53 protein-coding genes (1 of these 53 running past the window's edge) are annotated in these 55502 nt (G+C 72.9%); 26 read left to right on the top strand and 27 right to left on the bottom strand.

The window, feature by feature from the left end:
* On the top strand, positions 1 to 602 hold the 3' end of the coding sequence (locus ACIQWR_RS17920; RefSeq protein WP_404010086.1) for a serine/threonine-protein kinase. Its footprint begins 1573 nt before the window's first position; only the last 602 of its 2175 coding nucleotides appear in the window; its start codon lies beyond the left edge, outside the window; its stop codon occupies positions 600 to 602.
* 357 nt (positions 603 to 959) lie between these two features.
* Here ACIQWR_RS17920 and ilvD read toward each other — a convergent pair whose 3' ends face one another.
* The 4 genes from ilvD to ACIQWR_RS17900 form a co-directional block, all read right to left on the bottom strand.
* Positions 960 to 2810, bottom strand: a complete 1851-nt coding sequence (gene ilvD / locus ACIQWR_RS17915; protein ID WP_404010083.1) for a dihydroxy-acid dehydratase — start codon at positions 2808 to 2810, stop codon at positions 960 to 962.
* A gap of 101 nt (positions 2811 to 2911) precedes the next feature.
* Positions 2912 to 3541 carry a TetR family transcriptional regulator gene (locus ACIQWR_RS17910; RefSeq protein WP_404010081.1) on the bottom strand — a complete coding sequence of 210 codons (630 nt, stop codon included), beginning with the start codon at positions 3539 to 3541 and terminating at the stop codon, positions 2912 to 2914.
* On the bottom strand, positions 3538 to 4380 hold the full coding sequence (locus ACIQWR_RS17905; protein ID WP_404010078.1) for a sugar phosphate isomerase/epimerase family protein: 843 nt from the start codon (positions 4378 to 4380) through the stop codon (positions 3538 to 3540). The genes ACIQWR_RS17910 and ACIQWR_RS17905 overlap by 4 nt, the downstream gene beginning before the upstream one ends.
* Positions 4381 to 4773: 393 nt before the next feature.
* On the bottom strand, positions 4774 to 5703 hold the full coding sequence (locus ACIQWR_RS17900; RefSeq protein WP_404010075.1) for a Ppx/GppA family phosphatase: 930 nt from the start codon (positions 5701 to 5703) through the stop codon (positions 4774 to 4776).
* A 62-nt stretch (positions 5704 to 5765) separates the two neighbouring features.
* Here ACIQWR_RS17900 and ACIQWR_RS17895 point away from each other — a divergent pair, with 62 nt between their 5' ends.
* Positions 5766 to 6608, top strand: coding sequence for a hypothetical protein (locus ACIQWR_RS17895; RefSeq protein WP_404010072.1), 843 nt, complete (start codon positions 5766 to 5768; stop codon positions 6606 to 6608).
* Here the strand turns inward: ACIQWR_RS17895 and ACIQWR_RS17890 are convergent.
* Complete coding sequence (locus ACIQWR_RS17890) at positions 6595 to 8406, bottom strand: hypothetical protein (protein ID WP_404010070.1); 1812 nt, start codon at positions 8404 to 8406, stop codon at positions 6595 to 6597. The two genes, ACIQWR_RS17895 and ACIQWR_RS17890, sit on opposite strands and share 14 nt — an antisense overlap.
* A 158-nt stretch (positions 8407 to 8564) precedes the next feature.
* Here ACIQWR_RS17890 and radA point away from each other — a divergent pair, with 158 nt between their 5' ends.
* Together radA and disA are read left to right on the top strand one after the other, a co-directional pair.
* On the top strand, positions 8565 to 9974 hold the full coding sequence (radA, locus tag ACIQWR_RS17885; RefSeq protein WP_404010068.1) for a DNA repair protein RadA: 1410 nt from the start codon (positions 8565 to 8567) through the stop codon (positions 9972 to 9974).
* A gap of 190 nt (positions 9975 to 10164) precedes the next feature.
* Positions 10165 to 11289 carry a DNA integrity scanning diadenylate cyclase DisA gene (gene disA / locus ACIQWR_RS17880; RefSeq protein WP_404010065.1) on the top strand — a complete coding sequence of 375 codons (1125 nt, stop codon included), beginning with the start codon at positions 10165 to 10167 and terminating at the stop codon, positions 11287 to 11289.
* A gap of 379 nt (positions 11290 to 11668) precedes the next feature.
* On the opposite strand, the gene ACIQWR_RS17875 is transcribed toward disA, so the two are convergent.
* Positions 11669 to 12484, bottom strand: coding sequence for a hypothetical protein (locus ACIQWR_RS17875; protein ID WP_404010062.1), 816 nt, complete (start codon positions 12482 to 12484; stop codon positions 11669 to 11671).
* Between the two features lie 170 nt (positions 12485 to 12654).
* Here ACIQWR_RS17875 and ACIQWR_RS17870 point away from each other — a divergent pair, with 170 nt between their 5' ends.
* From ACIQWR_RS17870 to ACIQWR_RS17840, 7 genes are all read left to right on the top strand, one after another.
* On the top strand, positions 12655 to 13266 hold the full coding sequence (locus ACIQWR_RS17870; protein WP_404010059.1) for a phosphatase PAP2 family protein: 612 nt from the start codon (positions 12655 to 12657) through the stop codon (positions 13264 to 13266).
* A 22-nt stretch (positions 13267 to 13288) separates the two neighbouring features.
* Complete coding sequence (locus ACIQWR_RS17865; protein WP_404010057.1) at positions 13289 to 14245, top strand: A/G-specific adenine glycosylase; 957 nt, start codon at positions 13289 to 13291, stop codon at positions 14243 to 14245.
* Positions 14246 to 14418: 173 nt separating this feature from the next.
* Positions 14419 to 14982 (top strand): SigE family RNA polymerase sigma factor, encoded by a 564-nt coding sequence (locus ACIQWR_RS17860; protein ID WP_385786611.1) that lies wholly within the window; start codon positions 14419 to 14421, stop codon positions 14980 to 14982.
* Between the two features lie 32 nt (positions 14983 to 15014).
* Complete coding sequence (locus tag ACIQWR_RS17855) at positions 15015 to 15632, top strand: hypothetical protein (RefSeq protein WP_404010054.1); 618 nt, start codon at positions 15015 to 15017, stop codon at positions 15630 to 15632.
* A gap of 11 nt (positions 15633 to 15643) precedes the next feature.
* On the top strand, positions 15644 to 16348 hold the full coding sequence (gene cseB, locus ACIQWR_RS17850; protein ID WP_404010052.1) for a two-component system response regulator CseB: 705 nt from the start codon (positions 15644 to 15646) through the stop codon (positions 16346 to 16348).
* Positions 16345 to 17658 carry a two-component system sensor histidine kinase CseC gene (gene cseC / locus ACIQWR_RS17845; RefSeq protein WP_399264885.1) on the top strand — a complete coding sequence of 438 codons (1314 nt, stop codon included), beginning with the start codon at positions 16345 to 16347 and terminating at the stop codon, positions 17656 to 17658. Before cseB ends, cseC begins: the two co-directional genes overlap by 4 nt.
* 48 nt (positions 17659 to 17706) lie before the next feature.
* Positions 17707 to 18888, top strand: coding sequence for a LamG-like jellyroll fold domain-containing protein (locus ACIQWR_RS17840; protein ID WP_404010049.1), 1182 nt, complete (start codon positions 17707 to 17709; stop codon positions 18886 to 18888).
* Positions 18889 to 18946: 58 nt separating this feature from the next.
* Here ACIQWR_RS17840 and ACIQWR_RS17835 read toward each other — a convergent pair whose 3' ends face one another.
* Positions 18947 to 19549: a M23 family metallopeptidase gene (locus tag ACIQWR_RS17835; protein WP_404010046.1), complete on the bottom strand. Its 603-nt coding sequence runs from the start codon at positions 19547 to 19549 to the stop codon at positions 18947 to 18949.
* A gap of 336 nt (positions 19550 to 19885) precedes the next feature.
* Between ACIQWR_RS17835 and ACIQWR_RS17830 the strand changes: the two genes are divergently transcribed.
* The gene (locus tag ACIQWR_RS17830; RefSeq protein ID WP_404010044.1) at positions 19886 to 22936 is read left to right on the top strand and encodes an NACHT domain-containing protein; all 3051 of its coding nucleotides are present in this window, start codon (positions 19886 to 19888) and stop codon (positions 22934 to 22936) included.
* A gap of 78 nt (positions 22937 to 23014) precedes the next feature.
* On the opposite strand, the gene ACIQWR_RS17825 is transcribed toward ACIQWR_RS17830, so the two are convergent.
* Complete coding sequence (locus tag ACIQWR_RS17825; RefSeq protein ID WP_399264894.1) at positions 23015 to 25540, bottom strand: ATP-dependent Clp protease ATP-binding subunit; 2526 nt, start codon at positions 25538 to 25540, stop codon at positions 23015 to 23017.
* Positions 25541 to 26013: 473 nt separating this feature from the next.
* Between ACIQWR_RS17825 and ACIQWR_RS17820 the strand changes: the two genes are divergently transcribed.
* Positions 26014 to 26589, top strand: coding sequence for an SCO3374 family protein (locus ACIQWR_RS17820; RefSeq protein ID WP_404010041.1), 576 nt, complete (start codon positions 26014 to 26016; stop codon positions 26587 to 26589).
* Here the strand turns inward: ACIQWR_RS17820 and ACIQWR_RS17815 are convergent.
* The 5 genes from ACIQWR_RS17815 to ACIQWR_RS17795 all read right to left on the bottom strand — a co-directional run bounded on the left by ACIQWR_RS17815 (position 26568) and on the right by ACIQWR_RS17795 (position 29170).
* Positions 26568 to 26909 (bottom strand): Lsr2 family protein, encoded by a 342-nt coding sequence (locus ACIQWR_RS17815; RefSeq protein WP_354380576.1) that lies wholly within the window; start codon positions 26907 to 26909, stop codon positions 26568 to 26570. The two genes, ACIQWR_RS17820 and ACIQWR_RS17815, sit on opposite strands and share 22 nt — an antisense overlap.
* A 198-nt stretch (positions 26910 to 27107) precedes the next feature.
* Positions 27108 to 27659: an amino-acid N-acetyltransferase gene (locus tag ACIQWR_RS17810; RefSeq protein WP_404010150.1), complete on the bottom strand. Its 552-nt coding sequence runs from the start codon at positions 27657 to 27659 to the stop codon at positions 27108 to 27110.
* 18 nt (positions 27660 to 27677) lie between these two features.
* Positions 27678 to 28133 carry a BlaI/MecI/CopY family transcriptional regulator gene (locus ACIQWR_RS17805; RefSeq protein WP_404010039.1) on the bottom strand — a complete coding sequence of 152 codons (456 nt, stop codon included), beginning with the start codon at positions 28131 to 28133 and terminating at the stop codon, positions 27678 to 27680.
* 132 nt (positions 28134 to 28265) lie between these two features.
* Complete coding sequence (locus ACIQWR_RS17800) at positions 28266 to 28430, bottom strand: hypothetical protein (RefSeq protein WP_354380578.1); 165 nt, start codon at positions 28428 to 28430, stop codon at positions 28266 to 28268.
* Positions 28431 to 28603: 173 nt separating this feature from the next.
* Complete coding sequence (locus ACIQWR_RS17795; protein WP_404010148.1) at positions 28604 to 29170, bottom strand: hypothetical protein; 567 nt, start codon at positions 29168 to 29170, stop codon at positions 28604 to 28606.
* Positions 29171 to 29387: 217 nt separating this feature from the next.
* On the opposite strand from ACIQWR_RS17795, the gene ACIQWR_RS17790 reads away from it, so the two are divergent.
* Positions 29388 to 29807, top strand: a complete 420-nt coding sequence (locus ACIQWR_RS17790) for a hypothetical protein (protein WP_404010037.1) — start codon at positions 29388 to 29390, stop codon at positions 29805 to 29807.
* Positions 29804 to 30103: a winged helix-turn-helix domain-containing protein gene (locus ACIQWR_RS17785; RefSeq protein WP_404010036.1), complete on the top strand. Its 300-nt coding sequence runs from the start codon at positions 29804 to 29806 to the stop codon at positions 30101 to 30103. Before ACIQWR_RS17790 ends, ACIQWR_RS17785 begins: the two co-directional genes overlap by 4 nt.
* A 77-nt stretch (positions 30104 to 30180) precedes the next feature.
* Here the strand turns inward: ACIQWR_RS17785 and ACIQWR_RS17780 are convergent, their stop codons facing one another.
* From ACIQWR_RS17780 to ACIQWR_RS17760, 5 genes are read right to left on the bottom strand one after another with little or no spacing between them, the layout of a single operon-like run.
* A complete protein-coding gene (locus tag ACIQWR_RS17780; RefSeq protein WP_354380581.1) occupies positions 30181 to 30990 on the bottom strand; it encodes a type III pantothenate kinase in 810 nt (269 codons plus the stop codon).
* Positions 30991 to 31983, bottom strand: coding sequence for a carboxylating nicotinate-nucleotide diphosphorylase (gene nadC / locus ACIQWR_RS17775; RefSeq protein WP_404010034.1), 993 nt, complete (start codon positions 31981 to 31983; stop codon positions 30991 to 30993).
* Positions 31980 to 33734, bottom strand: coding sequence for an L-aspartate oxidase (locus ACIQWR_RS17770; protein ID WP_404010032.1), 1755 nt, complete (start codon positions 33732 to 33734; stop codon positions 31980 to 31982). The genes nadC and ACIQWR_RS17770 overlap by 4 nt, the downstream gene beginning before the upstream one ends.
* A complete protein-coding gene (gene panC / locus ACIQWR_RS17765; RefSeq protein WP_404010030.1) occupies positions 33731 to 34732 on the bottom strand; it encodes a pantoate--beta-alanine ligase in 1002 nt (333 codons plus the stop codon). Before panC ends, ACIQWR_RS17770 begins: the two co-directional genes overlap by 4 nt.
* Entirely contained in the window at positions 34729 to 35721 is a 993-nt protein-coding gene (locus ACIQWR_RS17760) for a Rossmann-like and DUF2520 domain-containing protein (protein WP_404010028.1), read from the bottom strand. Before ACIQWR_RS17760 ends, panC begins: the two co-directional genes overlap by 4 nt.
* Before the next feature lie 136 nt (positions 35722 to 35857).
* Here ACIQWR_RS17760 and ACIQWR_RS17755 point away from each other — a divergent pair, with 136 nt between their 5' ends.
* Positions 35858 to 37018, top strand: a complete 1161-nt coding sequence (locus ACIQWR_RS17755) for a threonine aldolase family protein (protein ID WP_404010026.1) — start codon at positions 35858 to 35860, stop codon at positions 37016 to 37018.
* A 135-nt stretch (positions 37019 to 37153) separates the two neighbouring features.
* On the opposite strand, the gene ACIQWR_RS17750 is transcribed toward ACIQWR_RS17755, so the two are convergent.
* A complete protein-coding gene (locus ACIQWR_RS17750; protein WP_404010024.1) occupies positions 37154 to 37399 on the bottom strand; it encodes a hypothetical protein in 246 nt (81 codons plus the stop codon).
* A gap of 120 nt (positions 37400 to 37519) precedes the next feature.
* Here ACIQWR_RS17750 and ACIQWR_RS17745 point away from each other — a divergent pair, with 120 nt between their 5' ends.
* Positions 37520 to 38644: a DUF5937 family protein gene (locus ACIQWR_RS17745; protein WP_404010021.1), complete on the top strand. Its 1125-nt coding sequence runs from the start codon at positions 37520 to 37522 to the stop codon at positions 38642 to 38644.
* A 229-nt stretch (positions 38645 to 38873) separates the two neighbouring features.
* Entirely contained in the window at positions 38874 to 40427 is a 1554-nt protein-coding gene (locus ACIQWR_RS17740) for a M28 family metallopeptidase (RefSeq protein ID WP_404010018.1), read from the top strand.
* Positions 40428 to 40530: 103 nt separating this feature from the next.
* Here ACIQWR_RS17740 and ACIQWR_RS17735 read toward each other — a convergent pair whose 3' ends face one another.
* Complete coding sequence (locus tag ACIQWR_RS17735; RefSeq protein WP_404010145.1) at positions 40531 to 41466, bottom strand: SAM-dependent methyltransferase; 936 nt, start codon at positions 41464 to 41466, stop codon at positions 40531 to 40533.
* A gap of 178 nt (positions 41467 to 41644) precedes the next feature.
* On the opposite strand from ACIQWR_RS17735, the gene ACIQWR_RS17730 reads away from it, so the two are divergent.
* Positions 41645 to 42838: a sensor histidine kinase gene (locus tag ACIQWR_RS17730; protein ID WP_404010016.1), complete on the top strand. Its 1194-nt coding sequence runs from the start codon at positions 41645 to 41647 to the stop codon at positions 42836 to 42838.
* A gap of 13 nt (positions 42839 to 42851) precedes the next feature.
* Here the strand turns inward: ACIQWR_RS17730 and ACIQWR_RS17725 are convergent, their stop codons facing one another.
* Positions 42852 to 43322 carry an NUDIX domain-containing protein gene (locus tag ACIQWR_RS17725; protein ID WP_404010013.1) on the bottom strand — a complete coding sequence of 157 codons (471 nt, stop codon included), beginning with the start codon at positions 43320 to 43322 and terminating at the stop codon, positions 42852 to 42854.
* Positions 43323 to 43420: 98 nt separating this feature from the next.
* Between ACIQWR_RS17725 and ACIQWR_RS17720 the strand changes: the two genes are divergently transcribed.
* From ACIQWR_RS17720 to ACIQWR_RS17710, 3 genes are all read left to right on the top strand, one after another.
* Positions 43421 to 44635, top strand: a complete 1215-nt coding sequence (locus ACIQWR_RS17720) for a helix-turn-helix domain-containing protein (protein WP_404010010.1) — start codon at positions 43421 to 43423, stop codon at positions 44633 to 44635.
* Between the two features lie 293 nt (positions 44636 to 44928).
* Positions 44929 to 45141 (top strand): hypothetical protein, encoded by a 213-nt coding sequence (locus ACIQWR_RS17715; protein ID WP_404010009.1) that lies wholly within the window; start codon positions 44929 to 44931, stop codon positions 45139 to 45141.
* 84 nt (positions 45142 to 45225) lie between these two features.
* Positions 45226 to 45933 (top strand): response regulator, encoded by a 708-nt coding sequence (locus ACIQWR_RS17710; RefSeq protein WP_404010006.1) that lies wholly within the window; start codon positions 45226 to 45228, stop codon positions 45931 to 45933.
* 61 nt (positions 45934 to 45994) lie between these two features.
* On the opposite strand, the gene ACIQWR_RS17705 is transcribed toward ACIQWR_RS17710, so the two are convergent.
* Positions 45995 to 47341: a PH domain-containing protein gene (locus ACIQWR_RS17705; protein WP_404010003.1), complete on the bottom strand. Its 1347-nt coding sequence runs from the start codon at positions 47339 to 47341 to the stop codon at positions 45995 to 45997.
* Entirely contained in the window at positions 47338 to 47829 is a 492-nt protein-coding gene (locus tag ACIQWR_RS17700) for a PH domain-containing protein (RefSeq protein WP_404010000.1), read from the bottom strand. The genes ACIQWR_RS17705 and ACIQWR_RS17700 overlap by 4 nt, the downstream gene beginning before the upstream one ends.
* A 31-nt stretch (positions 47830 to 47860) precedes the next feature.
* Here ACIQWR_RS17700 and ACIQWR_RS17695 point away from each other — a divergent pair, with 31 nt between their 5' ends.
* From ACIQWR_RS17695 to ACIQWR_RS17680, 4 genes are all read left to right on the top strand, one after another.
* On the top strand, positions 47861 to 49003 hold the full coding sequence (locus tag ACIQWR_RS17695; RefSeq protein ID WP_354380597.1) for an NADH-quinone oxidoreductase subunit D: 1143 nt from the start codon (positions 47861 to 47863) through the stop codon (positions 49001 to 49003).
* A gap of 117 nt (positions 49004 to 49120) precedes the next feature.
* On the top strand, positions 49121 to 49975 hold the full coding sequence (locus tag ACIQWR_RS17690) for an arylamine N-acetyltransferase (RefSeq protein ID WP_404009998.1): 855 nt from the start codon (positions 49121 to 49123) through the stop codon (positions 49973 to 49975).
* An 81-nt stretch (positions 49976 to 50056) separates the two neighbouring features.
* Complete coding sequence (locus tag ACIQWR_RS17685) at positions 50057 to 50266, top strand: hypothetical protein (protein ID WP_354380599.1); 210 nt, start codon at positions 50057 to 50059, stop codon at positions 50264 to 50266.
* 95 nt (positions 50267 to 50361) lie between these two features.
* Entirely contained in the window at positions 50362 to 51672 is a 1311-nt protein-coding gene (locus tag ACIQWR_RS17680) for an alpha/beta hydrolase (RefSeq protein WP_404009995.1), read from the top strand.
* Between the two features lie 89 nt (positions 51673 to 51761).
* Here ACIQWR_RS17680 and ACIQWR_RS17675 read toward each other — a convergent pair whose 3' ends face one another.
* The 4 genes from ACIQWR_RS17675 to ACIQWR_RS17660 all read right to left on the bottom strand — a co-directional run bounded on the left by ACIQWR_RS17675 (position 51762) and on the right by ACIQWR_RS17660 (position 55468).
* Complete coding sequence (locus tag ACIQWR_RS17675; RefSeq protein ID WP_404009993.1) at positions 51762 to 52919, bottom strand: hypothetical protein; 1158 nt, start codon at positions 52917 to 52919, stop codon at positions 51762 to 51764.
* 131 nt (positions 52920 to 53050) lie between these two features.
* Positions 53051 to 54040: an ABC transporter substrate-binding protein gene (locus tag ACIQWR_RS17670; RefSeq protein ID WP_404009990.1), complete on the bottom strand. Its 990-nt coding sequence runs from the start codon at positions 54038 to 54040 to the stop codon at positions 53051 to 53053.
* 74 nt (positions 54041 to 54114) lie between these two features.
* Positions 54115 to 54786 (bottom strand): ABC transporter permease, encoded by a 672-nt coding sequence (locus ACIQWR_RS17665; RefSeq protein WP_404009987.1) that lies wholly within the window; start codon positions 54784 to 54786, stop codon positions 54115 to 54117.
* Positions 54787 to 54790: 4 nt separating this feature from the next.
* Positions 54791 to 55468 (bottom strand): ABC transporter permease, encoded by a 678-nt coding sequence (locus tag ACIQWR_RS17660; protein WP_399264947.1) that lies wholly within the window; start codon positions 55466 to 55468, stop codon positions 54791 to 54793.
* Between the last annotated feature and the right edge of the window lie 34 nt (positions 55469 to 55502).

Raw genomic sequence — 55502 nt, 5'->3', positions numbered from 1 at the left:
CGGCGGACGGCTCGGAGGTGTACGCCGTCACGCCCGCGGGGGACGGTACGTCGACCCAGGTGCTGGCCCTCGCGGCGGCCGACGGCGCCACCCGCTGGCAGCACCGGGCGGTGGGGCTGCTGGAGCCGGTGGGGGTGGTGGACGGGACGCTGCACCTGCTGGCGGGCGACGGGATGGTGACGGACTCGGTGGTACGGCTCGACCTGCGGACCCGGGGCGAGCGGCGCACGCTGCTGCCGACGACCCTGTTGCAGGCGCAGGCCGGGGTGGGGGCGGACGGGACGGTGTACGCCTTCGGGAGCGGCGGTGCGTTGGTGGCCGTGGGCGCGGAGCGGGAGCTGTGGCGGCTGGAGACGGCGGCCAGTCAGGCGTCGCGGCCGGTGGTGGCGGACGGGCGGGTCCACCTCATGGCGGCGGACGGGCGGCTGCTGGCGGTGGACGCGGTGCGGGGGCGGCTGGTCGGGCAGAGCGCTCCGCGGATGGCCACGGGGGCGAACACCTTCGTGCCGGTGCGGCCTGCGCCGGTGGTGGCCGACGGGCGCGTCTTCGGCTCCGCGCCGGACGGTTCGGTCTTCGCCGTCGACCCTGGCGGGTGGCGGTAGTTCCCGTGGGGGCGTGGTCGGGGTCCGGCCGCCGGGCGCGGCTCCGGCCGGTGTGCGACCCCGGCTCGACCGCCCTCCGGGGGCGCCTCAAACGCCGGCGAGGCTGTATTGGCCGGCCCTACCGCTGGGAGGTACCCCCGGGCGGGGCTGGATTGGCCCGGGCATTTTCAGCCCGCCCGGCGTTTGAGGGCCCGCCGGAGGCGCATCCAGCCCGGCCGGCGATTGAGGCCACCAGGTCAACGCCCGGCTAACGGTCCGCTGCCCTCCGGGGCGCCTCAAACGCCGGCGAGGCTGGATCTGCCCGGCCGAAGGCGCCGGTGGGGGCACATCCAGCCCGGCCGGCGATTGAGGCCAGGGTCAGCCGAGGAGGGAGACGTCGCGGACGGCGCCCTTGTCGGCGCTGGTGGCCATGGCGGCGTAGGCACGCAGCGCCGCCGACACCTTGCGCTCGCGGTTCTTCGGCGCGTAGACGCCGCCCAGCGCCTCGCGACGGGCCGCCAGCGTGGCGTCGTCGACCAGCAGGTCGATCGAGCGCTTCGGGATGTCGATCCGGATGCGGTCGCCGTCCTCGATGAGCGCGATCGCCCCGCCCGACGCCGCCTCCGGCGAGGCGTGGCCGATGGAGAGCCCGGACGTACCGCCGGAGAAGCGCCCGTCGGTGATCAGCGCGCAGGACTTGCCGAGCCCGCGGCCCTTGAGGAAGGACGTCGGGTAGAGCATCTCCTGCATGCCGGGGCCGCCGCGCGGGCCCTCGTAGCGGATGACGACGACGTCACCCGGCTTGATCTCCTTGCGCAGGATCTTGTCGACGGCCTCGTCCTGCGATTCGCAGACCACGGCCGGGCCTTCGAAGGTCCAGATCGACTCGTCGACGCCCGCCGTCTTGACCACGCAGCCGTCGACCGCGATGTTGCCGTGCAGGACCGCGAGACCGCCGTCCTTGGAGTAGGCGTGCTCGACGGAGCGGATGCAGCCGCCCTCGGCGTCGAGGTCGAGGGTGTCCCAACGCTCGGACTGCGAGAAGGCGGTCGCGGAGCGGACGCAGCCGGGGGCCGCGTGCCACAGCTCGATCGATTCCTCGGAGGCGGTGCCGCTGCGCACGTCCCAGGTGCCGAGCCACTCCTCGATGCCGGCCGAGTGCACGGTGTGGACGTCCTTGTTGAGCAGACCGCCGCGGTACAGCTCGCCGAGGATGGCGGGGATGCCGCCGGCCCGGTGGATGTCCTCCATGTAGTACGTGCCGCCCGGCGCCACGTTCGGCGCGACCTTGGAGAGGCACGGGACGCGGAGCGAGACCTCGTTGATGTCCTTGAGGTCGTAGTCCAGACCCGCTTCCTGCGCCGCGGCCAGCAGGTGCAGGATCGTGTTGGTGGAGCCGCCCATGGCGATGTCGAGCGCCATGGCGTTCTCGAAGGCCTCGCGCGTGGCGATGGAGCGCGGCAGGACCGAGTAGTCGTCCTGCTCGTAGTGGCGCTTGGTGATCTCGACGATCGTGCGGCCCGCGTTCTCGTACAGCGCCTTGCGGGCGGTGTGCGTGGCGAGGACCGAGCCGTTGCCGGGGAGGGCGAGGCCGATGGCCTCGGCGAGGCAGTTCATCGAGTTGGCGGTGAACATGCCGGAACACGAACCGCAGGTGGGACAGGCGTTCTCTTCGATGCGCAGGACGTCTTCGTCGGAGACGTTCTCGTTGGAGGCGTCGACCATCGCGTCGATGAGGTCCAGCTTGCGGACGGTGCCGTCGACGAGGGTGGCCTGACCGGCCTCCATCGGGCCGCCGGAGACGAAGACGACCGGGATGTTGAGGCGCATGGCGGCCATCAGCATGCCGGGGGTGATCTTGTCGCAGTTCGAGATGCAGATCAGGGCGTCGGCGCAGTGCGCTTCCACCATGTACTCGACCGAGTCCGCGATGAGGTCGCGGGAGGGCAGGGAATACAGCATGCCGCCGTGGCCCATCGCGATGCCGTCGTCCACCGCGATCGTGTTGAACTCGCGCGGGACGGCGCCCGCGGCCAGGATCGCGTCGGAGACGATCCGGCCGACCGGGGCGAGGTGGGTGTGCCCGGGGACGAACTCGGTGAAGGAGTTGGCGACCGCGATGATCGGCTTGCCGATGTCGGCGCTCGCTACGCCCGACGCCCGCATAAGGGCGCGGGCGCCCGCCATGTTGCGGCCGTGGGTGACGGTGCGGGACCTCAGCTCGGGCATCGGGTTCACTCCCCATAGATGACACGTGGATGGCTCAGATTACGAGGCTACGCCTGCCGCCCGGGATCCGGACGGGGTGTCCGCATGTCGGGACGGGAGGCTCATTCCTCGGTCAGGTACCGCTGGAGGGTGGGCGCCACGAGCGCGACGATGTCCTCCGGGTCGGCGGAGGCGAGCGGCTCGACCTGGACGACGTACCGCAGGATGGCGATGCCGACCATGTGCGAGGCGGCCAGCTCGGCGCGGAAGGTGGGGTCGGGGACCTTGAGATCGGCCGCCACCCGTTCCAGGACCCGGCGCAGGATCAGCTCGCGCAGCACCTTGGCCGCGGCCTCGTGGGTCAGCGCCGAACGGACCACCGCCAGCAGCGGCGCGCGGGAGGCCGGGTTCTCCCAGATGCCCAGGAAGTAGCGGGCGAGGCGCTCGCCGATGCCGTCGGGGCCGTCCCCGACGACGGCCGGGACGACGAGGGCGGGGTCCACGCTCATCTCGATGGTCGCCGCGAAGAGGTCGTCCTTGGTGCCGAAGTAGTGGTGGACCAGCGCCGGGTCCACGCCCGCGGCCTTGGCGATCCCGCGCACGGACGTCTTGTCGTAGCCGCGGTCGGCGAACTCCGAGCGGGCCGCGAGGCGGATCCGCTCCTGGGTGCCGGGGCCGTCGCCGGCCTCGTCGTGGCGGGGGCGGCCGGGGCCGCGGCGGGGGCGGGGCCGGTTGGCCGGGGCGTCCGTCATCGGCGCGGGAGGTGGGTGACGGGGCCGGTGCCCGTGCCGGCGCTGGCGAGGTGCAGCCGGGTGAAGGCGAGGGCCTCGGCGAGGTCGGCCTCGCGCTCGGCGGCGGACATCGCGCGGCGGGTGTTGACCTCGATGACGACGTGGCCGTCGAATCCGGTGCGGGCGAGCCGGTCCAGCAGCTCGGCGCAGGGCTGGGTGCCGCGGCCGGGGACGAGGTGCTCGTCCTTGGCGGAACCGTTTCCGTCGGCGAGGTGGACGTGGGCGAGCCGGTCGCCCATCCGGTCGATCATCTCGGTGGCGTCCGTACGGGCGGTCGCGGTGTGGGACAGGTCGACGGTGAAATGCCGGTAGTCGTCCTTGGTGACGTCCCACTCGGGCGCGTACGCGAGCATCTCGCGGTCGCGGTAGCGCCAGGGATACATGTTCTCCACGGCGAACCGGACGTCGGTCTCGTCGGCCATCCGCCAGATGCCGGAGACGAACTCGCGGGAGTACTGGCGCTGCCAGCGGAACGGCGGGTGGACGACGACCGTGCTCGCGCCGAGCTTCTCGGCGGCGGCCTGGGCGCGCTGGAGCTTGGTCCACGGGTCGGTGGACCAGACGCGCTGGGTGATCAGGAGGCAGGGGGCGTGGATCGCGAGGATCGGGACCTGGTGGTGGTCGGAGAGCCGGCGCAGGGCCTCGATGTCCTGGCTGACGGGGTCCGTCCAGACCATCACCTCGACGCCGTCGTAGCCGAGGCGCGCGGCGATCTCGAAGGCGGTCGCCGTGGACTCCGGGTAGACGGAGGCGGTGGAGAGGGCGACTTTCGCGTCCGGGATGCGCACTGGTTCTGCCACGGGGACAGGGTACGGGGGCGCGGGGCCCCGGCCCCGCACCGGGCCGCTCGCCTCCGGCGGGGGCAGCCCGGCCGGCCTCGCCCTCAAACGCCGGGCGGGCTGAATCGGGCTGCCCGATCCAGCCCCGCCGGCGATTGAGGCGCCCCCGGAGGGCAGCGGACCCGCAGACGAGGGCCGGCTCGATGTGCCTCCGGCGGGCCCTCAAACGCCGGGCGGGCTGGATTTGGCCGGGCCCCAGGGGAAGGGCGGGCTGGATTTGGCCGGGCCCGAGGGGAAGGGCGGGCTGGGCTTGGCCGGGCCCATCCAGCCTCGCCGGCGTTTGAGGCGCCCCCGGAGGGCGGGCGACCGGAAGCCGGACGCCGACCGGCGGGCGGGTCGGGGCAGCCCCGCCGGTCAGGTGGGGAGGTGGTCCAGGCGGCGGAGGATGATGCCTTCGCGGAGGGCCCAGGGGCAGATCTCCAGTTCTTCCACGCCGAGGAGATCCATCGCGGCCTCGGCGACCATCGCACCGGCCAGCAGCTGCCCGGCGCGCCCCTCCGAGACGCCGGGGAGGGCCGCCCGCTGGAGGGTGGTCATCTCCGCGAGGCGCGGGACCCATTCCTCCAGGGACTTGCGGGTCAGCCCGCGCTGGACGAAGAGGCCCTCCGCCGAGCGGGCCGCACCCGCGATCCGGGCCAGCTGCTTGAAGGTCTTGGAGGTGGCCACCACGTGGTCCGGCGCGCCCGACCGGCTGAACTCGCCGACCGTCCGCGCGATCTGGGCCCGTACGTGCCGGCGCAGCGCCTTGACGTCCGCCGGGTCCGGCCGGTCGCCCGGGAGCCAGCCCGCGGTGAGCCGGCCCGCGCCGAGCGGCAGGGACACGGCGGTGTCGGGGTCCTCGTCGATGCCGGAGGCGATCTCCAGGGAGCCGCCGCCGATGTCGAGCACCATCAGCTTGCCCGCCGACCAGCCGAACCAGCGGCGCACCGCCAGGAACGTCAGGCGGGCCTCGTCCGCGCCGCTGAGGACCTGGAGGTCGACGCCGGTCTCCTCGCGGACCCGGGTCAGCACCTCGTCGGCGTTCGTCGCCTCGCGCACCGCACTGGTCGCGAAGGGCAGGACGTCCTGGCACCCCTTGTCCTCGGCGGCCTGGGCGGCGCCCGCGATCACCGAGACGAGCCGCTCGACGCCGTCGGGGGTGACCGCGCCGCGCTCGTCGAGCAGCTCCGCCAGGCGCAGTTCCACCTTGTGGGAGTGCGCCGGCTGGGGGCGCGCGCCGGGGTGCGCGTCGACCACCAGCAGGTGGATCGTGTTCGAACCCACGTCAAGGACACCGAGTCTCATACGCGAAACGCTACTGGGCCGAACGCGTAGGGGCGGCGTAAGGGGCCTTTAGGCTGGGGTTCGTGCCCAATACGAAGAAGGCCGGCAAGACCACCAAGCCGAGCAAGACGAAGAAGTCGAGCACCACGGACGAGAAGGGGCTCGACTTCGCCCGGGCCTGGGTGGAGTTCCCCGATCCGGCCGACGACGAGCAGATCTTCCGCTGTGACCTGACCTGGCTCACCTCCCGTTGGACCTGCATCTTCGGCAGCGGCTGCCAGGGCATCCAGGCGGGCCGCGCGGACGACGGCTGCTGCACGCTCGGCGCGCACTTCTCCGACGAGGACGACGAGAAGCGGGTCGCCGAGAACGTGGCGCGCCTGACGCCGGAGCTGTGGCAGTTCCACGATGTCGGCGCCGAGTCGGGCTGGGTGCAGAAGGACGAGGACGGCGAGCGGCAGACCCGGCGGTGGGAGGGGTCGTGCATCTTCCAGAACCGGCCCGGTTTCGCGGCGGGCGCCGGTTGTTCGCTGCACATCCTGGCGCTGCGGGAGGGCCGGGAGCCGCTGGAGACGAAGCCGGACGTGTGCTGGCAGCTGCCGGTGCGCCGGACGTACGAGTGGATCGACCGGCCGGACGACACCCGGGTGCTCCAGGTGTCGATCGGCGAGTACGACCGGCGCGGCTGGGGCCCGGGCGGCCACGACCTGCACTGGTGGTGCACCTCGGCGACCTCCGCGCACGGCGCGGGCGACCCGGTCTACGTGACCTACCGGCCCGAGCTGATCGAGCTGATGGGCAAGGAGGGCTACGGGGCGCTGGTCGCGCTGTGCGAGGCGCGCCTGGCGTCGGCGCCGCCGATGGCCCCGCACCCGGCGGACCCGGTGGTCCTGCCGGTCCCGGCGGTCCCGGTCAAGAAGAAGTAGCGGGCGTCGGGGTCGGGGTAACCGTTCCCTCGGACGCGGTCGGCGTCGGGGTGGGGGTCGGCGTGGGCGTGGGGGTCGGCGTCTCGGTCGGGGTCGGCGTCGGGGTGGGCGTCGGCGGTGTCGGTGTGGGTGTGGGATCCGTCGGCGGCGTCCGGCTGGGCTGCGGAGCCGGCCGGCCGCGGCCCGAGATCGAGACCATCGCGCCGCTCGGGTCCACCCCGACCCGGGCGGTCCAGGCGCCCACGGGCTGGGCGTCGGGGTCCACGGTGATCCGTAGGGTGACCGATTCTCCTGGGGCCAGGGTGCCCGCCGTGGCGCTCGCGCGCAGCCAGGGGGCGTCCGTCCACAGCCGCCAGTCGACGGGGGCCCCGCCGGACGCGCTGAGGGCGAGCAGGGTGACTCCGCCGCGGGAGGCGGCGGTGACGGTGAGCCGCCCCAGCCCCGCCGAGCCGGGCCGGTCGGGGCCGGTCGGGGCGCCCGAGCTGATCACCTCGACGGACACGTCGGGAACGGGGCCGCCTTCGGTGAACCGGGGCTCGGCGCCGGTGGTGCGGGTGTTGCCCGCGTTCTCGTAGGCCGCCGCGCCGGGGACGGGCCGGCCGTCGTAGCCGTTCAGGTGCGAGGGGATCTGGAGCTCGCTCGCGGAGATGCGGGTGTTGGTGGCGCCGGTCGACTCGCCGGTGCTGGGGGCGCCGCGGTACGCCGCCCAGAGGGCCAGGACCGGCGCCGCGACCACGGTGGCGACGACCGTGGTGGTGACGGCGCGGGAGCGGATCCGGTCGCGGCGGGCCGCGCGGTCCTTCGGGTCGAGGGGGAATCCGGTCCGGGCGAACCGGGGGGCCCCGGCGCGACCGCGGACCCGGGCGGAGCGCAGCATCGCGGTGCGCACGCCGGTGCGCGGCGCCGGTACGAGCGGCAGGGCGCCGGTGCCCACGCCGCCGGAGCCGGGCCACGGGGCGCCGGCGCCGACGCGTTCGGCGACGCGGCGGCAGAGCGGGCAGTCGTCGACGTGGCGGACGAGTTCGGCGCGCAGGGTGGTGGAGAGCAGCACCTGGCTGTCCCCGGTGAGCCGGGAGACGGCGGGACAGTTGCCGGTTTCGACCACGGCGAGCGCGGCGCGGGTGCGCTCGACCTCGCAGGCGGCTCCGGTGAGCAGGTCGCGGGCGGCGGTGGCCGGGGTGCTGAGGACGGCGGCGAGTTCGGTCACGGTCAGCCGGTGGCGGACGGCGAGTTCGAGGGCCTCGCGCTGCTCGGGGGTGGTCCCGGCGGCCTCGGGCCAGGCGAGCCGGGCCAGCTCGGTCCGCCGGTACGCGTTGACGTCGATCGGGTCGGCGGGTGCGGCCCCCGTCCCCGGCGCGGGGGCCGCACCCGTCCGGTCGGGGCCGCCGCCCGGGGCCGGGCGGTCCGTGGCCGGGCGGTCCGTGGCCGGCGCGCGGTCGGCTTCGGTGCGCCCCGGCGCACGCCGGGTGGTGTGCACGCCCGGCGGAGTGTGCCGGGCGCGCCGGGTCTCGGCGAGCCTGCGCAGACAGGCCCAGCGGGCGAGGGCGTAGAGCCAGGCCCGGCGGTCGCTCTCGTCGGGGCAGCGCCCCGGGTGCCGCTCGGCCACGGCCAGGACCTCGCCGAGCACCTCGGTGGCGCTGTCGTGGTCGCACAGGACCGACAGGCAGTACGTGAACAGGCCGTCCAGGTACGGCTCGTGGCGGAAGGGGGGCGCCTGCTCCCCCTCGGGGAGCGTGCGCCCGTGCGCCCGGTGTGCGCCGGTGCGAGTCGTGGGGTCGGCGTGGTTGCTGCTGTTCACCTCGTGAAGGTAGGCGGCCGGCCGGCGACGGCCCGGAAGCCTTCAGCACTTTTAGTCCTTACGGGTGAACAGATCGTGTCGTTGCTGACGGTCGCCCTGACGTCCCCGTCCGATCGGCCCCGGCGGGGGTGTCGGCGCCGGCCGATACCGTTGGCGGCATGGCAGCAGCCCGTACATCCCGTTCATCCGCCAAGGACCGGCCGTCCTACCGCTGTACCGAGTGCGGCTGGACCACCGCGAAGTGGCTCGGCCGGTGCCCCGAGTGCCAGGCCTGGGGGACCGTCGAGGAGACGGGCGCGCCCGCCGTACGGACCACCGCGGCCGGCCGCGTGTCCACCGCCGCCGTGCCCATCGCCCAGGTCGACGTGCGCCAGGCGACGGCCCGCTCCACCGGGGTCGACGAGCTGGACCGGGTGCTCGGCGGGGGTCTCGTACCCGGGGCCGTGGTGCTGCTCGCCGGCGAGCCCGGCGTCGGCAAGTCCACCCTGCTCCTGGACGTCGCCGCGAAGGCGGCGAGCGACGAGCACCGCACCCTGTACGTGACGGGCGAGGAGTCGGCGAGCCAGGTGCGGCTGCGCGCCGACCGGATCAACGCGCTCAGCGACCACCTCTACCTCGCGGCCGAGACGGACCTGTCGGCGGTGCTCGGGCACCTGGACGCGGTGAAGCCCTCGCTGCTGATCATGGACTCCGTGCAGACCGTCGCCTCCCCCGAGATCGACGGGGCGCCCGGCGGCATGGCCCAGGTCCGCGAGGTCGCGGGGGCCCTGATCCGCGCCTCCAAGGAGCGCGGGATGTCCACGCTGCTCGTCGGCCACGTCACCAAGGACGGGGCCATCGCCGGTCCCCGGCTGCTGGAACACCTCGTCGACGTGGTGCTCAGCTTCGAGGGCGACCGGCACGCCCGGCTGCGCCTGGTCCGCGGCATCAAGAACCGCTACGGCGCCACCGACGAGGTCGGCTGCTTCGAGCTGCACGACGAGGGGATCACCGGGCTCGCCGACCCGAGCGGGCTGTTCCTGACCCGGCGCGCGGAGGCGGTTCCCGGCACCTGCCTGACGGTGACGCTGGAGGGCAAGCGGCCGCTGGTCGCCGAGGTGCAGGCGCTGACCGTGGACTCGCAGATCCCCTCGCCCCGACGGACCACCTCCGGGCTGGAGACCTCCCGCGTCTCGATGATGCTGGCCGTGCTGGAGCAGCGCGGCCGGATCACCGCGCTCGGCAAGCGGGACATCTACGCCGCGACGGTGGGCGGGGTGAAGCTGACGGAGCCCGCCGCCGACCTGGCCGTGGCGCTGGCGCTGGCTTCGGCCGCGAGCGACGTACCGCTGCCGAAGAACCTCGTCGCGATCGGCGAGGTCGGGCTGGCCGGTGAGGTGCGGCGGGTGACGGGCGTGCAGCGCCGGCTCGCCGAGGCGCACCGGCTCGGGTTCACGCACGCGCTGGTGCCGGTGGACCCGGGCAAGGTGCCCGCGGGCATGAAGGTCATCGAGGTGGCCGACATGGGGGACGCGCTGCGGGTGCTGCCGCGCGGCCGGAGCCGGAGCTCGGCGAAGCCCGACGCCTGAGGTCGACGCCTGAGGTGGACGTGTGAGGTGCAGGTCAGGGGGCCCGTCCGGGGTCCTCTGACGGGCACAGTGGCCAAGCCACGGCGGGGGCGTGGCGCGCGCCGGTAGACTTTGTGCTGGTCCGCCCGGCCGTACGCACTCCCCTGTGCCCGTGGTGCGGGGCGGTACGACCCGCGACCGGAGGAGTGCAGTGGCAGCCAAGGACGGGGCAGCAGCATCCGGGAAGTCCGGCGCAGGCAGCAAGCAGGAGGCCCTGATGCGGGCTTCGCTGAGCGCGGTCGCACCCGGTCAGCAGCTGCGTGACGGCCTGGAGCGGATCCTGCGCGGCAACACCGGCGGTCTGATCGTGCTCGGCATGGACAAGAGCGTCGAGGCCATGTGCACCGGCGGCTTCGTCCTGGACGTGGAGTTCACCGCGACCCGGCTGCGCGAGCTGTGCAAGCTCGACGGGGCGCTCATCGTGGACAAGGACATCACCAAGATCCTGCGGGCGGGCGTCCAGCTGGTGCCGGACGCCTCGATCCCGACGGAGGAGACGGGCACCCGGCACCGCACGGCGGACCGCGTCTCCAAGCAGTGCAACTTCCCGGTCGTCTCGGTCTCGCAGTCGATGCGGCTGATCGCGCTGTACGTCGACGGCGAGCGGCGCGTGCTGGAGGAGTCCGGGGCGATCCTGTCCCGGGCGAACCAGGCGCTGGCCACGCTGGAGCGGTACAAGCTGCGGCTCGACGAGGTCGCGGGCACGCTGTCGGCGCTGGAGATCGAGGACCTGGTGACGGTCCGCGACGTCACGGCGGTCGCGCAGCGGCTGGAGATGGTCCGGCGGATCGCGACCGAGATCGCCGAGTACGTCATCGAGCTCGGCACCGACGGGCGGCTGCTGTCGCTCCAGCTGGACGAGCTGACGGTCGGGATCGAGCAGGAGCGCGAGCTGGTCATCCGGGACTACGTGCCGGAGCCGACGGCGAAGCGTTCCCGCACGGTCGAGGAGGCGCTGGCCGAGCTGGATTCCTTCACGCACGCGGAGCTGCTGGAGCTGGCGACGGTGGCGCGGGGGCTGGGGTACACGGGCTCGCCCGAGACCCTCGACTCCGCGGTGTCGCCGCGCGGGTACCGGCTGCTGGCGAAGGTGCCGCGGCTGCCGGGGGCCATCATCGAGCGGCTCGTGGAGCACTTCGGCGGGCTGCAGAAGCTGCTCGCGGCGAGCGTGGACGATCTGCAGACCGTCGACGGCGTCGGGGAGGCGCGGGCACGGTCCGTGCGGGAAGGGCTGTCGCGGCTGGCGGAGTCCTCGATCCTGGAGCGCTACGTCTAGCCTGCGGCGCGAGTGGCCTGCGGCGCGAGCGTGGTGTCCTGGGCCCGGGCATGGCCGCCGAAACGTCCCGGCCACGAGCCGGACCGCCCTCCGGGGGCGCCTCAATCGCCGGCGAGGCTGATTCGGCCGGCTCCGACGGCACACCTCGGCCCCATCCAGCCCGCCCGGCGATTGAGGGCATCTTTGAGCCCGGCCGACGCTTGAGGCCACACTCCGGCCCGCTGCCCTCCGGGGGCACCTCAAACGCCGGCGGGGCTGGATTGCCCGACGGCCAAGCTCGGCCGAATCAAGCCCGGCCGGCGCTTGAGGCCACACCTAGCCTGCCCGGCGATTGAGGGCATCCCTCAGCCCGCCCTGCGATTGAGGGCGGCTTTGACGGTCAGTCCTGCTTCAGGACGAAGGAGGTTCGGGCTACAGGCATGCCGGGGGACTTGACCTCCACCACGTACGTGTCGGCCACCGCGCTCCCCGCCGGAGGCGCCTGGCACTGGGACGCCGAGCTGAACTTCCGGTCCCACTCCAGCGACTGCGTCGTCTCGCTGTTCGCCGGCAGCCGGTAGAAGACGTTGCCCGCTCCCGCGGGGCAGTCCGCCGAGGACCAGACGGCCTTGCCCGTGGACGCCTGAGTGATGCTCAGGATCGCCTGCTTGGGGCCGAGGTCGACCTTGCAGGTGGTGCCGGAGACGTTGCGGGCGAGGAGTTCGAGGCGGGGGCGCTCGTTCGGCTCGTACTCGTTCTTGGTGCTCTTGACCTCCCACTGGAGCGCGCTCGGCGCACAGGTGGGGAGCGGGGAGTCGGCCGGGATCTGGCCGGGCCCGGCGGCGGACCCGCCGCCCGCGCCCGAACCGGAGCCGCCCGGTTCGCCGTTCTTGCCGGTGCCCGCGCCGCCCGCGCCGGTGCCCGCCGCCGCGCCGCCGTGGTCGCCGCCGGTGGCGCCGCCGGCGCCCGCCTCGTCGCGGCCGCCCGGGGCCGTACCGATGGCCGGCCCCGATCCCGGCGCGCCGGGCGTGATGGAGGTGGCCGGGTGCGGCCCGGAGCCGCCGCCCTTGCCGTTCTGACTGGTCCTGCCCCCGCCGGAACTGACGGTCCATACGGCGAGGAGCGCCAGGAGGGCGGCGACGGACGCCAGAACTGCCCTCCGTCGCCAGTAGATGGAGGAGGGAAGCGGCCCGACCGGATTGCGCAGTGATCCCACGGAGGGAACTTTACGAGAGTCCAGGACGCGATCCGTGCCCCACATGCCGTACATCCGGCGCGTTTTGGCGATGATCATCCCGCTGCGCCACCGCTGGAGGGCCATCAGGACCAAGATCGGGGCCGAGAGGCTGATGCCGGTGTTGGTCCGGTTTGCGTATTGTCGGTCGGATGGACACATCCGACCTCTACCGAGACGTCACCGACTTCGCGCACTCCACGCCCGGCTGGGTGCAGTCCCTCGCCGAGATCTGGACGAAGAGCGGGCTGCTGGTCTTCGGCCTGCTCTTCCTCCTCGTGTGGTGGCGCGCCCGGACCCGCGGCGACACGGCGATGGCCCTGGCCGTCCTCGCCCCGCTGGCCACGGCCGTCGCGTACGTCGTCTCCGAGGTCGTGAAGTCCACCGTGCACGAGGACCGGCCCTGTCGGGCCGTCCCGGGCGCGCTCGCCCCGTTGATCACGTGCCCGGCGCCGGGCGACTGGTCCTTCCCGAGCAACCACTCCGTGATCGCGGGCGCCGCCGCCGTCGCCCTGGCGCTGGCCGTGCGCCGGCTCGGCCTGCTCACCGTGCCGCTCGCCCTGCTGATGGCCTTCTCCCGGGTCTTCGTCGGGGTGCACTACCCGCACGACGTGGCGATGGGCCTGCTGCTCGGTGCCTCGGTCGGCGCGCTGGTGGCGATCGCGCTCACGGGCCCCATCCGTCGGATCATCGGTTCGATGCGCACGAGCGGGGTCCGTCCCGCCGCCCTCTTCACCGGTCCGGGGCCCGCGCCCGAGGGGTGAATCGTGCCAGGATGCCCCTGCCATGACTGCATCCCCCGAAACCCCCGCCCCGTCCGAGGCGTCGGCCGTGCCCGGCGCCGAAGCCGCCCGCGCGCTGCACTCCCCCGTCATCGCCTGGTTCCGCGAGAACGCCCGCGACCTGCCCTGGCGTCGCCCCGAAGCCGGTCCCTGGGGCGTCATGGTCAGCGAGTTCATGCTCCAGCAGACCCCGGTCGCCCGGGTGCTGCCGGTGTACGAGCAGTGGCTGGCCCGCTGGCCCCGCCCCGCCGACCTGGCCGCCGACGCGCCCGGGGAGGCCGTACGGGCCTGGGGCCGCCTCGGCTATCCGCGCCGGGCGCTGCGGCTGCACGGCGCGGCCGTCGCCATAACGGAACGGCACGGGGGCGACGTACCGCGGGAGCACGACCGGCTGTTGTCCCTGCCCGGCATCGGCGAGTACACCGCCGCGGCCGTGGCCTCCTTCGCCTACGGGCAACGGCACGCGGTGCTGGACACGAACGTGCGCCGGGTCTTCGCCCGGACCGCGACCGGCGTCGAGTACCCGCCGAACGCCACCACCGCCGCCGAGCGGCGGCTGGCCCGCGCGCTGCTGCCCGAGGACGAGGAGACGGCGGCCGGGTGGGCCGCGGCCTCCATGGAGCTGGGCGCGCTGGTGTGCACCGCGAAGAGCCCGGACTGCGTGCGCTGCCCGGTGGCCGGGCTGTGCGCCTGGCGGCTGGCGGGCAAGCCCGCGCACGCGGGTCCGCCGCGGCGCGGGCAGACCTACGCCGGCACCGACCGGCAGGTGCGCGGCCGACTGCTGGCCGTGCTGCGCGAGGCGGTCGGGCCGGTGCCGAAGGCGGCACTGGACGCCGTGTGGGACGAGCCCGTGCAGCGGGCCCGCGCGCTGGACGGACTGGTCGCCGACGGGCTGGTGGAGCCGCTCGGCGCCGACGGCGGCGGGGCCCTCGCGACGGCGTACCGGCTGCCGCTCGGCTGACTCTCGCATTCCGCTTGAGCGACCGAAACCGCAGCTCACGGGCGCTGTTACACAACCTATGGACAGCCGTGTTCCCACCGAAGGCTCACCCGCACAGTGCCGTGACAACCGCTCCGTACCTTCGGATCCAGAAGCACAGGACGAAGAGCGGTAACGGGCGGAGGCGGTCTGAGATGGCGCACGGCGGCGAGGTACTCGAATTCGAAGAGTACGTACGCACTCGGCAGGACGCGCTGCTGCGCAGTGCCCGTCGCCTGGTCCCCGACCCGACCGACGCGCAGGACCTCCTGCAGACCGCCCTCGTGCGCACCTACGGCCGCTGGGACGGCATCGCCGACAAGTCCCTCGCCGATGCCTACCTGCGCCGTGTCATGATCAACACGCGGACCGAGTGGTGGCGCGCCCGCAAGCTCGAAGAGGTCCCCACCGAGCAGTTGCCGGACGCCCGCGTCGAGGACGGCGCCGAACAGCGCGCCGACCGCGCGCTCTTGATGGACATCCTCAAGGTGCTCGCGCCCAAGCAGCGCAGCGTGGTCGTGCTGCGACACTGGGAGCAGATGAGCACCGAGGAGACGGCCGCGGCGCTCGGCATGTCGGCCGGTACCGTGAAGAGCACGCTGCACCGTGCCCTGGCGCGCCTGCGCCAGGAGCTGGAGAGCCGCGACCTGGACATGCGCGCGCTGGAGCGCGGTGACCACACCATGCAGTACGAGGGGCGGGAGCGGTGCGCGGCCTAACAGGCCTCCGGGGCAGGAGCCCTCTGGTACTGATGTCGGCGGGGATGGTCATCCTCGTCGGCACTGTGCTGTTCGCGGTCGGCTGCTCCACCGGCGGTACCGGGCTGCGGGACGGCGGGCCGGCGCGCACCGAGTCCGTGTCGAAGACGGCCCCGCCCTCCGCGGCCGGGCAGCAGTCCGCCTCGCCCTTCAAGAAGGTCCAGGACGTGGTCGCCCTGGTGAAGGCCGACCCGAAGGTCAGCGACGCGGTCAAGAAGGACCTGCGGCCGTGCTCCGGCAAGGAGTACCCGGTCGACGTCAGCTACGGGAAGGTCACCGGGGGCGCCGAGCCGGACCTGGTCGTCAACATCCTGTCCTGCTCGGACGCGATCGGCGTTGGCACGTACGTGTACAAGCAGGACGGCACGAAGTACGAGAATGTGTTCTCGGACGAGGCGCCGCCCGTCTACGCGGAGATCGACCGGGGCGACCTGGTGGTGAGCAAGCCGATCTACGTCAAGACGGAGGCGTACGCCACCGGCGAGGACGTGATCACCTTCCGCTGGAACGGCGAGAAGTTCACCGAGCACGACCGCGTGCACTCGGAGTACAGCAACGTAGGCGGTGGTGGGAGCCAGCCCGCCCCCGCCGTGACACCACAGAAGAACTGAGGCGACCGGTCATGGCCGAGACCCACGTGCTGTTCGTGGAGGACGACGACGTCATCCGTGAGGCCACGACCCTGGCGCTGGAGCGCGACGGGTTCGTGGTCACCGCCATGCCCGACGGGCTGTCCGGCCTGGAGTCCTTCCGGGCGAACCGGCCCGACATCGCGCTGCTCGACGTGATGGTGCCCGGCATGGACGGCGTCAGCCTGTGCCGCCGGATCCGCGACGAGTCCACCGTCCCCGTGATCATGCTGTCGGCGCGCGCCGACTCGATCGACGTGGTGCTCGGGCTGGAGGCGGGCGCCGACGACTACGTCACCAAGCCCTTCGACGGCTCGGTCCTGGTCGCCCGGATCCGCGCCGTCCTGCGCCGCTTCGGTCACGCCGGTGGCCCGGGCGGCGCCGGCTCCGACGGCGACCCGGCCGGGGAGCGCGGGGTGCTGTCCTTCGGCGACCTGGAGGTCGACACCGAGGGCATGGACGTCCGCAAGGCCGGGGTGGCGGTGGCGCTGACCCCGACCGAGATGCGGCTGCTGCTGGAGTTCTCCTCCGCGCCCGGCACCGTCCTGTCCCGCGACCGGCTGCTGGAGCGGGTGTGGGACTACGACTGGGGCGGCGACACCCGGGTCGTCGACGTGCACGTCCAGCGGCTGCGGACGAAGATCGGACAGGACCGGATCGAGACGGTCCGGGGCTTCGGATACAAGCTGAAGGCATGAGGAGCTTCACCTTCCGCACCGGCATCCGCTGGAAGATCACCCTCGCCATCACGGCCGTGGGGGCGCTCACCGCGCTCGCGCTGAGCCTGGTGGTGCACAGCGCTGCCCGGGTGTCGATGCTGGAGAGCGCGCGCGAGGCCCAGTTGGAGCGCGTGCAGTTCATCTCGCGCAACGCCGAATCAGGGCGCAAGCCCTTCATGGGCGCCAAGCTCAACGACCCGGACCTGCCCGCCGAGCTGCGCGAGAAGGCCCGCTCGGGGCGGCGCGGCACCTACATCCAGGAGCGGCCGAAGGCCAACCCCGAGGTCTGGGCCGCCGTACCGCTCGGCAACGGGCAGGTGCTCTCGATGCACTCCGGCTTCCAGCAGAGCGCCAACATGGTCCGCGACCTGGACCGGGCCCTGGTCGTCGGGTCGCTCGCCGTCGTCATCGGCAGCTCGGCCCTCGGCGTCCTGATCGGCGGCCAGATCTCGCGGCGGCTGCGCAAGGCGGCCGCGGCCGCCGGACGGGTCGCGCTCGGCGACCCGCAGGTGCGGGTGCGCGACGCGGTCGGCGGGGTGGTCCGGGACGAGACCGACGACCTCGCGCGGGCCGTCGACGCCATGGCGGACACGCTCCAGCAGCGGCTGGAGGCCGAGCGCCGGGTCACCGCCGACATCGCGCACGAGCTGCGCACCCCGGTCACGGGCCTGCTCACGGCGGCGGAACTGCTGCCGCCGGGGCGGCCGACCGAGCTGGTGCGGGACCGGGCGCAGGCGATGCGGGTGCTGGTCGAGGACGTGCTGGAGGTGGCCCGGCTGGACAGCGCGTCCGAGCGGGCGGAGCTCCAGGACGTGGCGCTGGGCGAGTTCGTGGGGCGCCGGGTGGCCTCGCTGATGCCCGAGGCGACCGTACGGATCGTGGCGGACGAGATCGTGAACACCGACCCGCGGCGCCTGGAGCGGATCCTGGGCAACCTGCTCGCCAACGCGGCGCGCTACGGGCGGGCCCCGATCCAGGTGGACGTCGAGGGACGGGTCGTGCGCGTCCGGGACCACGGGCCCGGCTTCCCCGAGGCGCTGCTGCGCGAGGGGCCGAGCCGTTTTCGCACCGGCTCCTCGGACCGCGCGGGCGTGGGCCACGGGCTGGGCCTGACCATCGCGGCGGGGCAGGCGCGGGTGCTGGGCGCCCGGCTCACCTTCCGAAACGTCGCGGCGCCGGGCGGAGTTGACCGCGAGGGCGAGGCGGCCGGGGCGGTGGCGGTGCTGTGGCTGCCGGAACACGCGCCGACGGCGACGGGCAGCTTCCCGATCGTCCGGCTGCCCGGCTGACGCCTCCGGCCTGTCTGGTGGCAGGGGCAATGTTTTAACATCCGTGCCATGACTGACGGTACGGATCGCCCGAACAGCCCCCAGCCCGGTCCCGCGCGGGGGAACGGCGGCGGGAGCGGGAGCGGCGGCTACGGCTATCCGCAGACCCCCGGAGCGGGCGGCCCGGGCGGCTACGGCTACCCGCAGGCACCCGCGGCGGGGGGCTACGGCTTCCCGCAGCCCGGGCAGCCGAACCCGTACCAGCAGGACCCGCACCCGCAGGACGCGCATCCACAGGAGCCCCACCAGCAGGATCCGGCGCAGGAACCCCTGCCCGGCGCGGCCTTCACCCCCGCGCCCCAGCCCGACTGGCAGGCGATGGCGGACCGGTCCGACGCGGGCCGGCGCACCAAGCGCCGCCTGATCGTCATAGGCGCGGCGGTCGCCGCCTGCGCCGTGGCCGCCGCGGCCACCCTCTGGTTCATGAACGACGACTCCGGCGGCGCCGACCCGAAGCCCGGGCCGGTGGCCGAGGGCTCGCAGAGCCCCTCGGCCTCCCCCAGCGAGCCCGCCTGGGACGACCCGCACACGGTGCCGGGCCAGCCCAACCTGCTGCGCGACCGCACCGGCTCCACGAACATCGCGCTCGGCCCGCAGGCCGAACAGGGCCCGGGCACCAAGCGCGGGGAGATCCGCTTCAAGGACAACCCGAACTCCTACGCCCAGGGCGCCGGGCAGGCCGTGGACACCACCAAGAGCTTCACCGTCTCGGCGCGCGTGTTCAGCTCGGCCAAGAGCGGCTCCCGGATCGCGGTGAGCCAGGGCGACGGGGTCTCGTACTCGTTCGAGCTGGGCCACGAGGCCGTGAACGGCAAGAACTCGTGGATCTTCCGCGTCCAGAGCGGCAACGACGGGGCCGAGGCCACCACCTCGCAGGTCGCCTCCGACGGGCTGAAGACCGCGAGCGCCTGGGCGATGCTGACCGGCACCTACGACGCCACCGCCAAGACGATCAAGCTGTACGTCGACGGCAAGCAGGCGGGCGAGGTGCCGGTGGCGGCCGGGATCTGGGCGGCCCCCGGCCCCATCCAGCTGGGCCGGGCCCGCCACCACGACATCTGGGCCGGTCAGTGGGCCGGGGCCATGGACAACGTACGGGTCTGGGACAGCGCCTTGACGGCCGCGCAGGTGGCGACCGTCAAGGGCGGCAAGAGCGAGGTCAAGCCGACCCACTCGTGGCTGATCAGCTGACGGGGATCCGCGGCGCCGTACGTACGCGGATCCACGGATCCACGGATCCACGGATCCGTTAGAGGGTGACGCCGGCCTGGCGCAGGAAGGCCACCGGGTTCACCGCGGAACCGTAGTTCGGGGTGGTGCGGATCTCGAAGTGCAGGTGCGGGCCCGTGGAGTTGCCGGTGTTGCCGGACAGGGCGATCAGCTGGTCGGCGGCGACCTGCTGGCCGATCTTCACCTGGATCTTCGACAGGTGGGCGTACTGCGAGTAGGTCTTGTCGGCGTGCTTGATCACGATGGCGTTGCCGTAGGCGGGGCCGTCACCGCCGCCGTTCGGGCCCGCCTTGACGACGACGCCGGAGTGCACGGCGTGCACCTTGGTGCCGATCGGCACCGCGAAGTCCTGGCCGGAGTGCTTGTGCGACCACAGGTTGCCGCCCTTGCCGAAGGTCGCGGACAGCGTGTACGAGTCCACGGGCGCCTCCCACGCGGTCGCCTTGCCGGCGACGGCGGCGGCCTGCGCGTCGGCCTGGGCCTCGATCAGGCCCGCGGTGCCGGTCAGCGCGGTCTGCGTCTCGTCGGCGAACGCGGTACCCGCCCCGAACACCATGGCAGCCCCCAGCCCGGTCGCGAGGACGGCGGTGCGGATGCGGTGGGTACTGGCGCTCTTCGACATGAGACGGGACCTCCGGGGACGGGTGGAGCACGGGCTGGTGGAGCATGGGACGACCCGGCACGCTGAGCGGTGTGCCGGGCTGCGACTCCTTGGTAACCCGCACCCCGCGGACATCCCAAACCACCCGATTACTACCGCGCCTCGTAGTGACCGAGAGGGCTCTCGGGCCTGTTGACCGGGTCCTTACTGGGCTGAGGGACCCCTCGGAGGACCCCCGCGGTCTACGAATCCGCGTAGTACGTCCGATTTGCCCTGTGCCGCTTGTCACCGGTTCAGGACCTCCGTCCCGGCCGTTCCGGGACCAAGGACCGCCGACCCGCACTACGCTCTCGCCTCGTGGACGCATCGGTGGCGGGGATGCGGCTGGCGTCGAGCGTGGTGACGCCGCTGCTGAAGAAGTTCTTCCGTGCGGAGGGGGCCGGGGCCGGCCTGGTGGACCGGCCCGTGCGCGTCTCCTCCTACGTCTCCTTACGGGAGAAACGCACGCTCGTCCCGGCGGACGTGCTGAAGATCGCCGAACGGATCGTCGCGGAGGCCCTGCGCTCCCCCGGCGAGCGACCGCTGCCGCCCGGCGAGGAGGCCGGCGTGGCCGCCGCACTGGTGGCGACGCTGGACGCGCTCGGCGAGGTGGCCCTGACGGACCTGGAGGCGGTCCGGCTCGGCCCGGAGGCCTTCGCCGCCGCGCTGCGCGCCCGAGCCCCCTACCTCGGGCTCGGCGCCGATGCCGCGCTCTTCCACGAGCGCCTGCTCGTGGTCCTGTGCGTGCACGTCCTGGACTTCTTCACCCGGCGCTCCACCTTCGTCGCCGCCACCCTGGTCGACCAGTCGCGCACCCTCGGCGAGCTGATCGACAAGACGGACCAGGTGCTCGACCGGGTACCCCACCAGCTCATCCGCGACACCGCCTTCGAGACCCGCTACCTCGCCCAGGTCGCCCGCAAGCACGGGACCCTGACCATCTACGGGATCGACCTCGCGCCCGGCACCGCGAAATGGCCGCTGAGCACGGCGTACCTGAGGCTGGAGGTGGACGGGGGCGGGGCCGTGGACACCGCGCCCAGGCCGCACCTCTTCTGGACCGACCGGATCCCCGGGCGCCTGCTGGACACCGGGCCCGGCAAGCGCGGCCGAAGGGTGCTGCTGCGCGGCGAGGCGGGCTCGGGCAAGACCACCCTGATCCAGTGGTTGACCGTCACCGCCGCCACGGGCCCCGCCGACAGCCCCCTGCACGGCCTGGTCCCCTACGTCCTGCCCCTGCGCACCCTGACCCGGCACGGCAGGGCGCTGCCCGCGCCCCGGGACTTCCTGGCCGCCGTCGGCTCCCCGCTCGCGGGCGAGCAGCCGGACGGCTGGGAGGGGCGGGTACTGGACGCCGGGCGGGCCCTGGTGCTGGTCGACGGGATCGACGAGATCCCCGAGGCCGAACGGGCCGGGGCCCGCGCCTGGCTCACCGACCTCATCGACGCCTACCCGGGCAACCGCTGGCTGGTCACCTCACGGCCCTCCGCCGTCCGGGAGGACTGGCTCGCCGAGGCGGAGTTCAGCGAGCTGTCCCTCGCGCCCATGTCCCCGCACAGCGTCGCCGAGTTCGTCCGGCGCTGGCACACCGCCGCCGCCTCCGGGGACCCGGAGCACGCGGAGGCCGACGCCGCCCTGGAGGGCTACCGGGAGCAGCTCCTGGAGTCCCTGCGCACCACGCGCGACCTGGCCCGGCTCGCGACCAACCCGCTGCTGTGCGGGCTGATCTGCGCCCTGCACCGGGAGCGGCGCGGGTTCCTGCCCTCCGGCCGCAAGGAGCTGTACACGGCGGCCCTGTCGATGCTGCTGCACCGGCGCGACCGGGAGCGCCGGCTGCGCGTGCCGGAGCTGGGCGAGGAACCGCAGCTCCAGCTCCTCCAGCGGCTCGCGCACTGGCTGATCCGCAACGGCCGCACCGAACTGGACCGGGAGCGGGCCGAAGCGCTGCTCGCGGACGCGCTGCCGGCGGTCCCGGAGGTGGCCCGGATCCTGGGGAACGCCGCGGCCGTGCTCCAGCACTTCCTGGACCGCACGGGCCTGCTACGGGCGCCCTCGGCGACCACCGTGGAGTTCGTCCACCGCACCTTCCAGGACTTCCTGGGCGCGCGGGCGGCCCTGGACGAGGGCGGGCTCGGGGAACTCGCCGGGCACGCCGAGGACGACCAGTGGGAGGACGTCATCCGGATGGCCGTGGCCCAGGCCCGGCCCCGGGAGCGCGCCGAGATCATCCGGACCCTGCTGGACCGGGGCCGCTCACAACGCCCGGTGCTGCTCGCCTTCGCCGCCCTGGAGCACGCGGCGGAGCTGGACCCGGAGCTGCGCGGCCGCGTGATCGCGGCGGCGGCGGAGCTGGTGCCGCCGCGCGACACCGCGGCCGCCAGGGCCCTGGGCCAGGTCGGCCCGCTCGTGCTCGACCTGCTGCCGGGCCCGGAGGCGGTGGAGATCGAGGACACCGCGCTGTTCACGGTCGTCGCGGCCGGCGCCACGGGCTCGGACCTCGCGATCCCCTTCCTGGCCCGGTACGCCTCACAGCCCTCCAGGAACATCCGCCGCGAGCTGGCCGTGCTGTGGCACGCCTTCGACCCCGGGGCCTACGCGCGAGAGGTCCTGGCCCGGATCGATCCGGCCACCGTGCACATCACGGTGCGCAACGAGCGGGAGCTGGAGGCCCTCAGCTCGATCGAGCCGGGCCCGACCCTGCACGTGGCCGGCGACCTGTCCGGCCGGGCCATCGGCTCGTACCTGCGCCGCCACCCGGTGGACAGCCTGATCATCCACGACAGCCTGGTGAGCGACCTGGAGTTCCTGCGCGGGTACCGCTCGCTGCGCTCGCTCTACCTGGCCAACTGCGTCAACCTGGCCGACCTGAGCGCTCTGAGCGGCCTCCCGCTCCAGAGCGTCACCCTGGACCTCGACGCGGAGCTGCCCGTGGGAGAGGTGACCGAGAGCTGGACGGAGCTGACCTCGCTCGAACTGCGCGGGGTCCAGGGCGACTGGTCGCTCGACCGGATCGCACCGGAGGCGGTGCTGCTCTCGCTCGAACTGCGTCAGATGCGGTCCCTGGAGTCGGGCACGAACTCGCGGCTCGGCGGCCTGCGCCGGCACCAGGAGCTGCGCAAGCTCAGCCTGGGGCCCCGGTGGATCGGCGGGCCCGCGGCCTGGGAGGAGATCGCCGCCCTGGCGAACCTCAACGAGCTGGTCGTCCCGGCGTCCTCGCTGGCGCTGGCCCCCGCGGGCCTGTCGCTGCCCTCCGTCCACACGCTGTGGATGGCCTCCGGGCTCGGCCTCAAACGCACCACCCAGGCGGAGGCCCTGGTCGCGCGCCTCTTCCCCGGGCTGCGGGACGTACCGCCGGACCTGTGGAGCTGAGCACACTGCGAAGGGGCGGGCCCGGAACCTCTCGGTTCCGGGCCCGCCCCTTCGCAGTGCTCACTCAAGCGAGAGCGTTCACGCGCCCTTGCTCAGGTCCGGGCCGGAGCCCGTGGCCTCGATCGGGGGGACGTCCGGCAGAGCGGACTTCTCCTCGCCGCGGAAGGTGAACTTGGCGTTCTCGCCCTCACCCTCCACGCCGACGACCACGATGTGACCGGGACGCAGCTCACCGAAGAGGATCTTCTCGGAGAGGATGTCCTCGATCTCGCGCTGGATCGTGCGGCGCAGCGGACGCGCACCCATGATCGGGTCGTAACCGCGCTTGGCCAGGAGCTGCTTCGCGTCACCGCTGAGCTCGATGCCCATGTCGCGGTCCCTGAGGCGGTCGTCGACCTTGGCGATCATCAGGTCGACGATCTGGATGATGTCTTCCTGCGTGAGCTGGTGGAAGACGACCGTGTCGTCGACGCGGTTGAGGAACTCGGGCCGGAAGTGCTGCTTGAGCTCTTCGTTGACCTTCGCCTTCATCCGGTCGTACCCGGTCTTGGTGTCGCCCTGGGCCGCGAAGCCCAGGTTGAAGCCCTTCGAGATGTCCCGGGTACCCAGGTTGGTCGTCATGATGATGACCGTGTTCTTGAAGTCCACGACGCGGCCCTGGGAGTCGGTCAGGCGACCGTCTTCGAGGATCTGCAGCAGGGAATTGAAGATATCCGGGTGGGCCTTCTCGACCTCGTCGAAGAGGACGACGGAGAACGGCTTCCGGCGGACCTTCTCGGTCAGCTGGCCGCCCTCTTCGTAGCCCACGTAGCCGGGGGGCGAACCGAAGAGACGGGAAACCGTGTGCTTCTCGCTGAACTCCGACATGTCGAGGGAGATCAGCGCGTCCTCGTCGCCGAAGAGGAATTCGGCGAGCGTCTTGGACAGCTCGGTCTTACCGACACCGGACGGACCGGCGAAGATGAACGAGCCACCGGGACGCTTCGGGTCCTTCAGACCCGCACGGGTCCGTCGGATCGCCTGCGAAAGGGCCTTGATGGCGTCCTTCTGGCCGATGACGCGACGGTGGAGTTCGTCCTCCATGCGCAGGAGTCGCGAGGACTCCTCCTCGGTCAGCTTGAACACCGGAATGCCGGTCGCGGTCGCGAGGACTTCGGCGATCAGCTCGCCGTCGACCTCGGCCACGACGTCCATGTCGCCGGCCTTCCACTCCTTCTCGCGCTTGGCCTTCGCCGCCAGCAGCTGCTTCTCCGAATCACGGAGGGAAGCCGCCTTCTCGAAGTCCTGGGAGTCGATGGCCGACTCCTTGTCGCGACGGACGTTCGCGATCTTCTCGTCGAATTCGCGGAGGTCCGGCGGCGCGGTCATCCGGCGGATGCGCATCCGGGATCCGGCTTCGTCGATCAGGTCGATCGCCTTGTCCGGGAGGAAGCGGTCCGAGATGTACCGGTCGGCCAGGGTGGCCGCCTGCACGAGGGCCTCGTCCGTGATGGAGACGCGGTGGTGGGCCTCGTAGCGGTCGCGCAGGCCCTTGAGGATCTCGATGGTGTGCTGGAGGGAAGGCTCCGCCACCTGGATCGGCTGGAAACGGCGCTCCAGCGCCGCGTCCTTCTCAAGGTGCTTGCGGTACTCGTCCAGCGTGGTGGCACCGATGGTCTGCAGCTCACCACGGGCCAGCATGGGCTTCAGGATCGAAGCCGCGTCGATCGCGCCCTCGGCGGCACCCGCACCGACGAGCGTGTGCAGCTCGTCGATGAACAGGATGATGTCGCCGCGGGTGCGGATCTCCTTGAGGACCTTCTTCAGGCGCTCCTCGAAGTCACCGCGGTAGCGGGAACCGGCGACGAGCGCGCCGAGGTCCAGGGTGTAGAGGTGCTTGTCCTTGAGGGTCTCGGGCACCTCGCCCTTGACGATCGCCTGGGCCAGGCCCTCGACGACGGCGGTCTTGCCGACGCCGGGCTCGCCGATGAGGACCGGGTTGTTCTTGGTCCGGCGGGACAGCACCTGCATGACCCGCTCGATCTCCTTCTCGCGCCCGATGACCGGGTCGAGCTTGGATTCGCGGGCCGCCTGGGTGAGGTTGCGGCCGAACTGGTCGAGGACCAGCGAGGTCGAGGGGCTGCCCTCGGCCGGGCCGCCGGCCGTGGCCGCTTCCTTGCCGCCCCCGGAGTAACCGGAGAGCAGCTGGATGACCTGCTGCCGGACCCTGTTCAGATCGGCGCCCAGCTTCACCAGGACCTGGGCGGCGACGCCCTCGCCCTCGCGGATCAGGCCGAGCAGGATGTGCTCGGTGCCGATGTAGTTGTGGCCGAGCTGGAGGGCCTCGCGGAGCGAAAGCTCCAGGACCTTCTTCGCCCGCGGGGTGAAGGGGATGTGTCCGGACGGGGCCTGCTGGCCCTGCCCGATGATCTCCTCGACCTGCTGACGAACAGCCTCGAGCGAAATCCCGAGGCTCTCCAGGGCCTTAGCGGCGACACCCTCACCCTCGTGGATCAAGCCCAGGAGGATGTGCTCGGTGCCGATGTAGTTGTGGTTGAGCATCCGGGCTTCTTCCTGAGCCAGGACGACAACCCGCCGCGCGCGGTCGGTGAACCTCTCGAACATCGTTTATCGCTCCTCAGAGCGGTCGGGCAGTTCGGGGTCGGTCCCCGCCCTGTCCTTCCGCATGCTAGTCCCGCGGGGCGGGACAGCTCATTCCAACTGCCGACATCCGTCCGCGGCTCACCCCACTCGGTGGGGAATCTCCGCCATACACAGCCGACAACTGCTCCAACCCGATGGTGCGAGACGATGTTCCCGCAGGCCAGGCAGATACCCGTCACACGTGTACGCCGATGGCGAACGGGAGCCGGTCAAATCAGGGTGCCACCCCGTTCTCGCCCCGTTCCACTAGGGATGTCTTACCCGTTGCGACGGACACTCCATGCCGGGGCCACCCGACTCCTCCGCTAAGGGCGAACAGACTTACGTCACGAATTTGGGATGTCGAGCTTACGGATGTTTACGTTCCGCATTGATCCGGGTGCACTGCGTGACGTCCGCCGTAACTCCTGGACGTTTCGGGAGTTGCTCCGGGCATGACCCTCACCGTCCCGTTGCCCCGCGTCGCGCCCGAGGAGGCGCACGCCCTCTGGTACGAGCGGGTGCTCGGCTGGACGGTCGCGGGCGGGTCGCCCGCACAACTGGTCACCGGCACGCGTTTCGACGTGCTGGAGATGCCCGCCGACGCCGGGGCGGAGCTGCTGCGCAGGCCCCTGGCCACGGGCCCGGTGGCCCTCATGGGGCGCAGGATGCGGTTCCTGGTGGCCGCGGGCAGCGCGGACGAGCTGGAGGGGCTGCTCGACTGGCTGGAGTGGGGCGGGGTCGCCCTGGATCTGACCGCCCTGGGTGCGGGTGGCCGGATGACTGCGCCCGCTCCCCCCGGCAGCGCCGGGGAAAGCCCTCGGGGGGCCGCCGTGTGGCTGCGGCCCCCCGAGCAGGGGTGTGACGTACTGCTGCCGGCCCTGCCCGGTCCGGGGCAGGGCGCGGGGCCCGATCTCGTCCGCCTGGTCGGTGCGGCGGCGACGGAATGCCACCGTGCCCGCATCAGGCGGCCTTACGGCTCCGGCGTGCCCCTGCGAGGCGCGCCGAATCAGCCCTTGGCGTTCTCGTAGGCCTCGCGGATCTCGGACGGGACGCGACCGCGGTCGTTCACGCTGAGGCCCTTCGCCTTCGCCCAGGCGCGGATCTCCGCGGTGTCGGGGTGACCGGCGGTTGCGGCCGCGCGGCCCTTGGTACGACCCGCTGCGGCGGCGCGGCCACCGGTGCGGCGTCCGCCCTTGAGGTACGGCTCCAGCAGACCGCGGAGCTTTTCAGCGTTAGCGGTGGTGAGGTCGATCTCAAAGGTCTTGCCGTCCAGCGCGAACGTCACGGTCTCGTCCGCCTCGCCGCCGTCGAGGTCGTCGACAAGAAGGACCTGAACCTTCTGTGCCACCGGGATTTCCTTTCATCGAAAATGCAGTACGCGGAAAGGAAACCGCTTTTCCCGGAAAAACACAAACCCCCGGGTCAAGGTTCAGGGACACAACATGACGGGAAACGTACGCGATTCGGACATAGGCCACACGCGGGCGGAGGGCCTCAAAAGCCGCCGTGATCGATCGGTTCGGATCGGTTCGTGCATCGGATCCGATCAGAGGTGCAGAAGCATCCGACTGTTGCCCAAGGTGTTCGGCTTCACTCGTTCGAGACCCAGGAACTCGGCGACGCCCTCGTCATAGGAACGCAGCAGCTCGGTGTAGACATCCGTCTCCACCGGCGTCTCACCGATCTCGACGAAGCCGTGCTTGGCGAAGAAGTCCACTTCGAAGGTCAGGCAGAAAACCCGGTGGACCCCTAGTCCGCGGGCCGTGTGCAACAACTGGTCGAGCACCCGATGGCCGACGCCGCCGCCCTTGAGATCGCGGTCGACGGCGAGAGTGCGGACTTCCGCCAGGTCTTCCCACATGACGTGAAGGGCGCCGCACCCCACCACGCGCCCGTCGGCTTCGCGTTCCGCGACCCAGAACTCCTGGATGTCCTCGTAAAGGGTCACGGGGGCTTTGTCGAGCAGGATCCGCTGCTGTACGTACTGGTCCAGCAGGCGGCGCAGTGCGGGAACGTCGCCGGTGCGGGCACGGCGGATCGTCACTGCTTTTGCATTTGCAGCGTCCTGGACCGGGTCCCGACGCGAATCGTCTTCCATGCCTTCCATGCCCGGACGCTATCGCCCCGGCTCGGCGGGGCGCTCATCGGTATCGGCGGCGCGGCTTTCGGCGCCGCGGCTTTCGGCGGCGGGGGGTGCGGCGGGCGGCGGGGCATCGCCCTGGACGAGCTGTACGGCGGCCCGCAGGGCCTCGCGCTGTTCCGGCGACATCATCCCGAAGAAGGCGACCAGGGCCGCGGCGGGGTTGTCACTGGTGGACCAGGCTTCGTTCATCAGTGCGGCCGAGTAGGCGGCGCGGGTGGAGACAGCCGTATATCGATAGGCGCGGCCTTCGGCTTCCCGCCGGACCCAGCCCTTCTGATGGAGATTGTCCATAACGGTCATGACCGTCGTGTACGCGATGGACCGTTCCTGCTGGAGGTCCTCCAGCACTTCCCGGACAGTGACCGGGCGGTTCCACTGCCACACCCGCGTCATGACGGCGTCTTCGAGATCTCCCAAGGGGCGAGGCACATCAGCACGATAGTGCGGGATGTCCGCAATTGCCTGGTGATCCGGCCGGGGCGCGCAACAAAATCGGGCGTACGGCTTCGCGCCGTACGCCCGAGGGCCCGGCCGGAGGAGGCTCCGGCCGGCCCTGTGGTGTCAGTTCTGCTGGCGTGCGCCTTCGGCCCGGGCGAGCACCGCGTCGACCGCGGCGTCCTCCTTGGCCTTGTTGGCGCCGCCCTGGCTCTTGACGATCGTCCGGACGAGCAGGACGAACAGCACGGCCATGACGAAGGGGGGCACGAGCGCGGAAACGTAGTCCATGCGCTCAGCCTAGTAGTGCCGTGGCCGGGAAGGTTTGCCGGGTCGCGGTGTCCGGTGTGGTGCATCGCAAGGCGGAGGGCCACGGCTCGTACTGGACGTACTTGCGTGGGCCGACAACGCCGCGAGGTGCCGTGCCGGGCGCCGTGACCCGGTGAACCTTCCCGGCCACGGCGCTAGCCCACCGCGCGGCGGGACGTCGGGGGCGGGGCGGGGGCGCGGCGGGGCGGGAAGACCTCGCTGGGCTTGGGTACGGGGCGCTCCGCCGTGCCGGGTCCGTCGTGCTCGCCGGGGTGCTGCGGCGGGGAGGGGCGGCGCGGGGGCTCGTCCTCCTTGCCGCCGGCCAGGGCGCGCAGTCGGGTCCGGGGGGCGGCCAGGCGGCGGCGCACGGACCGCTCGGCGACCCCGGAGGCCCGGTCCAGCAGCGCGGCGGCGGCGGGGTTGCCGCGCAGGGCGCGCAGGGCGGCCAGGTCGTCGGGGACGGGCTCGTAGCCGGCGGCCAGGGCGTCCCGGAGCAGCTCCAGGTAGCCGGGGAGCGAGCCGGGCAGGGCCTGCCGGTACCGGGCCAGGTCCGCGACGAGGAAGTCTCTGAGTCTCCCCGCTTCCGCGACCGCCTCGTCCACGGACTGCGCCAGGCGCAGGCAGTCCTGGACCTCGGTGGCCGACAGCGGGGCCGTGGGTGATCGGAGGGCGTGGGCGAGCGAGCGCCGGAGCACGTGCAGTTCGGCAGCACTGAACGCCATGCCGCCGCGGGGTCCGTAGGGCGTGGGCATGGCCCGAAGATACGCGCTAATCGGACAAAATTCCTCGAAATCCCCTTTCCGGCGCGGCGAAAGGCCCCCGACCGGCCCTTCGCGACCCGCTTCACCCGCATTCACTTGCCAGAGTGGAAAGTTGACGCCATTGTGGCAAGTGTCCGGACGACTCCGAGCGGTCCGGCAGCCGTCACCAGGGGGAACCATGCGCGAATCCGCAGACGCCAGACGCAGGTTGGGGCGCGCCGCCGAGGTCGAGGCGGCGTCCCGCGGGGGCAGCGGCTGGTACGCCCGCTACCTGTGGGCATTCGCCGCCGGACAGCTGGTGCTCGTACCGATGACCGTGCTCTGGCGGGGCGTCACCTCGGCCGTGGTCTTCGGACTGGCCAACGCGCTGCTGGTGACCGGACTGAGCGTGTACGCCACCCATCAGCGCGTGGTGCGGCGCGGGTTCGGACTGCGGCACGGGGTGATCATCGGGACCTGGGCGGTGGTCTTCACCCTGACGGTGTCCCTGGGCGTGGCCGCCTTCGGCGCCTCCCCCGGTTTCGCGGCGGCGGCCGCGGTGGCCTGCGCGCTGCCACTGGCGGTCGGCGCGCTGCTCGAACTGCGGCGGCCCGTGTGAGCGGCAGCCATCCGCGGCACGCGCTGGAGCCGCTGCTCAACGCCCCCGTCCGGCTGTCGGTGGTGGCCGCGCTGGCACCGTTGGACCGGGCCGAGTTCGCCTTCGTCCGGGACCTGGTCGAGGTCAGCGACTCGGTCCTGTCGAAGCAGGTCTCGGCGCTGGAGACGGCGGGCTGGGTCGCGGTCGTGAAGGGCCGCGTGGCCCGCCGCCCGCGCACCTGGCTCTCCCTGACCGCCGAGGGCCGTACCGTCTACGCCCGCCACCTGGACGCCCTGCGCGCGATCGCCACGGGCTGAGCCCGCGGCGGAGCCCGCACCGGAGCCCGCACCGGAGCCCGTTCGAGAGGGTCCGGTGCGGGCGAACGGCGCCGCCGCTATTCGAAGTTCGGCGCGTTGCGCTCGTACACCAGCCGCAGGCCGATCAGGGTCAGCCAGGGCTCGTGCTCGTCGATCACCACGGAGTCGGCCAGGACCATCGGGGCCAGGCCGCCCGTGGCGATGACGCGGACGTCGTCCGGGTCGCCGTTCGGGCCCACCAGCTCCTTGGCCATCCGGGCGACCACGCCGTCGACCTGGCCCGCGAAGCCGTAGACCACGCCCGACTGCATCGCCTCGACCGTGGACTTGCCGATGACGTTGCGCGGGCGGGCCAGCTCGATCTTGCGGAGCATCGCGCCGCGCACGCCCAGCGCGTCCATGGAGATCTCGATGCCCGGGGCGATCACCCCGCCCACGTACTCGCCCTTCACGGAGACCGCGTCGAAGGTGGTCGCGGTGCCGAAGTCGACGACGATCGCGGGACCGCCGTAGAGCTCGACGGCGGCGCAGGCGTTGATGATGCGGTCCGCGCCGACCTCCTTCGGGTTGTCCGTCAGGATCGGCACGCCGGTCTTGATGCCGGGCTCCACCAGGACCGCCGGGACGTCCCCGTAGTAGCGCCGGGTGACCTCGCGCAGCTCGTGCAGCACGGAGGGGACCGTCGAGCAGATCGCGATGCCGTGGATGCCGTCGCCCAGCTCGTTGCCGAGCATCGGGTGCATGCCCATCAGGCCCTGCATCAGGACGGCCAGTTCGTCGGCGGTGCGCCGCGGGTCGGTGGAGACCCGCCAGTGCTCGACGATCTCGTCACCGTCGAACAGGCCCAGGACCGTCTGGGAGTTGCCGACGTCGATGGTGAGGAGCATCTACCGCTCCTCGCGCAGGTCCAGGCCGATGTCCAGGATCGGCGAGGAGTGGGTGAGACCGCCGACGGCCAGGTAGTCCACGCCCGTCTCGGCGTACGCGCGGGCCGTCTCCAGCGTGAGGCGGCCCGAGGACTCCAGGGTCGCGCGGCCCGCGACGGCGGCGACGGCGAGCGCGGTCGTCTCCGGCGTGAAGTTGTCCAGCAGGATCAGGTCGGCGCCGGCCTCCAGCGCCTCGGTGACCTGGTCCAGGGTGTCCACCTCGACCTCGATCGGGACCTCGGGGAAGGCCTCCCGCACGGCCTTGAAGGCCTGGGCGACGCCGCCCGCGGCGACCACGTGGTTGTCCTTGACCAGCGCCGCGTCCGAGAGGGACATGCGGTGGTTGACGCCGCCGCCGCAGCGGACCGCGTACTTCTCCAGCGCGCGCAGGCCCGGCGTGGTCTTGCGGGTGTCGCGGACCTTGGCGCCGGTGCCCTCCAGGACGTCGGCCCAGCGGCGGGTCGCCGTCGCGATGCCGGAGAGGCGGCAGAGCAGGTTCAGCGCGCTGCGCTCGCCGGTCAGCAGGTCACGGGTGTGGGCGCGGACGGAGAGCAGCACCTGGCCCGCCTCGACCCGGTCACCGTCCTCCGCGTGCCGCTCGACCTCGAACGACTCGGTGCAGACCACCGACAGGACGGCCTCCGCGATCCGCAGGCCCGCCACGACGCCCGCCTCGCGCGCCGTGAAGTCGGCGGTGGCGACGGCGTCCTCGGGGACGGTGGCGACGCTGGTGACGTCGACCCCGCCGTCGAGGTCCTCGGAGAGCGCCATGTGGGCGATGTCCTCGACCTCGATGGGGTCCAGGCCGGCGTCGGCGAGCAGCTCGGCGAGCGCCGGGTCCAGGCCCGACTCCTCGCCGCCGCCGCAGCCGCAGTCGTCGCCGCAGCCGCCCGCGCCGTCACCGCCGTCGATCAAGGGGAGTTCGGTGTGTTCGTGCTGTTCGGGGGTGCTCACGGTCGCTGCTCCATCATTTCGGTGCCCAGGGGGTGGCGTACGGACGGGAAGTCCGCGGAGTCGGTGGGGGTCACGACCAGGGCGCGCTTCTCCGCGCGGGACAGCCGTACGACCAGGTGGTGGCGCCAGGCCGCGTCGTCGCGGTCGGGGTGGTCCTCGCGCCAGTGGCAGCCGCGGGTCTCCTCGCGGCGCAGGGCGGCGGCGACCAGGACCCGGGCCACGCACAGGAGGTTGGTGGCCTCCCAGGTGTCGGTGCCGGGCTCGGCCGTCTTGCCGTGGGCGTCGAGGTCGTGCAGCGCCGCCGTGTACAGGGCCTGGAGGGCGGTGGCCGCGCCGCGCAGGGAGTCCGCGGAGCGCAGCACGCCCGCGCCCGCGGTCATGATCCGCTGGATCTCCAGGCGGGCCTCGGCGGGCAGCAGCGGTCCGGTGGAGGGGACGGGGATGCCGGGGCCGTGGGAGGCGGGCCGCTGGGACACGATGTCGGCGGCGATCCGCTCGGCGAAGACCAGGCCCTCCAGCAGGGAGTTGGAGGCGAGCCGGTTCGCGCCGTGCACCCCGGTGCAGGCGACCTCGCCGCAGGCGTACAGGCCCGGGACGGTGGTGCGCCCGTCGAGGTCGGTGCGCACGCCGCCGCTCGCGTAGTGCGCGGCGGGCGCGACCGGGATCGGCTCGGCCACCGGGTCGATGCCGTGGGCGCGGCAGGCGGCCAGGATCGTGGGGAAGCGCTGCTCCCACATGGCGGCGCCGAAGTGCCGGCCGTCCAGGTACATGTGGTCGACGCCCTGCTCCAGCATGCGGCGCGTGATGCCCTTGGCGACGATGTCGCGCGGGGCCAGCTCCGCCAGCTCGTGCTGGCCCACCATGAAGCGGACCCCGTCCGCGTCGACGAGGTGGGCGCCCTCGCCGCGCACCGCCTCGGACACCAGCGGCTGCTGGCCCTCGGCGCCGGCGCCGAGGAAGAGCACCGTCGGGTGGAACTGGACGAATTCGAGGTCGGAGACCTCGGCGCCGGCGCGCAGCGCGAGGGCCACGCCGTCGCCGGTGGACACCGAGGGGTTGGTGGTCGCGGAGAAGACCTGGCCCATGCCGCCGGTCGCCAGGATCACGGCGGGCGCGTGGACGGCGCCGACCCCGTCGTGCTGGCCCTCGCCCATGACGTGCAGGGTGACGCCGGCCGTGCGGCCCTCTGCGTCGGTCAGCAGGTCCAGTACGAGCGCGTTCTCGACGGTCTCGATGCCGGCGTCCTGGACGGCCTCGACCAGGGCCCGGGAGATCTCGGCGCCGGTCGCGTCGCCGCCCGCGTGCGCGATCCGGCGGCGGTGGTGGCCGCCCTCGCGGGTCAGCTCTATCTCGCCGGTCTCGGCGGAGGTGTCGAAGACGGCGCCGGTCTCGATGAGCCGGTGCACCGCGCCGGGCCCGTCGGTGACCAGCAGCCGCACGGCGTCCTCGTCGCACAGACCCGCGCCCGCCACGAGGGTGTCGTCCAGGTGCTGTTCGGGGGTGTCGCCGTCGCCGAGGGCGGCGGCGATGCCGCCCTGGGCCCAGCGCGTGGACCCGTCGTCCAGCCGCGCCTTGGTGACGACGACGGTACGGCGGCCCGCGGCCGCGCAGCGCAGCGCGGCCGTCAGGCCCGCCACGCCGGAGCCGACGACGACGACGTCCGCCTCGACGGACCAGCCGGGGGCGGGGGCGTGCAGCCGTATGCCGGTACCGCCCGCCGGGGTACCTGCGCCACCACTGCCAGTGCTCACGAGTGTGCTCCGAACTCCAATGGAAGGTTGTCGATCAGCCTGGTCGTGCCGACTTTCGCGGCGACGGCCAGTACGGCCGGCCCGGAGTGACCGGGGCCGACCTCGGTGAAGTCTGCGGGGTCCACCAGGGCCAGGTAGTCCAGGAGCAGCGGCGGTGTGTCACGTCCCGCCTCCTCCAGGACCTGGCGCGCGGCGGTCCGGACGGCGTCGGGCAGCCCACCGCGCGCGGCGGCCACCGCGTGGGCGTCGGCGGAGGCGCGGGCCTCGCCGAGCCGGGCCAGCGCGCCGGCCCGGCCGTCGCCCGCCGGGGCGGCGCCGGCCTCGGCGCGCTCGCGCAGCGCGGCCTGGGCGGCGAGCCGGTCGCGGCCCGCGGCCAACGCGCGGGAGAGCGCGAGGGCGGTGCGGCGCTCGGGGTCCGAGAGGTAGCGGTTGCGGCTGGAGAGGGCGAGTCCGTCGTCCTCGCGGACGGTCGGCACGCCGACCACCTCGACCGGGAAGTTCAGGTCCGTCACCATGCGCCGGATCAGCGCGAGTTGCTGCGCGTCCTTCTGCCCGAAGAGCGCGGCGTCGGGGCGGGTGAGGTGGAGCAGCTTCGCGACGACGGTCAGCATCCCGTCGAAGTGGCCGGGGCGGGTGGCGCCCTCCAGCAGGGTGCCCATGGGGCCCGCGCTGATCCGCACCTGCGGCGCGCCGCCCGGGTAGACCTCGTCGGCGGCCGGGGCGAAGACCGCGTCGGCGCCCGCCGCCGCGGCGATCTCCAGGTCGGCGTCGAGGGTGCGGGGGTAGCGGTCGAGGTCCTCGTTCGCCCCGAACTGGAGCGGGTTGACGAAGACGGTGACGACGACCTGGCCGGCCGCTCCGGCGCGCTCGCGCGCGGTGCGGATCAAGGTGGCGTGGCCCTCGTGCAGGGCGCCCATGGTCATGACCACGACGCGCGGGGCGTCCTGGACGCGGGGCAGCGCGTACAGCTCCCCGGCGCTGGACAGCAGGTCCGTCATCGGGGGTCCCCTCCCAGGTCGTCCGGGGTGCCGGGGCCCCGCGGGCCTTCGGGGCCTTGCGGGCCGAGCGGCTGCTCGGCGTCCTGGCCGAGCACGCCGAGCAGGTCCTCGGCCAGTTCCGGCTTGAGCAGGCCGTGGGCGAGGGCCCGGTCGGCGGTGGTGCGGGCCATCGCGAGGTAGCCCGCGACGGTGCCGGGCGCGTGCTTGCGCAGCTCGGCGACGTGGGCGGCGACCGTACCGGCGTCACCGCGGGCGACCGGGCCGGTCAGCGCCGCGTCGCCGGAGCGCAGGGCGTTGTCGAGGGCCGCGCCGAGCAGCGGGCCGAGCATCCGGTCGGGGTGCTCGACCCCGGCGGTGCGCAGCAGTTCCATGGCCTGGGCCACCAGGGTGACCAGGTGGTTCGCGCCGAGGGCGAGGGCCGCGTGGTAGAGCGGACGGGACTCCTCCGCGATCCACTCGGGCTCCCCGCCCATCTCGATGACCAGGGCCTCGGCGGCCAGGCGCAGCTCGCCGGGCGCGGTCACCCCGAAGGAGCAGCCGGCCAGCCGCTGGACGTCGACCATGGTCCCGGTGAAGGTCATCGCGGGGTGCAGGGCGAGCGGCAGGGCCCCGGCGCGGCGCGCGGGGTCCAGTACGGCCGTCCCGTAGCGCCCGGAGGTGTGCACGAGCAGCTGTCCGGGGCGGATCGCGCCGGTCTCGGCGAGGCCCTCGACGAGCGCGGGCAGCGTGTCGTCGGGAACGGTCAGCAGGACCAGGTCCGCCCGGGCGAGGACCTCGCCGGGCGGGACGAGCGGCACGTCGGGCAGCAGCTCCGCCGCGCGCCGGCGGGAGGCGTCGGAGACGCCGGAGACCGCCACGGGCCGGTGTCCGGCCTGCTGGAGCGCGCGGGCCAGGGCCGGGCCGACGCGGCCGGCGCCGACGACACCGACGCTGAGCCGGGCGGGGCGGGCGGACGGATCCCGGAACTCCGTCTGATGGGGTGTGTTCACGCGGGGCGAGCCTTCTTCCGTTCCAGTCCGCGGGGGGTACCGGACGATACGCCGCCATCGTAGGCCCTGCCGCCGGAGGCCGTCCGGCCCGCCGCCCGCCCCGGGGCCGCCGGACGGGATCGGGCAGGATCGGGCCATGGCATACGACACGGACGAGGACGCGGCGCAGCACAAGCGCCGGCGGGACGCCTGGCGGGGCGCGGAGCGCAGGCTTTCGCGCGGCGGCGCGGAGCAGACCGTCGCGGAGCAGCTGGCGGAGCTCGCCGCACTGCCCGCGCTGCTGGGCCGGGACCCCGAGGAGGAGCCCGACACCTACGGCAACGGGGTGGTCGCCGACCTGGAGCGGCGGGTCGCGGAGCTGCTGGGCCTGGAGGACGCGGCGTACTTCCCGTCCGGGACCATGGCCCAGCAGATCGCGCTGCGCTGCTGGGCGGCCCGTACGGGGAATCCGGTGGTGGCCCTGCACCCGCGCAGCCACCCCGAGCAGCACGAGGACGCCGCGCTGCCCGTCGTTTCGGGGCTGCGCACGGTGTACCCGACGACGGAGCTGCGCCAGCCGACGGCCGCGGAGGTGCGCGAGCACCCGGAGCCCTTCGGCACGCTGATGGTGGAGCTGCCGCTGCGCGATCCGGGGTTCCTGCTGCCCACCTGGGAGGAGCTGGAGGAGCTGGTCGCGGCGGGCCGGGAGCGGGACGCGGTCATCCACTTCGACGGGGCGCGGCTGTGGGAGACCACCGTCCACTTCGGCCGGACGCTGCCGGAGATCGCGGCGCTCGCCGACAGCGTGTACGTCTCCTTCTACAAGTCGCTGGGCGGGCTGAGCGGGGCGGTGCTGGCCGGTCCGCGCACGCTGATCGAGGAGGCGCGGGTCTGGCGCCACCGGTACGGCGGCCAGGTCTACCGGCAGTACCCGCAGGTGCTGAGCGCGCTGGCCGGGCTGGAGCGGGAGCTGCCGAAGCTGCCGTCGTACGTGGCGCACGCCAAGGTGGTCGCGCGGGCGCTGCGGGAGGGCTTCGACGCCTCGGGGCTGCCGTGGGTCCGGATCCAGCCGGAGGTGCCGGTGACGCACCAGTTCCACGTGTGGGCGGCGTACGACGCGGACGCGCTGACGGAGGCGTCGGTGCGGCTGGCGGAGGAGACCGGGACCCAGCTCTTCGGCCGCTGGTGGGCGGAGGGGCCGCCCGGGATGGCGCTGGCGGAGCTGACGGTCGCCCAGGACGCCCTGTCCTGGACGGAGCAGGACGTCCGGGACGCGGTGCGCGGCTTCGTCGAGCGGATCGAGGGGCTAGCGCTGTGACCGGAAAGGTTCACCGGGTCACAGCACTAGGCAAGGACTGACCCCGACCGGGCGCCGGGACGCCGGGCCCTTCGGCGGGTCCCGGGCCGCCCGGGCTCAGCGGGTGCTCCCGCCGGCGGGGCGGGCCGCCCGGGCTCAGCAGGTCCTCCGGCGGTGCGGGCGGCCGGGCGCCAGGCGGTTCAGCAGCCGGTCCGTCGTGCGGTGCAGGGCGGCGCGCCACGGGTGGCGCGCCGCCCTGCCGTCGAGTACGGCCTGGAAGCGGGCGCGGTCCCGGACCGCGCGCAGCTCGGCGAGGTCGTGGCGACCGGGCTCGGGCGGCATCGGGGCCTGGTGCTGGGTGGCCCGGTAGGTGTCGAGGAGGTACTGCTCGATGGCGGTCATGTCCTTCACTCTCACCCGATCGGCCGTATCGCGCCCGTCGATTGACGCGTGCCGTCAATCGGCCCACAGCCGACGTGCGGGAGGCACCCGATCCCGCCGCTGACCGGCCAGAATGGACACATGAGCGTCACCATCGACATCGCAGGCCTGCCCACCGGGCGCATCTCCTTCGCGCCCTCGCCGCTGGCCGAGCTGTGCATGGCGCTGCACGCGCTCGCGCAACCCGCCCACCACCCGGGGCTGCACTCCTGGATCACCGCCACCACCGCCGCGCTGGACCCCTGCCTGGCCGACCGGCTGCTGGAGTGCGACTTCATGTGGCGCAGCTCCTTCGCGGACATCTTCATGCCCTTCGCGGGGGTGCCCGGGGGCACCGGGCTGCCGGCGGCGACGATCGCCGAGGAACTGGACGTGCTCGACCGGATGGACGACGAGCGGTTCGTGCTGGCCGCCCTGGAGCACTGTTGGATGTCGCTCCACAACGAGGGCACCACGGTGTCCCCGCTGACCGACCCGGCGGCCCGGGCGAAGGCCCTGGAGACGGCCGCCGCGCGCGGCCCGCGCCAGCTGGACTTCGCGCTGCGCCTGCTGGCCGACCCGACGGAGGTCCGGGTGTGGCTGCGGCGGCTGCTGGAGGACTGCGACGAGGCGTTCTTCGCCGACACCTGGCGGCGGATCGAGCCGCGGCAGAGCGCGGAGGCCCGGCACAAGGCGGAGCTGTTGCGGCACAAGGGGCTGGCCGTCGCGCTGGGGGAGGTCTCGGCGGCGCTGAGCCTGGACCCGGCCGGGACGACGGTCACCGTGGACAAGATGGTGCACGGCACGGCGACGGCGACCGACGCGCGGGTCGGGACCGGGCTGGTGTTCATCCCGACCAACTTCGGCTGGCCGCACCTGCTGGTGCTGCACGCGCCGGGCTGGCGTCCGGTGATCCACTATCCGATCGGTTCGGCCGAACTCATCTCTTCCCAGGGATCGGTGGAACTGCTCCAGCGGCGGATGGAGGCACTGGCCCATCCGATGCGGATGCGGCTGTGCCGGAGCCTGGCGCGGGCCTCGTATACGACGAGCGAACTGGCCACCGTGTACGGGATATCCGCGCCCGAGGTGTCGCGCCATCTGTCCGTGCTGAAGAAGGCCGGACTCCTGCGGACGCGACGCGAAGGGCGCTACGTACAGCACGAGTTGGATCTGGCCACGGTGTCCCGCATCGGTGCCGACTTCATCGAGGGAGTCCTGCGGTAACACCTGGTCCGGCGAGGTGTCCGGGACTGGCCGAAATTCGTCGGCCGGGCCCGTATCGACGTACCGATATACGGAATTCATAAACCGGAATCGGCGAAAACTCTGGCCATACCGACTCTTTGCTGCCTAACGTGCGTCGCATCAGCCACACAGCTTCTTCACAGCTCCACCAGAGGCTTCTGCCTGCCTGATTACCCGTCTGCCCCGCTTGTCGTGAAAGGACTTCTGCATGCCCTCACGCCGTATAGCCGCAGCCACCGCCGCCCTGGCGGCCGCAGCACTCGTCTCGCCCCTGCTCCTCGCGGGACCGGCCGGAGCCACCGCCTCCAACCCGGTCAGCGACGCCGCGCAGGGTGACGCACTGGCCAAGAAGTTGGTCGCCGAGGCGACGGGCAAGGGGGCCTACAACCACCTGAAGGTGCTGCAGTCCATCGCGGACTACAACAACGGCACCCGGGTGGCCGGTTCGAAGGGCCACGAGCAGTCGGCCACCTACATCAGCCAGGTCCTCAAGGCCGCCGGGTACACGGTCACGAAGAACGAGTTCAACTTCGTGTACGTCGAGGCCGTCGCCCAGAGCCTGACGGTGAACGGGGCCGCGCCCCGCGACGTCCCGATCCACCTGATGACCTACACGGGCAACAGCCCGGCGGGCGGCGTGACCGCCCAGCTGGCCGCCGCGCCGGTCGACGCGGACGGCACCAACGGCTGCGAGCCCGGCGACTTCGCCGCGGGCGCCTTCACGGGCAAGGTCGCGCTGGTCAAGCGCGGCGGCTGCACCTTCGCCGTCAAGCAGACCAACGCGGCCGCGGCCGGCGCGGTCGGCGCGATCATCTACAACAACACCGAGGGCGGGCTGAACGGCACCCTGGGCGACCCGAACGTGGGCAAGATCCCCACCGGCGGCATCACCCAGGCGGACGGCGAGAAGCTCGTCGCCGACCTGGCGACCGCTCCGGTCGAGGTCACCCTGGACGTGCGCGAGCTGCGCGAGAACCGCAAGACCTACAACGTCGTCGCGGAGACCAAGGGCGGCGACGCCGACAACACCGTGTTCCTCGGCGCGCACCTCGACTCGGTCGCGGCGGGCCCCGGCATCAACGACAACGGCTCCGGCTCGGCCGGCATCCTCCAGGTCGCGCAGCGCCTCGCGAGCAGCCAGTCGAAGATCAAGAACAAGGTGAAGTTCGCCTGGTGGTCGGCGGAGGAGTACGGCCTCCTCGGCTCCGAGGCCTACGTCGCCTCGCTCACCCCCGAGCAGCAGAAGCAGATCAAGCTCTACCTGAACTTCGACATGATCGCCTCGCCGAACTCCGCGTACTTCGTCTACGACGGCGACGACTCGGACGCCACCGGCGCGGGCCCCGGCCCGGCGGGCTCGGCCCAGCTGGAGAAGGGGATCACCGACTTCCTCGACTCCAAGAAGGTCCCGCACGAGGGCACGGACTTCTCCGGCCGCTCGGACTACGGCCCCTTCATCGCGGTCGGCATCCCCTCCGGCGGCACCTTCACCGGCGCCGAGGGCCTCAAGACGCCGGAGCAGGCCGCGAAGTTCGGCGGGACGGCCGGGGTCGCCTACGACGTGAACTACCACGGCAAGGGTGACGACATCACCAACATCGACCAGAAGGCGCTCGACATCAACGTCGACGTCATCGCCAACGCCGTCGGCCACTACGCCTACGACCTGGCGCCGCTGGCCCAGCCGGTCGCGTCCCAGCCCACCAACGGCCAGGGCAGTGGTGGCGGCCTGCACGCGGGCCACGACGGCGTGACGGAGTAACCCTCGGGCGCCGTCCCGGCGCCTCCATGGAGAAACGTTCACTCCACCGAGGAACGCTCCTCCACCGGACCGATCCCCTGGCCGGGCCGACCGCGCACCGCGGTCAGCCCGGCCAGGGGCGCGTTCCGACCGGCTGCACGAGCCACCCGAAGTCGCCCAGGCCCCCGCGGGCCGTCAGCTCCGCCGCCTCGCCCGCCGCCGCGAGGCCCCGGACGTAGGCCGCCGGATCCGTCCCGGCCAGCGACAGCGGCGGGCGGGCGCCCGAGACGCCGAGGGCGGCCAGGGCCGCGCGCTGGGTCAGCAGGGCCGCGCCCGGGCCGGCGCAGGCGTCGAGGGCGACGTGCGCGGTGACGTCGGCGGAGCCGTCCGGGACCGCAGGCACCTCCCGGCCCGCGCGGAAACCGGTCAGGGTGCCGAAGGGCGGCCTCGCCTCCCGGGCGTGCGCGTAGTCCACCGCCACCGCCAGGCCGCGCTCCAGCCCCGCCACGGCCGCCGCCCAGGCCTCGTCGCGGGGCCGGCCGATCTCGGCCCGGCCGCCCGCCCCCGGCTCCGCGGGCCACCACCGCTCCAGCCACTCCCGGTCCGCCGGCTCCAGCGGGCCGCCGGGGGACTCCGTACCGTCGGGGGCGACCAGCACGTACCGGCCGTCCCGCGCCACGTCCAGCGGGACGTTGTCGAGCCACTCGTTGGCGAAGAGCAGGCCCGTCACCCCGGCGGGCGGCTCGGCCACCCAGCGGATCCGCGGGTCGAGCCCCGCCGGCTCGCCGGCCCGCTCCACCGCGTACGCCCGCACCCGCGCCGCCACCTGCGGATCCAGCGCCCGCAGCACCCCGGTCAACAGCTCGCCGCGCCCGGCGCCCACGTCGACCAGGTCCAGCCGCGCCGGACGCCCCAGCTCCGCGTCCACCCACGACAGCAGCCGGGCCACGGCGGCCGCGTACAGCGGGGAGGCGTGCACGGAGGTGCGGAAGTGCCCGGCGGGACCCGGGCCGCCCGGACGGACGTAGAAGCCGCCCGGGCCGTACAGCGCGGCCTCCATCGCGACCCGCCACCGCACCGGCCCCGCACCCGTGCGCGTATCCGTACCGATGCCTTCACCCTGAGCTGCCACGACGCAAAGGCTAAGGCCGCCTCCACCTTCGGGAGTACACCCCCCACGCACGGATCGCACCTGTGGTTGACTCCAGCACCTATCCACTGTCCCTACTCTGGGTTACGTGCAGCGCCTCTACGATTTCCTCCGCAGACACCCGACGGGCGTCGACAGCTTCTGGGCTGTCCTCCTCTTCGGGATGGCCATGCTGCAGGTCGCCGGGAGCTACAACACGACGCGCGAGCGGCTGATCGCCGCCCCGACCGTGTTCGCGCTGTGCGCGGTCGTGTCCCTGCGCCGCAAGTGGACCGTCCCCATGCTGTGGCTCACCGTCGGTACGGGCGCCTACCAGCTGGCCACCGGCTCCCAGCCCAACCTGGCCAACCTGGCCATGCTGGTCATCCTCTACACCGTCGCCGCCGGGGACGTGCCGCGCTGGATCTCCCGGACCGCGCTCGGCCTCGGCCTGCTCGCCGCCCCCGTCAGCGGGCTGCGCTGGGGCGTGGACAAGAACGACGCCTACGCCGACGTCTTCTTCATCCTCATGCTGATCGTGCCCTTCGCGCTGGCCTGGGTGCTCGGCGACTCCCTGCGCACCCGGCGGGCCTACTACGCCCAGCTGATCGAGCGCAACCAGCGCCTGGAGGGCGAACGCGCCGCCCAGGCCAAGATCGCCGTGGCCGCCGAGCGCGCCCGGATCGCCCGCGAGCTCCACGACGTCGTCGCCCACAACGTCTCGGTGATGGTCGTCCAGGCCGACGGCGCCGCCTACGTCATGGACGTCGCCCCCGAACAGGCCAAGGAAGCCCTCCAGACGATCTCCGGCACCGGCCGCCAGGCGCTCGCCGAGATGCGCCGCCTGCTCGGCGTCCTGCGCACCGGCGAACCGCAGGAGTCCGAGGACTACGTGCCGCAGCCCGACGTCGAACAGATCGAGGTGCTGGTCGAGCAGGTCCGCACGGCCGGACTCACCGTCGACTTCAAGGTCGAGGGCGCCCCCCGCCCGCTGCCGACCGGCGTCGAGCTGACGGCGTACCGGATCGTCCAGGAAGCCCTCACCAACACCCGCAAGCACGGCGGACCCGATGCCAGCGCGAGCGTCCGGCTCGTCTACTTCGACGACGGGCTCGGCCTGCTCGTCGAGGACACCGGACGCGGGGCGGCCCACGAGCTGTACGAGGACGGCGGCGCGGACGGCGCCGGACACGGCCTGATCGGCATGCGCGAGCGGGTCGGCATGGTCGGCGGAACCCTGGACGCGGGCCCCCGCCCCGGCGGCGGCTTCCGGATCAGCGCCCTGCTCCCGCTCAAGAAGTGACGCCCCGCGCTCCTTACCCCAGGTAGGGCGCGGGACGGTCTTCGAGGAAGTGCCCCAGACGCAACCGCTGCGTGTGGTGCATGGCCAAGGAGTCGAGTTCGGCCGGGTCGACGAACCGCACGTCCGTGCTCTCCTCGGAGACCGCCAGCACACCTCCGACGACGCGCGCCGTGAAGCAGACGTTGAACTGGCGCCGCACCTCGCCGTCGCCGTACGCGATGACGTGGCGCGGGTCGGTGTACGTCCCGACGAGTCCGGTGATCTCGACGTCGAGCCCCGTTTCCTCCTTCACCTCCCGGACGGCGGTACCGGGCAAGGAGTCGCCCATGTCCATGCCCCCGCCGGGCAGCGCCCACAGATCGTTGTCCCGCCGCCGTTGCAGCAGGATGCGCCCCCGGTCATCGGTGACCACCGCCGAGGCCGCGACGACCAGGCTGTTCGGCTCCGGCGCGTGCGGATCGTCGTAGTACTCGGTCCGTGCCATACGTCACCCCTCCACGGGTCGGGCGGTCCCCCACACGGCATTGAAGCGGGATTCCGGACCGCCCACACGGGCACGACGTCCCGGCGTAGCTTCTGGGCATGGCTACTGAGCACTTGGGCGATCGCATGGCCCGGTTGCGCCGTCTCGCCGACCTCACGCAAGAGGGACTGGCCGAACGGTCCGGCGTGTCCGTTGACGTGATCCGGAAGCTGGAACAGAGACGGAAGCACAGCGCACGGCTGCCGACGCTGCACTCACTGGCCAAGGGGCTCGGTATCGAACTGACGGCCCTCCTGGGCGATCCGCCCGCCGTGCCGTCCAGTGGTGAGGCGGACCCGCCTCAGCTCGTTGCCGTCCGGCGCGCGATCATGCCGCCGCTGTTCTCCCCACCCGCCGAACCAACGGGCGTGGAACGGCTGTCCCTGCCCCTTCTGCGGGCCGAACTCTCCGAGGGCTGGACGCTGTACCACGCAGCGGAGTTCGGGCGGCTGCTGGACGTGCTGCCGGGCATCATCGCGGACGCTCGCCTCCTGGCCTCCATCGGCAGCGCGGACCAGCGGGCGGCCGGTCAAGCCGCACTCGGCAAGGCGTTGCAACTGGGCGGACACCTGGCCATCCGTCTCGGCAAGACAGACCTTGCCCTTGCCGCTTTGGAACGTGCCCACGCTGCCGCCGGGGACTCCTCGGATCCGTTGCTCGCCCCCATGGTGTCGAACTCCGTGGCATGGGCCTACCAGCGACAGGCCCGGTTGGACGACGCGCGGAACCTCGCCGTTCATGCCGCTGACGGGGTGGAGCGGGAACACGCGAGCACATCCGAGGGAGTACGTGTCTGGGGTGGCCTCTTGATGTCCGCCGCCACGTCGTACGCCAGGAGCGACGACTACGACACAGCGAACCTGATGATGCGTACGGCGGAACGCGCGGCGGACCGAATGGCCAAGCTTCCGCCACCCGTGGACGGGCGGCTCGTCTCGGTGTTCAGCCGCTCCTCCGTGCGGATCGAACGGGTCCGGCTCGCCGTCCAGCACGAGCGTCCCGGGGAGGCGCTGACGCTGGCCAAGGGCATAAGACTGAGTGCCGACACACCACCCTCGTGGCGCACCTGGCTTTTGCTGGACGTGGCGCGGGCCCATACGGACGTGGGGGATGCCGAGGGGGCTGTGAAGGCTTTGGAGGCTTTGCGGCGCGTCGCGCCCGCCTGGATGCGGCATCACACCTTGGCGGTGGCCATCGTCGGTGATCTTTGGGCGGGCTCCGCGCGGCCGGTCGGGCTGCGAAAGCTCGCTCAGTTCCTCGGGGTCACCGAATAGCGTTGCCGGAGTAGGACGTTGCGTCCCTGTGGCCGTTCGCTCACCGACGGGAGGATCTCAGCACCGACAGCGAGGGGACGCCGAAACATGGCCGCACGCAGCGCGACGGACGTAGATCAGTGGGAGTACGTGACCTATGCGCCCAAGGGCGAGCGCTGTTCCGGCTGCGGGAAGGCGATCGAACCCCTTGAACCCGTCCGCCGGGGACATACGGACCGCTCCTCCGGACCACCCGTCGTGGTCTACCGGCACGCCGGTGGATGCCCCGGTCGGGTCGTGGTCGCGTGAGGGACATGCAGAGCTGGCGGGACGCCCACGTACGGGCCGATGACGCGCGTGAAGCCCTGGTGGCCGCTCTGGCCGCCCTCGGTGTGCCCGAGTCGGCGTGCAGTGCCGTGCGGTCCGTCGTGACCCACACCGGAGCGCCTTGCGTGCAGTTGGGCGTGCTCCCGGCGGATGTGATCGAGCGGGTGGCCGGGGCCCTTCGGGCGACGTCCGCCCGCTGAGGGGGAACCGACCCCCGAACGGCCCCGTGCGGTGGTGGCGAGCGGGACCTCCGGGCGGGGCTCCCGTCTGCGTACCCTGGCGGCATGACTGCCTTTGATGCGCCTTCTCCGGCACGTTCCATCCGCGTGATGCTCGTCGACGACCAGGTGCTGCTGCGCACCGGTTTCCGGATGGTGCTCGCCGCCCAGCCGGACATGGAAGTGGTGGCCGAGGCCGGGAACGGGCTGGAGGCGCTGGAGGTGCTGCGGGCCACGAAGGTGGACGTGGTCCTCATGGACGTCCGCATGCCCAAGCTCGACGGGGTCGAGGCGACCCGTCGGATCTGCGAACCGGACGAGCACCCCAAGGTGATCATCCTGACCACCTTCGACCTCGACGAGTACGCCTTCTCGGGCCTGAAGGCCGGCGCGAGCGGCTTCATGTTGAAGGACGTGCCGCCGGCGGAGCTGCTGGCCGCGATCCGCTCGGTGCACTCCGGTGACGCGGTGGTCGCGCCGTCGACCACGCGCCGGCTGTTGGACCGCTTCGCGCCGATGCTGCCGACCACCTCGGCCGAGCCGCAGAACAAGGACGTCGAGCGGCTCACCGAGCGCGAGCGCGAGGTCATGCTGCTGGTGGCGCAGGGGCTGTCGAACGGGGAGATCGCGGCGCGACTGGTCCTGTCGGAGGCCACGGTCAAGACCCACGTGGGCCGCATCCTGACGAAGCTGAACCTCCGCGACCGCGTCCAGGTCGTCGTCCTGGCCTACGAATCGGGCCTGGTCCGCGCCGGCGGCGGCCCGACCTCCTGACCCGGTCCGACATCGGCCCGCCCGGCCCGCCCGGCCCGCCACGCCCGCCCGGCCCGCCCGGTCAGGTCATCCAGCGGTCCGGGCGGGACGTGGCGCGGGAGGTGCGGGAGCGGACGGCCTGGTCCGCGAGGATCGCCCCCGCGTCCACGGCCCCCCGCAGCCGCGCCGTCACCGTCGCGTTCGCCCCCGTGTCCACGTGCACGTCGGCCACCCCGCACGCCCGGGACCACGGCCCCTGGGTCAGGCGCACGCTCTGCACCTTCGCGTGCGGCACGATCTCCGTGCGCCGGCACACCCTCCCGTGCCGGGCCACGAAGACCTCCGGGGTGACCGCCAGGCCGTACCCCCTCCACCACACCGGCACCATCCACCGCGCCGTGCGCGGCGAGGGCGCGAACTCCAGCCCGGTCAGGTCCACCCCCGGCAGCACCCGCGCGACCACCGCGTACGCCGCCGCCCGCGGAGCCACCGGCACCAGGACGTCGTTCTTCGACCCGGCCACCGCCAGCTCCACCCGCACCCAGTCCCGCCGCCGCCACAGCAGCGGTTCCACGATGCGCACGGTCTGGACCCGCCCCGGCGGCACCGTCTCGTGCGCCCGGTCCGCGAGCCCGTGGTCCAGCCGCAGGCCGTCGGGCGATTCGGCCACCGTCCAGTCGTACTCGGCCAGGAACCGGCCGAGGCTGCGCCCCCACACCGCGCCCAGCAGCGGCACCAGGGTGACGACCGTCGCCCACACGTTGGAGCTGAGCCAGAACACCACCGCCGGCGCCGCCAGCCCGCCCGCGATCGCGGCCCACACGCCCATGCTCAGCAGCAGGGACTCCACCAGCTGCCGGGTCGGCAGCCGCAGCAGCTCGCGGACCGGTGCCTCGCCGACCTCCGCCGCCTCCTCCGGTGCGAAGCCCGCGGCCCGCGCCAGCAGCTCGGCGCGCAGCGCGACGGCCTCCTTCTCGGACAGGAAGGCCAGCTCGTCCTTGTCGTCCGTGCCGATGACGTCGAGCTTGAGCTTCGCGACCCCGGCGATCCGGGCCAGCAACGGCCGGGTGACGTCGACGGCCTGCAAGCGGTCGAGCCGGATGTGCGCGGTGCGCCGGAAGAAGAGCCCGGTGCGGATGCGCAGCTCGGTCGGCGTGACGGCGTAATAGGTGAAGCGCCAGCTCAAGAAGCCGTAGAGGCCCGCCGCGGCGACCACGGCCAGCAGCACGAGCGCCCCGAGACCGCTGCCGAGGTCATGGGCGGCATCCGTGGCCCACTCCTGGGCGCGCTCGCCCTGCTGGACGATGACGCCGCCGATGCCACCGAGGGGCACCCAGGCGCGGCGCAGCGGGGTGAAGGGGTGCAGCCGGCGCTCGACGGCGCCCGCGCCCGCGGCCGCGGGTACGGTCTCCGCCGCGGGCGGCGTCACAGGCCCGCCGACCTTGCCTCGCCGAGCTCGGTCAGCCGGTCGCGCAGCCGTTCCGCTTCCCGCGGGTCCAGCCCGGGGATGGTCGCGTCGGTGGTCGCGGCCGCCGTGTGCAGCTGTACGGACGCCAGCCCGAAGCGACGTTCCAGCGGCCCCGAGGTCACCTCGACCAGCTGCATCCGGCCGTAGGGGACCACCGTCTCCTGCCGCCACATCACACCGCGGCTGATCAGCAGGTCGTCGGCGCGCTCGGCGTACTTCCAGGACCGCCAGTTCCGCCCGAGCAGCACCCAGCACCAGAGCGCCAGCGCGACCCAGACCAGCGCGAACGCCGCCCACGCGGGCCCGACCAGCAACCCGAGCAGAACGCCCGTGGCGAGCGTCAGCAGCCCCAGCCATATCACCAGCAGCAGTCGCCGCAGGGAGAGCAGCCCCCGCGGCAACCCCACCCACACGGGCCCACCCGTCGCGTCCGTCGTCCCCGTTTCCATCCCCCCAGCCTAGGGCTGCGAGAATGCGCGCATGACGGAGACCACGGTCGGCATCGGCGGAGCGGCGGAGAGCACCGACATGGTGCTCAACATCGGCCCCCAGCACCCTTCCACGCACGGCGTGCTGCGCCTGCGCATCGTCCTGGACGGCGAGCGGATCATCTCCGCCGAGCCCGTGGTCGGCTACATGCACCGCGGCGCCGAGAAGCTCTTCGAGGCGCGGGACTACCGCCAGATCGTGATGCTCGCGAACCGCCACGACTGGCTGTCCGCGTTCTCGAACGAGCTGGGCGTGGTCATGGGCGTCGAGCGGATGCTCGGCATGGAGGTGCCCGAGCGCGCGGTGTGGATGCGCACGCTGCTCGCCGAGCTGAACCGGGTGCTGAACCACCTGATGTTCCTCGGGTCCTACCCGCTGGAGCTCGGCGGGATCACCCCGATCTTCCACGCGTTCCGCGAGCGCGAGGAGCTCCAGGCGGTCATGGAGGAGATCTCCGGCGGCCGGATGCACTACATGTTCAACCGCGTCGGCGGCCTCAAGGAGGACCTCCCGGCGGGCTGGCTCGGCCGGGCCCGGGCCGCGGTCGCGGACGTCCGGTCACGGATGCACGTGTACGACGACCTGGTCCACGGGAACGAGATCTTCCGCGGCCGGACCCGCGGGGTCGGCGTCCTGTCGGCGGAGGCGGTGCACGCGTACGGCGTCTCCGGGCCGATCGCCCGCGCCTCGGGCGTGGACTTCGACCTGCGCCGCGACGAGCCCTACCTCGCCTACGGCGAGCTCCAGGACGTCCTCAAGGTGATCACCCGGACCGAGGGCGACTGCCTGGCCCGGTTCGAGTGCCTGCTGGACCAGACCCACAACGCGCTGGACCTCGCGGTGGCCTGCCTGGACCGGATGGAAGAGCTGCCGCCCGGCCCGGTCAACCAGCGCCTGCCGAAGGTGCTGAAGGCGCCGGAGGGCGAGACGTACGCCTGGACCGAGAACCCGCTCGGGATCAACGGCTACTACCTCGTCTCCAAGGGCGAGAAGACCCCGTACCGGCTGAAGCTGCGGTCCGCGTCCTTCAACAACATCCAGGCCCTGGCCGTCCTGCTGCCCGGGCAGCTGGTCGCGGACATGGTGGCCATCCTCGGCTCGCTCTTCTTCGTCGTCGGTGACATCGACAAGTGATCGACCAGTAGCCGCGGTCCACCGAGCCGCGGTCCCGTGCGCCGCTGTCCCGTGCGCCGCGGTCCTGGTCCGAAAGTCTGATCGACAAGCGGAGGGCGAGCCAGCAGGCTGGGGGCCATGACCTCCGGCCTGAGCCCAGCAGTGGTGGGCGCGTACCTGCGGCGGCTCGGCATCGACGAGCCGGAACCGCCCAGCGCCGACGCGCTCTTCGCGCTGCAGCGCGCCCACGTCGAGCGCGTCCCGTACGAGAACCTGGACATCCAGCTCGGACGGCCGCCCGGCATCGATCCCGAGGGCTCCGCGCGGCGGCTGGCCGCCGGGCGCGGCGGCTACTGCTTCCACCTCAACGGCGCCTTCGCCCTGCTCCTGGAAGCCCTCGGCTACGAGGTCGCCCGGCACGTCGGCGGCGTGTACGACGACCGCGCCGCCCGGAAGGTCAGCGGCAACCACCTCGCGCTGAGCGTCCGGGTGGGGGGCGGGGCGTACTTCGTGGACACCGGACTCGGCGACGGGCCGTACGAGCCGATCCCGCTGCGCGAGGGCCGCTGGACGCAGGGCGGCTTCGACTACTCCCTCACCCCGCTCAAGAACCGCACGGGGTGGAGCTTCGAGAACGTGGGCGGACCCTTCCCCGTGATGAACTTCCGCTCGGCCACGGCGACGATGGCCGACTTCGCGGCCGAGCACGTCCGGCTCACCACCGCCGCCGACTCCGGCTTCGTCCGGACGCTGGCCGCGCTGCGCCGGGACGCGACCGGGATGGACGTGCTGCGCGGACGCACCCTGAGCCGGGTCGAGGCGCACACGGACCCGGTCAAGCGGGAGCTGGCCACCCCCGAGGAGTTCTTCGAGGTGCTGGCCGGCGTCTTCGGGCGGGAGCTGGACGACCTGGACGCGGCGGACCGGGCCGCGCTGTGGGCGCGGGCGACCGCCCCGGTGGACCGCGGGGAGAAGCAACAGCAGGAGGCGTAGCGACCGTAGGGGCGTAGGGACCGTAGGGGTGCAGAGCCCGTGGTGGAGGGCGATGTCCGTGCGAGGGGGCAGACTTGGGCCATGTCCCACTCCCCCCGCCGTGCCTGCCCCACCTGCGGACGCGACTGCGCCGTGACCGCCGGTCGGATCGCCCGCCACGATCCCCCGGGCGGTCGCGGTGAGCTGGTCTCCTGCCCGGGCTCGCGGGCGCGCGTGGTGCTGGGCGCGTCCGCACCGACGCTCGACGGGTTCGTACTCGCGGAGCATCCGGGGCAACTCCCCCTGTTCTGAGGGCCACCGGAGAACCGGAGAAGGGGGACAGCCCCCGCCCGCGACCGGGGGCCGCCCGGATGTCGACGCGCGGGCGGCGGAAATAGCTTCGACCCATGACGACGCAGACGACGCAGACGACGCAGACGAAGCCGCCGACCCGGAGAACGAGAAGAACGAAGAGAACGCGGAACCCGTGGCTACGACGCGGCGCCGCCGCCGTGGCCCTGGCCGCCGTGCTGGGGGGCGTCGCGGCCCCGGCCGCCCTCGCCGCGACCCCCGCCACGACGAACGCCACCACGACCGCCGCTGCCACCGGCGCCCGCGGCACCCTGATCTCCGTCACCCCGCTCGCCGAACTGACCCGCGAGCAGGTCGGCGCGTACGTCGGGGCCATCGGGATCGGCTCCGACACCGTCCGCCACGGGGTCAGCGCCTACCGCCTGACCTACGCGACGATCACGCCGCAGGGCCGGCCGACCACCGCCACCGGGCTCCTGGTGCTGCCGCGCGGCGGCCCGCACCGCCTCGACCTGGTCTCCGACACGCACGGCACCACGGTCTTCCGGGGCGACGCCCCCTCCGGCGCCGGCGACTTCGGCCGGATCACCCCCTACCTGCACGCCGCCGCCGGGCGGGCGGTCGCCGCGCCCGACTACCTGGGCCTGGGCGGCGGGAGCGGCAGCCACCCCTACATGGACCAGAAGTCCGCCGTCAGCGCCGGCCTCGACATGCTCCGGGCGGCCCGCACGGCCGCGGACCGGCTGGGGCGCCCGCTGACCGGCGACGTGTACGCGACCGGCTTCTCCCAGGGCGGTCAGGTCGCGATGGCCCTGGGCCGCGAGCTGTCCTCGGTCCGGACCGGCTTCCGGCTGCGCGGCCTGGCCCCGATGGCCGGCCCGTACGACATCGCCGGCGCGGAGCTGCCCGGGCTCACCGACGGCCGCATCGACCCACTGACCGGCGTCTTCTACCTGTCCTACTACCTGACCGCGCAGAACAAGCTGCACCGGCTGTACGCGGACCCCGCCGAGGTGTTCAAGGCCCCGTACGCGAGCACGCTGGAGGGCCTGTTCGACGGCAGCCACACCGAGGAGGAGGTGGTCGCCGGGCTGCCGGCCACCCTGGACGGGCTGCTCACCCCGGCCTGGGCCGAGCAGGTCAGACACCCGAGCGGCGCCTTCGCCGCGGCGATCGCCGCGAACGACGACGCCTGCGACTGGAAGCCCGCCGCGCCCGTACGGCTCTACGCCGCGGCCGGCGACCGGGACGTGCCGATCGCCAACGCCCGCTCCTGCGCCGCCGACCTGGCGCGCCACGGGGTCCGCGCCCCGGTGCTGGACCAGGGTGCGGAAACGGACCACCGGGGCACGGCGGTGCGCTCCGCCCCTCAGGTGGTCCGCTGGTTCGACGCGCTCGGCCGCTGACCCCGGCCGGGGCCGGGGCCCGCGGGCCAAGAGATCTAGGAGGTCGAGGAGATCTAGGAGATCTAGGAGGTCGAGGAGATCTAGGAGATCTAGGAGATCGCGGTGCGCAGCTGCGCGACGTCGATCGGCTCGGTCTCGTCGTGCGCGGTCAGGTCGATGACCTGGCCCACGGCGCGCAGTTCGGGCGTGGAGGGCTTGAACTGCGCCTGGCCCGCCTCCGCCACCGACTCGGCCTTGTGCGCAGCCAGCACCTCGGCTCCCACGACGTCGGCGAGGTCCTCGTTCTGCACCGCCTCGATCACGGCGCGGGCCTGGGCCGCGGTCTTGGTGCCGAAGAAGTCGAAGCCGCCCTCGACGCGGGAGACCGTACGGCGCTGCGCGGCGTAGGGGGCCACGGTGGCCGCGAGCCGCCGGGCCGGGACCGCGGCGGTCGGGCCGGACCGGGTGTGCGCGACGGCCTGCTGCGGGGCGGCCTGCTGCCGGGCGGGGGCGGCGGCAACGCCGGAGGCGCCGCCGGCGCTGGATTCCGCTTCCGCCCCCGGTGCGGCTTCCACTTGGGTGTCGGGTGCCGTCGCGGCCACCGCGCCCTGAGTGGCGGAGCCGGTCGGACCGGTGGTCCGTGCCCCGGGCTTCGGCACCTCGGGCCGGTCGGACCCCTCGGCCTCCGTCTTGCGGGCGAGGGCGCCCAGGGCCGCATTGGCGCGGGCGTACCCGACCGGGGTGGGCGCGCCGCTCGCGGTGCGCTCCTCGGAGACCGCCGGGAGCACCTTCGGTGCGACGGCGGGGGCCGCGGCGGCCTCGATGGCCAGCAGTCGCCGGCCTTCCAGCGCGCTCGCGCGCTCGGTCTCGGCCGTCGCGTACCGGCGCAGGAGCGCCGCGTGCTCGCCGCGCAGGCCCGCCAGTTCGACCCGCTTGGCCCGCAGCTTGGCGTCCAGCCTGGTGCGCAGCGCGCGCGATTCCTCCAGGTCGGACTCCAGCTCGGCTATCCGCTCGTCGGTGCGCCACTCGTCCTTGACCCGGTCGCGGGTCAGCTCCGCGACGCGGCGCCCGGCCGCCCGGTCCCAGGCGCGCATGACGACGGCGGCGGTGACTCCGGCCGCGCCCGCGAAGGCCACGAGCAGCCGTAGCGCCACGGGTTCCGCGAGCAGCCAGGCCACGCCCGCGCTGGTGATCGAGGCACCTGCGAGGGTCGTCGGCGTGAGCAACCGGTGCAGGGGTTCGGGATTGCGGTGGCGTCCACGGGGCATGGCCTGAAATTTACAGGGCGTAGGGAGCTCATGGGGTAACCGCCCGGCAATCTGTTCCCGGGCAGTTACCCGTCATTTGCCCATCAATCGTGTAACTGCTCGCGACCCGCGTCTCCTTGGCCGCTCCCGGGTTACTTCTTCAGCAGTCCCTTCGACTCCAGATAGGCCTTCGCGACGTCCGCGGGCTTGGCGCGCTCGGCGTCCACCTTGCGGTTCAGATCGACCAGATCGGCCGTCGTGAGCGCCTTGGTGAGCTTGTCGAGGGCGGCCGCGACCTCCGGCGTCCCGGCGTCCTTGGCGTTGACCACGGGCAGGACGTTGTCCGCGTTCTGGAGCTTCTTGTCGTCCTCCAGCAGCACCAGGCCGTAGCTGTCGAGGGTGGCGTCGGTGGTCGTGGTGAGCACGAGCTGGTCGACGCCGTCCTTGACGGCCTGCTTGGACTGCGGGGTACCGACGCCCTTGGGGTCAATACCGGAAATGTCGATTCCGTATGTCTTCTTCAATCCCACGGCGCAGAACGGGCGGACGGTGCATTCGTCACTCGCCGCGATCTTCACCTTCAGTCCGGACCTACCCAGGTCGGAAAGGGACTTGAGGTTGTTCTTCTGCGCGAATTCCTTGGTCACCGCGAAGGCGTTCTGGTCGACCGCGGCGCCGGCCGGGAGCACCTTGAGCCCGAGCGGGCCCGCGAGCTTCTCCAGGGCGGCGACCGTCGCCGTCACGTCACTGGAGGCGACCGGCTTGTCCTCGGGTGCCTTCGAGCCGTTCACCTTGGCGTTGAGGAACTCCGCGAGGGTGGCCGCGTACTCCGGGACGACGTCGATCTCGCCCTTCTCCAGCGACGGCTCGTACAGCTCGCGGTTGTTGACCGTGGTGATCGAGGTGCCGTAGCCCGCGTCCCGCAGGACCTGCGCGTACAGCTCGGCCAGCACGTTCGACTCGGTGAAGCCGGCCGCGCCGATGACCAGCTTGCCCTTGCCCCCGGAGGACGAGGAGGAAGAGGAGGCCGACGTGTCGCCGTCCTTCGTCTTCTCCAGGCTGTCACCGCCGCACGCGGAGAGCGAAGCGGTGAGGGCCACCGCACCCAGTGTCGCGCCGAGGATGCGCGTGGTCTTGCCCATGGTTGCTCCGTTCAGGAGTCGAGAAGCAGGGATGTCGAGAAGCATGTATGCCGAGAAACGAGAAGCGAGGTGTGTCAGCTGGCCGGCGCCCCGGAACGCAGCAGCAGCCGGTCCACGGCCACCAGCGCCCCCTCCACCACCAGGGCGAGCGCCGCCACCAGCAGGGCCCCCGCGATGACCTGCGGGGTGTTGAAGGTGTTGAACCCGGCCGTGATGATGCGGCCCAGACCGCCCTGACCGACCATGGCCGCGATCGTCGCGGTCGCGATGACCTGGACCGCCGCCGAGCGCAGACCGGTCATCACCAGGGGGCGCGCGAGCGGCAGTTCCACCCGCAGGAAGAGCTGACCGCCCGACATGCCCATGCCCCGGGCCGCCTCCACCACCGAGCGGTCCACCTCCCGCATGCCGACGTAGGCATTGGTCAGCAGGGGCGGCACGGCGAACAGCACCAGCGCGATGATCGTCGGGACGTAGCCCGCGCTGCGCAGCGGCGAGACCATGAACAGCGCGAGGACGGCGAAGACCGGGACGGCCCGACCGACGTTGGACACGTTGACGGCGAGGGCGCCGCCCTTGCCGAGGTGGCCGAGCCACAGGCCGATCGGCAGGGCCACCGCGCAGGCGAGGGCGAGCGCCACCCCGCTCACGAAGGCGTGCTCCGCGAGCCGGTGCCAGACCCCGCTCTCGCCGGACCAGTTGGCACCGTCCGCCAGCCAGTCCCAGGCGTCCGCCAGCACTCCCATCGGCTCAGCCCTCCTGTACGGCGCGGGTCCACGGGGTGACCAGCCGCTGCACGCCGAGCAGCAACAGGTCGGCCACCAGGGCGAGCAGCACGCACAGCACGGAGGCGGTGAGCACCTGGGCCTTGAAGGAGCTGTTGACCGCGGGCGCGATCAGATTGCCGAGGCCGCCCTTGCCGACGATCGAACCGACCGTCGTGAGCGCGACCGTCGAGACCGTGGCGATACGGACCCCCGCGAGCAGGGCCGGCAGCGCCAGCGGCAGTTCGACCTGCCACAGCAGCCGGGTCGGCCCGTACCCCATGCCGCGCGCCGCCTCGCGGACCTCCTCCGGCACACCTTCCAGCCCGGCCAGGACATTGCGGACGAGGATCGTCAGCGAGTAGAGGACCAGGCCGGTCACCACGAGGGAGGCCGACAGCCCGAAGAAGGGCAGCAGCAGCGAGAACATGGCGAGCGAGGGGATCGTGTAGAGCAGGGTGGTCAGGCCCAGCACCGGCGCGGCCCAGCGCCGGCCCCGACGGGCCAGCAGGGCCAGCGGTACGGAGACCGCGACGCCGATGAGGACGGAGACCGCGGTGATCCAGACGTGCTCCAGGGTGGCGTCGGTCAGCTCCTGGCTGCGGGAAGTGACGTAGTCCCAACAGATCCAGTCGTTCGCCACCAGGCAGTTCTGCCCGGCCATGGCGCTCACCCCCCGTCACCGATCCCCTCGCCGA

Source organism: Streptomyces sp. NPDC098789 (assembly GCF_044759975.1).
In the GTDB taxonomy this organism is placed as follows: Bacteria; Actinomycetota; Actinomycetes; order Streptomycetales; family Streptomycetaceae; genus Streptomyces.
The sequence above is the reverse complement of the archived record's forward strand: the minus strand, read 5'-3'. Positions and strand labels throughout refer to the sequence as shown.

Coding starts and splice junctions, on each gene's coding strand:
- ACIQWR_RS17680 (WP_404009995.1), top strand. CDS start 50,362: ATGACGACGCAGACGACGCAGACGACGCAGACGAAGCCGCCGACCCGG.
- ACIQWR_RS17840 (WP_404010049.1), top strand. CDS start 17,707: ATGACTGACGGTACGGATCGCCCGAACAGCCCCCAGCCCGGTCCCGCG.
- ACIQWR_RS17735 (WP_404010145.1), bottom strand. CDS start 41,466: ATGGAGGCCGCGCTGTACGGCCCGGGCGGCTTCTACGTCCGTCCGGGC.
- ACIQWR_RS17660 (WP_399264947.1), bottom strand. CDS start 55,468: ATGGCCGGGCAGAACTGCCTGGTGGCGAACGACTGGATCTGTTGGGAC.
- cseB (WP_404010052.1), top strand. CDS start 15,644: ATGGCCGAGACCCACGTGCTGTTCGTGGAGGACGACGACGTCATCCGT.
- ACIQWR_RS17725 (WP_404010013.1), bottom strand. CDS start 43,322: ATGGCACGGACCGAGTACTACGACGATCCGCACGCGCCGGAGCCGAAC.
- ACIQWR_RS17910 (WP_404010081.1), bottom strand. CDS start 3,541: ATGACGGACGCCCCGGCCAACCGGCCCCGCCCCCGCCGCGGCCCCGGC.
- ACIQWR_RS17745 (WP_404010021.1), top strand. CDS start 37,520: ATGAGCGTCACCATCGACATCGCAGGCCTGCCCACCGGGCGCATCTCC.
- ACIQWR_RS17900 (WP_404010075.1), bottom strand. CDS start 5,703: ATGAGACTCGGTGTCCTTGACGTGGGTTCGAACACGATCCACCTGCTG.
- ACIQWR_RS17780 (WP_354380581.1), bottom strand. CDS start 30,990: ATGCTCCTCACCATCGACGTCGGCAACTCCCAGACGGTCCTGGGCCTG.
- ACIQWR_RS17810 (WP_404010150.1), bottom strand. CDS start 27,659: ATGGAAGACGATTCGCGTCGGGACCCGGTCCAGGACGCTGCAAATGCA.
- ACIQWR_RS17835 (WP_404010046.1), bottom strand. CDS start 19,549: ATGTCGAAGAGCGCCAGTACCCACCGCATCCGCACCGCCGTCCTCGCG.
- ACIQWR_RS17790 (WP_404010037.1), top strand. CDS start 29,388: ATGCGCGAATCCGCAGACGCCAGACGCAGGTTGGGGCGCGCCGCCGAG.
- ACIQWR_RS17750 (WP_404010024.1), bottom strand. CDS start 37,399: ATGACCGCCATCGAGCAGTACCTCCTCGACACCTACCGGGCCACCCAG.
- ilvD (WP_404010083.1), bottom strand. CDS start 2,810: ATGCCCGAGCTGAGGTCCCGCACCGTCACCCACGGCCGCAACATGGCG.
- ACIQWR_RS17675 (WP_404009993.1), bottom strand. CDS start 52,919: ATGCCCCGTGGACGCCACCGCAATCCCGAACCCCTGCACCGGTTGCTC.
- ACIQWR_RS17665 (WP_404009987.1), bottom strand. CDS start 54,786: ATGGGAGTGCTGGCGGACGCCTGGGACTGGCTGGCGGACGGTGCCAAC.
- cseC (WP_399264885.1), top strand. CDS start 16,345: ATGAGGAGCTTCACCTTCCGCACCGGCATCCGCTGGAAGATCACCCTC.
- ACIQWR_RS17860 (WP_385786611.1), top strand. CDS start 14,419: ATGGCGCACGGCGGCGAGGTACTCGAATTCGAAGAGTACGTACGCACT.
- ACIQWR_RS17855 (WP_404010054.1), top strand. CDS start 15,015: ATGTCGGCGGGGATGGTCATCCTCGTCGGCACTGTGCTGTTCGCGGTC.
- ACIQWR_RS17700 (WP_404010000.1), bottom strand. CDS start 47,829: ATGGAAACGGGGACGACGGACGCGACGGGTGGGCCCGTGTGGGTGGGG.
- ACIQWR_RS17720 (WP_404010010.1), top strand. CDS start 43,421: ATGGCTACTGAGCACTTGGGCGATCGCATGGCCCGGTTGCGCCGTCTC.
- ACIQWR_RS17670 (WP_404009990.1), bottom strand. CDS start 54,040: ATGGGCAAGACCACGCGCATCCTCGGCGCGACACTGGGTGCGGTGGCC.
- ACIQWR_RS17715 (WP_404010009.1), top strand. CDS start 44,929: ATGCAGAGCTGGCGGGACGCCCACGTACGGGCCGATGACGCGCGTGAA.
- ACIQWR_RS17710 (WP_404010006.1), top strand. CDS start 45,226: ATGACTGCCTTTGATGCGCCTTCTCCGGCACGTTCCATCCGCGTGATG.
- ACIQWR_RS17820 (WP_404010041.1), top strand. CDS start 26,014: ATGACCCTCACCGTCCCGTTGCCCCGCGTCGCGCCCGAGGAGGCGCAC.
- radA (WP_404010068.1), top strand. CDS start 8,565: ATGGCAGCAGCCCGTACATCCCGTTCATCCGCCAAGGACCGGCCGTCC.
- ACIQWR_RS17870 (WP_404010059.1), top strand. CDS start 12,655: ATGGACACATCCGACCTCTACCGAGACGTCACCGACTTCGCGCACTCC.
- ACIQWR_RS17755 (WP_404010026.1), top strand. CDS start 35,858: ATGGCATACGACACGGACGAGGACGCGGCGCAGCACAAGCGCCGGCGG.
- ACIQWR_RS17865 (WP_404010057.1), top strand. CDS start 13,289: ATGACTGCATCCCCCGAAACCCCCGCCCCGTCCGAGGCGTCGGCCGTG.
- ACIQWR_RS17795 (WP_404010148.1), bottom strand. CDS start 29,170: ATGGCGTTCAGTGCTGCCGAACTGCACGTGCTCCGGCGCTCGCTCGCC.
- ACIQWR_RS17690 (WP_404009998.1), top strand. CDS start 49,121: ATGACCTCCGGCCTGAGCCCAGCAGTGGTGGGCGCGTACCTGCGGCGG.
- ACIQWR_RS17825 (WP_399264894.1), bottom strand. CDS start 25,540: ATGTTCGAGAGGTTCACCGACCGCGCGCGGCGGGTTGTCGTCCTGGCT.
- ACIQWR_RS17740 (WP_404010018.1), top strand. CDS start 38,874: ATGCCCTCACGCCGTATAGCCGCAGCCACCGCCGCCCTGGCGGCCGCA.
- ACIQWR_RS17695 (WP_354380597.1), top strand. CDS start 47,861: ATGACGGAGACCACGGTCGGCATCGGCGGAGCGGCGGAGAGCACCGAC.
- ACIQWR_RS17800 (WP_354380578.1), bottom strand. CDS start 28,430: ATGGACTACGTTTCCGCGCTCGTGCCCCCCTTCGTCATGGCCGTGCTG.
- ACIQWR_RS17685 (WP_354380599.1), top strand. CDS start 50,057: ATGTCCCACTCCCCCCGCCGTGCCTGCCCCACCTGCGGACGCGACTGC.
- panC (WP_404010030.1), bottom strand. CDS start 34,732: ATGACGGACCTGCTGTCCAGCGCCGGGGAGCTGTACGCGCTGCCCCGC.